This window comes from Microbacterium sp. NPDC003461 (assembly GCF_053588335.1).
This window is the reverse complement of sequence record NZ_JBSFPT010000010.1, coordinates 1-57,671: the sequence shown is the minus strand read 5'-3', so window position 1 is coordinate 57,671 and position 57,671 is coordinate 1. Positions and strand designations below refer to the sequence as shown.

The 57,671-nt window shown below is 72.7% G+C and carries 48 protein-coding genes (1 of these 48 running past the window's edge); 41 read left to right on the top strand and 7 right to left on the bottom strand.

The genetic code is table 11. From position 1 onward, the window contains the following. Both ACWDR7_RS06140 and relB read left to right on the top strand, forming a co-directional pair. Nucleotides 1-5, top strand: partial view of a hypothetical protein gene (locus ACWDR7_RS06140; protein WP_449854043.1) — the final stretch only. The gene continues 634 nt to the left of window position 1, outside the view; only the last 5 of its 639 coding nucleotides appear in the window; its start codon lies off the left edge, out of view; its stop codon occupies nucleotides 3-5. Between the two features lie 95 nt (nucleotides 6-100). Then, nucleotides 101-331, top strand: a complete 231-nt coding sequence (gene relB, locus ACWDR7_RS06135; RefSeq protein ID WP_449854042.1) for a type II toxin-antitoxin system RelB family antitoxin — start codon at nucleotides 101-103, stop codon at nucleotides 329-331. A gap of 339 nt (nucleotides 332-670) precedes the next feature. On the opposite strand, the gene ACWDR7_RS06130 is transcribed toward relB, so the two are convergent. The 5 genes from ACWDR7_RS06130 to ACWDR7_RS06110 form a co-directional block, all read right to left on the bottom strand. Further along, the gene (locus ACWDR7_RS06130) at nucleotides 671-2,449 is read right to left on the bottom strand and encodes an acetyl/propionyl/methylcrotonyl-CoA carboxylase subunit alpha (RefSeq protein WP_449854041.1); all 1,779 of its coding nucleotides are present in this window, start codon (nucleotides 2,447-2,449) and stop codon (nucleotides 671-673) included. Nucleotides 2,450-2,527: 78 nt separating this feature from the next. Then, a complete protein-coding gene (locus ACWDR7_RS06125; protein ID WP_449854040.1) occupies nucleotides 2,528-3,172 on the bottom strand; it encodes a Maf family protein in 645 nt (214 codons plus the stop codon). 396 nt (nucleotides 3,173-3,568) lie between these two features. Further along, complete coding sequence (locus ACWDR7_RS06120; protein WP_449854039.1) at nucleotides 3,569-3,817, bottom strand: hypothetical protein; 249 nt, start codon at nucleotides 3,815-3,817, stop codon at nucleotides 3,569-3,571. Nucleotides 3,818-3,832: 15 nt separating this feature from the next. Then, nucleotides 3,833-5,083 (bottom strand): DUF222 domain-containing protein, encoded by a 1,251-nt coding sequence (locus ACWDR7_RS06115; protein ID WP_449854038.1) that lies wholly within the window; start codon nucleotides 5,081-5,083, stop codon nucleotides 3,833-3,835. A gap of 282 nt (nucleotides 5,084-5,365) precedes the next feature. Next, nucleotides 5,366-5,722, bottom strand: a complete 357-nt coding sequence (locus tag ACWDR7_RS06110; RefSeq protein WP_449854037.1) for a MerR family transcriptional regulator — start codon at nucleotides 5,720-5,722, stop codon at nucleotides 5,366-5,368. Between the two features lie 49 nt (nucleotides 5,723-5,771). Between ACWDR7_RS06110 and ACWDR7_RS06105 the strand changes: the two genes are divergently transcribed. Continuing rightward, nucleotides 5,772-6,332, top strand: a complete 561-nt coding sequence (locus ACWDR7_RS06105; protein ID WP_449854036.1) for an RBBP9/YdeN family alpha/beta hydrolase — start codon at nucleotides 5,772-5,774, stop codon at nucleotides 6,330-6,332. 164 nt (nucleotides 6,333-6,496) lie between these two features. Further along, on the top strand, nucleotides 6,497-8,848 hold the full coding sequence (locus ACWDR7_RS06100; protein WP_449854035.1) for a hypothetical protein: 2,352 nt from the start codon (nucleotides 6,497-6,499) through the stop codon (nucleotides 8,846-8,848). Nucleotides 8,849-8,869: 21 nt separating this feature from the next. Here the strand turns inward: ACWDR7_RS06100 and ACWDR7_RS06095 are convergent, their stop codons facing one another. Next, nucleotides 8,870-9,418 carry a hypothetical protein gene (locus ACWDR7_RS06095; RefSeq protein WP_449854034.1) on the bottom strand — a complete coding sequence of 183 codons (549 nt, stop codon included), beginning with the start codon at nucleotides 9,416-9,418 and terminating at the stop codon, nucleotides 8,870-8,872. A 174-nt stretch (nucleotides 9,419-9,592) separates the two neighbouring features. Between ACWDR7_RS06095 and ACWDR7_RS06090 the strand changes: the two genes are divergently transcribed. The 37 genes from ACWDR7_RS06090 (at nucleotide 9,593) to ACWDR7_RS05910 (ending at nucleotide 57,165) form a co-directional block, all read left to right on the top strand. Beyond that, entirely contained in the window at nucleotides 9,593-10,162 is a 570-nt protein-coding gene (locus ACWDR7_RS06090) for an RNA polymerase sigma factor (protein ID WP_449854065.1), read from the top strand. Further along, nucleotides 10,159-10,629, top strand: coding sequence for a hypothetical protein (locus tag ACWDR7_RS06085; protein WP_449854033.1), 471 nt, complete (start codon nucleotides 10,159-10,161; stop codon nucleotides 10,627-10,629). Before ACWDR7_RS06090 ends, ACWDR7_RS06085 begins: the two co-directional genes overlap by 4 nt. Nucleotides 10,630-11,020: 391 nt before the next feature. Beyond that, nucleotides 11,021-11,965 (top strand): phosphate ABC transporter permease subunit PstC, encoded by a 945-nt coding sequence (gene pstC, locus ACWDR7_RS06080; RefSeq protein ID WP_449854032.1) that lies wholly within the window; start codon nucleotides 11,021-11,023, stop codon nucleotides 11,963-11,965. Nucleotides 11,966-11,975: 10 nt separating this feature from the next. Next, nucleotides 11,976-13,295, top strand: a complete 1,320-nt coding sequence (locus ACWDR7_RS06075; protein WP_449854031.1) for a PstA family ABC transporter permease — start codon at nucleotides 11,976-11,978, stop codon at nucleotides 13,293-13,295. Then, the gene (locus ACWDR7_RS06070; protein WP_449854030.1) at nucleotides 13,292-14,962 is read left to right on the top strand and encodes a phosphate ABC transporter substrate-binding protein PstS; all 1,671 of its coding nucleotides are present in this window, start codon (nucleotides 13,292-13,294) and stop codon (nucleotides 14,960-14,962) included. The genes ACWDR7_RS06075 and ACWDR7_RS06070 overlap by 4 nt, the downstream gene beginning before the upstream one ends. A 13-nt stretch (nucleotides 14,963-14,975) precedes the next feature. Beyond that, entirely contained in the window at nucleotides 14,976-17,711 is a 2,736-nt protein-coding gene (locus ACWDR7_RS06065; protein WP_449854029.1) for a hypothetical protein, read from the top strand. Between the two features lie 142 nt (nucleotides 17,712-17,853). Continuing rightward, nucleotides 17,854-19,125 carry a hypothetical protein gene (locus ACWDR7_RS06060; RefSeq protein ID WP_449854028.1) on the top strand — a complete coding sequence of 424 codons (1,272 nt, stop codon included), beginning with the start codon at nucleotides 17,854-17,856 and terminating at the stop codon, nucleotides 19,123-19,125. Nucleotides 19,126-19,408: 283 nt separating this feature from the next. Beyond that, a complete protein-coding gene (locus tag ACWDR7_RS06055) occupies nucleotides 19,409-20,680 on the top strand; it encodes a hypothetical protein (RefSeq protein ID WP_449854027.1) in 1,272 nt (423 codons plus the stop codon). A gap of 127 nt (nucleotides 20,681-20,807) precedes the next feature. Further along, nucleotides 20,808-21,971, top strand: coding sequence for a hypothetical protein (locus ACWDR7_RS06050; protein ID WP_449854026.1), 1,164 nt, complete (start codon nucleotides 20,808-20,810; stop codon nucleotides 21,969-21,971). A gap of 41 nt (nucleotides 21,972-22,012) precedes the next feature. After that, complete coding sequence (locus ACWDR7_RS06045) at nucleotides 22,013-22,804, top strand: hypothetical protein (protein ID WP_449854025.1); 792 nt, start codon at nucleotides 22,013-22,015, stop codon at nucleotides 22,802-22,804. Further along, the gene (locus tag ACWDR7_RS06040; RefSeq protein WP_449854024.1) at nucleotides 22,801-23,904 is read left to right on the top strand and encodes a sortase; all 1,104 of its coding nucleotides are present in this window, start codon (nucleotides 22,801-22,803) and stop codon (nucleotides 23,902-23,904) included. The genes ACWDR7_RS06045 and ACWDR7_RS06040 overlap by 4 nt, the downstream gene beginning before the upstream one ends. 320 nt (nucleotides 23,905-24,224) lie before the next feature. Next, nucleotides 24,225-24,998, top strand: a complete 774-nt coding sequence (gene pstB / locus ACWDR7_RS06035) for a phosphate ABC transporter ATP-binding protein PstB (protein WP_449854064.1) — start codon at nucleotides 24,225-24,227, stop codon at nucleotides 24,996-24,998. Between the two features lie 2 nt (nucleotides 24,999-25,000). Continuing rightward, nucleotides 25,001-26,728 (top strand): serine/threonine protein kinase, encoded by a 1,728-nt coding sequence (locus ACWDR7_RS06030; RefSeq protein WP_449854023.1) that lies wholly within the window; start codon nucleotides 25,001-25,003, stop codon nucleotides 26,726-26,728. Beyond that, nucleotides 26,725-27,543 carry a lytic transglycosylase domain-containing protein gene (locus tag ACWDR7_RS06025; protein WP_449854022.1) on the top strand — a complete coding sequence of 273 codons (819 nt, stop codon included), beginning with the start codon at nucleotides 26,725-26,727 and terminating at the stop codon, nucleotides 27,541-27,543. The genes ACWDR7_RS06030 and ACWDR7_RS06025 overlap by 4 nt, the downstream gene beginning before the upstream one ends. 14 nt (nucleotides 27,544-27,557) lie before the next feature. Next, a complete protein-coding gene (locus ACWDR7_RS06020; RefSeq protein WP_449854021.1) occupies nucleotides 27,558-28,142 on the top strand; it encodes a hypothetical protein in 585 nt (194 codons plus the stop codon). 365 nt (nucleotides 28,143-28,507) lie between these two features. Further along, nucleotides 28,508-30,070, top strand: coding sequence for a DUF222 domain-containing protein (locus ACWDR7_RS06015; RefSeq protein ID WP_449854020.1), 1,563 nt, complete (start codon nucleotides 28,508-28,510; stop codon nucleotides 30,068-30,070). A 138-nt stretch (nucleotides 30,071-30,208) separates the two neighbouring features. Next, a complete protein-coding gene (gene argS, locus ACWDR7_RS06010) occupies nucleotides 30,209-31,864 on the top strand; it encodes an arginine--tRNA ligase (protein WP_449854019.1) in 1,656 nt (551 codons plus the stop codon). A gap of 144 nt (nucleotides 31,865-32,008) precedes the next feature. Continuing rightward, on the top strand, nucleotides 32,009-32,752 hold the full coding sequence (locus ACWDR7_RS06005; RefSeq protein WP_449854018.1) for an LmeA family phospholipid-binding protein: 744 nt from the start codon (nucleotides 32,009-32,011) through the stop codon (nucleotides 32,750-32,752). Nucleotides 32,753-32,800: 48 nt separating this feature from the next. Beyond that, nucleotides 32,801-34,228, top strand: a complete 1,428-nt coding sequence (gene lysA / locus ACWDR7_RS06000) for a diaminopimelate decarboxylase (RefSeq protein ID WP_449854017.1) — start codon at nucleotides 32,801-32,803, stop codon at nucleotides 34,226-34,228. Then, nucleotides 34,225-35,523 carry a homoserine dehydrogenase gene (locus ACWDR7_RS05995; RefSeq protein ID WP_449854016.1) on the top strand — a complete coding sequence of 433 codons (1,299 nt, stop codon included), beginning with the start codon at nucleotides 34,225-34,227 and terminating at the stop codon, nucleotides 35,521-35,523. The genes lysA and ACWDR7_RS05995 overlap by 4 nt, the downstream gene beginning before the upstream one ends. Beyond that, a complete protein-coding gene (thrB, locus tag ACWDR7_RS05990) occupies nucleotides 35,520-36,494 on the top strand; it encodes a homoserine kinase (RefSeq protein ID WP_449854015.1) in 975 nt (324 codons plus the stop codon). The genes ACWDR7_RS05995 and thrB overlap by 4 nt, the downstream gene beginning before the upstream one ends. Continuing rightward, on the top strand, nucleotides 36,491-37,891 hold the full coding sequence (gene thrC / locus ACWDR7_RS05985; protein ID WP_449854014.1) for a threonine synthase: 1,401 nt from the start codon (nucleotides 36,491-36,493) through the stop codon (nucleotides 37,889-37,891). The genes thrB and thrC overlap by 4 nt, the downstream gene beginning before the upstream one ends. Nucleotides 37,892-38,192: 301 nt before the next feature. Beyond that, on the top strand, nucleotides 38,193-40,208 hold the full coding sequence (gene rho / locus ACWDR7_RS05980; protein ID WP_449854013.1) for a transcription termination factor Rho: 2,016 nt from the start codon (nucleotides 38,193-38,195) through the stop codon (nucleotides 40,206-40,208). A gap of 7 nt (nucleotides 40,209-40,215) precedes the next feature. Beyond that, nucleotides 40,216-41,289: a peptide chain release factor 1 gene (gene prfA, locus ACWDR7_RS05975; RefSeq protein WP_449854012.1), complete on the top strand. Its 1,074-nt coding sequence runs from the start codon at nucleotides 40,216-40,218 to the stop codon at nucleotides 41,287-41,289. A gap of 158 nt (nucleotides 41,290-41,447) precedes the next feature. After that, nucleotides 41,448-42,740, top strand: a complete 1,293-nt coding sequence (locus tag ACWDR7_RS05970) for a glycosyltransferase (protein WP_449854011.1) — start codon at nucleotides 41,448-41,450, stop codon at nucleotides 42,738-42,740. Further along, on the top strand, nucleotides 42,737-44,656 hold the full coding sequence (locus ACWDR7_RS05965) for a right-handed parallel beta-helix repeat-containing protein (protein ID WP_449854010.1): 1,920 nt from the start codon (nucleotides 42,737-42,739) through the stop codon (nucleotides 44,654-44,656). Before ACWDR7_RS05970 ends, ACWDR7_RS05965 begins: the two co-directional genes overlap by 4 nt. Further along, nucleotides 44,653-45,837, top strand: coding sequence for a right-handed parallel beta-helix repeat-containing protein (locus ACWDR7_RS05960; protein ID WP_449854009.1), 1,185 nt, complete (start codon nucleotides 44,653-44,655; stop codon nucleotides 45,835-45,837). Before ACWDR7_RS05965 ends, ACWDR7_RS05960 begins: the two co-directional genes overlap by 4 nt. A gap of 181 nt (nucleotides 45,838-46,018) precedes the next feature. Beyond that, the gene (locus ACWDR7_RS05955) at nucleotides 46,019-47,419 is read left to right on the top strand and encodes a UDP-glucose dehydrogenase family protein (RefSeq protein WP_449854008.1); all 1,401 of its coding nucleotides are present in this window, start codon (nucleotides 46,019-46,021) and stop codon (nucleotides 47,417-47,419) included. A 113-nt stretch (nucleotides 47,420-47,532) separates the two neighbouring features. Continuing rightward, nucleotides 47,533-48,249, top strand: a complete 717-nt coding sequence (locus ACWDR7_RS05950; protein ID WP_449854007.1) for an RNA polymerase sigma factor — start codon at nucleotides 47,533-47,535, stop codon at nucleotides 48,247-48,249. A 5-nt stretch (nucleotides 48,250-48,254) separates the two neighbouring features. Next, nucleotides 48,255-48,725 carry a hypothetical protein gene (locus tag ACWDR7_RS05945; protein WP_449854006.1) on the top strand — a complete coding sequence of 157 codons (471 nt, stop codon included), beginning with the start codon at nucleotides 48,255-48,257 and terminating at the stop codon, nucleotides 48,723-48,725. A 44-nt stretch (nucleotides 48,726-48,769) separates the two neighbouring features. Further along, nucleotides 48,770-50,347 carry a S8 family peptidase gene (locus ACWDR7_RS05940; RefSeq protein ID WP_449854005.1) on the top strand — a complete coding sequence of 526 codons (1,578 nt, stop codon included), beginning with the start codon at nucleotides 48,770-48,772 and terminating at the stop codon, nucleotides 50,345-50,347. A gap of 383 nt (nucleotides 50,348-50,730) precedes the next feature. Next, nucleotides 50,731-53,073: a CHAT domain-containing protein gene (locus ACWDR7_RS05935; protein WP_449854004.1), complete on the top strand. Its 2,343-nt coding sequence runs from the start codon at nucleotides 50,731-50,733 to the stop codon at nucleotides 53,071-53,073. 173 nt (nucleotides 53,074-53,246) lie between these two features. Further along, entirely contained in the window at nucleotides 53,247-53,582 is a 336-nt protein-coding gene (locus ACWDR7_RS05930) for a PadR family transcriptional regulator (protein WP_449854003.1), read from the top strand. A gap of 1 nt (nucleotide 53,583) precedes the next feature. After that, nucleotides 53,584-53,958 (top strand): DUF1048 domain-containing protein, encoded by a 375-nt coding sequence (locus ACWDR7_RS05925; RefSeq protein WP_449854002.1) that lies wholly within the window; start codon nucleotides 53,584-53,586, stop codon nucleotides 53,956-53,958. Further along, the gene (locus ACWDR7_RS05920; RefSeq protein WP_449854001.1) at nucleotides 53,955-54,716 is read left to right on the top strand and encodes an ABC transporter ATP-binding protein; all 762 of its coding nucleotides are present in this window, start codon (nucleotides 53,955-53,957) and stop codon (nucleotides 54,714-54,716) included. The genes ACWDR7_RS05925 and ACWDR7_RS05920 overlap by 4 nt, the downstream gene beginning before the upstream one ends. Then, nucleotides 54,716-55,480: an ABC transporter permease gene (locus tag ACWDR7_RS05915; RefSeq protein ID WP_449854000.1), complete on the top strand. Its 765-nt coding sequence runs from the start codon at nucleotides 54,716-54,718 to the stop codon at nucleotides 55,478-55,480. Before ACWDR7_RS05920 ends, ACWDR7_RS05915 begins: the two co-directional genes overlap by 1 nt. A gap of 287 nt (nucleotides 55,481-55,767) precedes the next feature. Then, nucleotides 55,768-57,165 (top strand): amidase, encoded by a 1,398-nt coding sequence (locus ACWDR7_RS05910; protein WP_449853999.1) that lies wholly within the window; start codon nucleotides 55,768-55,770, stop codon nucleotides 57,163-57,165. Nucleotides 57,166-57,490: 325 nt separating this feature from the next. Here the strand turns inward: ACWDR7_RS05910 and ACWDR7_RS05905 are convergent. After that, a partial coding sequence (locus ACWDR7_RS05905; protein WP_449853998.1) for a winged helix-turn-helix domain-containing protein occupies nucleotides 57,491-57,671 on the bottom strand: 181 nt, incomplete at its 5' end.

The following is a 57,671-nucleotide window of genomic DNA, read 5'->3' as shown; positions in this document are numbered from 1 at the left end:
GCTGAACGCCGGCTCGAGTTGCGCCGGGGGTCAGTGGCCGACGGCGGGGAGGCAGCCGCCGTCCATGATGATTCCGCCCTCGTGTGCGACACATGCAAACATGTCTACGAGCGTTCTCAGCGTGCGCCTGCCGGACGACATCAAGGCCCGGCTCGATGCACTCGCCGCATCCACGGGGCATCCAGCGGCCTACTACGTGCGCGAGGCCGTGACCGACCACCTCGATGAGATCGAGTACGCGTACACCCTGCGCGCCGAGGCCGAAGCGATTCGCCGGGGCGAGGCGCGCACACGATCCCTCGAAGAGGTGGCCACGGACCTCGGGATCTGACCCGAGACCCTGGGGAGTGCCGCAGGGGTGGTGCGAGCGGGCCGAGTGTCGATCTTCTCGATACCGACCCACGGCGCTCGACCTTGAGCGTTGATCACGCGGAGCGTGTCAACGCGCCGTCGACAAGCGGTTGCGGTGGTCGCTTCATCTCCGCGCCTCCGCGCGCTCCGTTCAGCAACCGGTCGGATGAAGCCCACGGTTGCTGAACGGAGCGAGCGAAGCGAGCGCAGATGAAGCGACCTCCGCAACTCTCGCTCGTCGACCGGAGGCGCGATAGCGCCGGAGCGGAGACGGGCCGAGCGGAGCGAAGCGGAGTCGAGGCCGAGGGCGCGCGGAACGTCAGACGATCTGCAGCAGCTGGTGGCCGGCGGGGACCGTGGTGCCCGGGGTGGCGTCGACGGCGGCGATGACGCCGTCCTTGTGCGCCTGCAGCGGCTGCTCCATCTTCATCGCCTCGAGCACGACCACCAGGTCGCCCTTGACGACCTCCTGGCCCTCCTCGACGGCGACCTTGACGACCGTCGCCTGCATCGGCGACTTCAGCGTGTCGCCCGAGGCGCCGGTCGAGACCGCTCCGCCGCTGTGCGAACGGCGCGACGGGGGAGCGGCGGCCGGGCGGCCGGCGGACGCGACCGACGCGGTGATCCGATCCGGCAGGCTCACCTCGAGGCGCTTGCCCGCGACCTCGACGACCACGGTGTGGCGCGGCTCGGGCGCGGCGGGCGGCTCGAGCTCGCCGTCCCATGCGGGAATGTCGTTGTCGAACTCGGTCTCGATCCAGCGCGTGTAGACGCCGAACGATCCGTCCTCCGCCGTGAAGGCGGGCTCGCGAACGACCTTGCGGTGGAAGGGCAGCACCGTGGGGAGTCCGGCGACCTCGAACTCGTCGAGGGCGCGGCGGGAGCGCTCGAGAGCCTCGGCGCGGTCCTTGCCCGTGACGATGATCTTCGCGAGCAGCGAGTCGAAGGCGCCGCTCACGCTGTCGCCGGCCGTGACACCCGAGTCGAGGCGGATGCCGGGGCCGCCGAAGGTCTTGAAGACGTGGATCGGGCCGGGCTGGGGCAGGAATCCGCGGCCCGGGTCCTCGCCGTTGATGCGGAACTCGATCGAGTGGCCCTGCGGCGCGGGGTCGTCGTAGTCGATCGTGCCGCCCGCCGCGATCCGGAACTGCTCGCGGACGAGGTCGATCCCGGTGACCTCCTCGGAGACGGGGTGCTCGACCTGGAGGCGCGTGTTGACCTCGAGGAACGAGATGGTGCCGTCGGCGCCGATGAGGAACTCGCACGTGCCGGCGCCGGTGTAGCCGACCTCGCGCAGGATCGCCTTGGAGGCGTCGTAGAGGATGCGGTTCTGCTCGTCGGTGAGGAAGGGCGCGGGCGCCTCCTCGACGAGCTTCTGGTGGCGGCGCTGCAGCGAGCAGTCGCGCGTGGAGATGACGACGACGTTGCCCTCCGCGTCGGCGAGGCACTGGGTCTCGACGTGGCGCGGCTTGTCGAGGTACTTCTCGACGAAGCACTCGCCCCGGCCGAAGGCGGCGATCGCCTCGCGGGTGGCCGACTCGAACAGCTCGGGGATCTCCTCGAGCGTGCGGGCGACCTTGAGGCCACGGCCGCCGCCGCCGTACGCGGCCTTGATCGCGATCGGCAGCCCGACCTGCTCGGCGAAGGCGACGACCTCGTCGGCGGTGTCGACGGGTCCGGGGGTGCCGGGGGCGAGGGGCGCGCCGACCTTCTCGGCCACGTGGCGCGCGGTGACCTTGTCGCCGAGGGCCTCGATGGCCTCGGGCGAGGGACCGATCCAGACGAGCCCTGCGCCGATGACGGCGCGCGCGAACTCGGCGTTCTCGGCGAGGAATCCGTAGCCGGGGTGCACGGCGTCGGCGCCGGATCGGCGGGCGACGGCGAGGATCTTGTCGATCTTCAGGTAGGTGTCGGCGCTCGTCTCGCCACCCAGCGCGTAGGCCTCGTCCGCGAGCTTGGCGTGGAGGGCGTCGCGGTCCTGGTCGGCGTACACGGCGACGGACCCGAGCCCGGCGTCGCGGGCTGCCCGGATGATGCGGACGGCGATCTCGCCGCGGTTGGCGATGAGGACCTTGCTGAGCGCACGGGGGACGGACATGGATTTCAGCCTAGTAACGGCCGCCCCCGCTCCTTTGAGCGCCCCCGACAACAAAGCTCGGGATTCGTGTCGTGATGTCTACGACGTGCGGTTCCAGAGGTCGGTCCACGTGATGCCGAGGTCGCGGACCAGGCGGCGGATCGTGGAGAGCGACATGCCGATGACCGTGGAGGGGTCGCCCTCGACGCGCTCGATGAACGCGCCGCCCAGGCTGTCGACGGTGAAGGCGCCGGCGACGTGCAGCGGCTCGCCGGTGGCGACGTAGGTCGCGATCTCGGCGTCGTCCACGTCGGCCGCGAACGAGACGGACGCCTCGGCGACGTTGTGCACCTCGCGCGGCTCGGTGCCGGGGGCGACGCGGATGACGCTGTGGCCGGAGTGCAGCACGCCCGTGCGGCCGCGCATCTCGCGCCAGCGGGCGGTGGCGTTCTCGGCGGTGTACGGCTTGCCGTAGACGACCCCGTCGAGCTCGAACATGGAGTCGCCGCCGATGACGATGCCGTCGAAGGCCTCGCGGGCGAGGCGCGTCGCGACGTCCTGCGCCTTGAGGCGGGCGAGGACGAGCACGTGCTCGGCGGGCGGGAGCGTGCGCCCCTCGGCGGCCTCGATGGCGGCGATCTCGGCCTCCTCGTCCACGCCGGGCGCCTCGAGGCGCGGCTCGATGCCGACCTGGCGCATGAGCATGAGGCGGGCGGGCGACGTGGAGGCGAGGCAGACCTGCATGTGTCCACGGTATCGAGCGGTGCGGTGGTGGCTTGCCAGAGGGTTGTCGGTGTCGGGCGGGTCGCGGTGGTCGCTTCATCTACGGCGCTTCGCGCCTCCGCTCAGCAACCGATGGGGGTGGTGCGAGGATCCGTTCGGCAGCCGATTGGGTTGTGCGCGGCTCGTTCGGCAGCCGATTAGGTGGTGCGCGGATCCGTTCGGCGACAGACCGGGACGTGCGCGGCTTCGTTCGTCAGCCGGTGGGGGTGTGCGGCTCGTTCGGCGGCCGATCGGCTGCTGGGCGGTTCTGTTCAGCGACCGGTCGAGTGTGCCGCGCGGTTTCTGTAGGAGCGGGGGACGGCTCGGTCCGGTCCGCTGGGCCCGGGGTGGCTCATGCGCGCGATCCCCGGGGCGGGGTCAGGCGGCGCGTGGCGGCGGCCCCAAGGCCCAGCGGAGGGGGGAGCGGGTGGGGAGTTCGGTGGGTTCGCTGCTGTCGGGTGGGTGGAGCAGGAAGGGGCCGTGGCGGTCGCGGGTGATGCGGTAGCGGTGGTGGTGGAGGTTCATGTGGTGGAACCTGCACAGGAGGATGCCGCGGTCGATGTCGGTGCGTCCACCGTGGGTGGCCCAGGTGTCGATGTGGTGGGCTTCGCAGTAGGAGGCGGGCATGCCGCATCCGCGCCATCAGCAGCCGCCGTCGCGGATGGCGAGGGCGATGCGCTGTTTCGGGGTGAACAGTCGCTGTTCCCGCCCGACGTCGAGGGGGTTCCCGTGCACGTCGACGGTGACCGGGGTGTGCCCGGTGGTGCAGATGGCCTGCTCGACCGCCGGGGCGGGGAGCGGGTGGCCGCCGTCCTCGGTGTACCCGGGGCCGGGCCGGCCGGGACCGGGCCGGCCGGGACCGGGCTGGACGGGACCGTCGCTGCCGACCCCGCTGGGAGCGTCGCCCCCGCTGCCGGCGCCGCCGGCGGCGTTGCGGGTGGGGTCGATGGTGACGACGCGGACGCCGGGCTGGCGGGCACCGAACACCGTTTCGGCGTCGGCGACGGCGCCGGCGCGCAGCACCCCGAGGATGAGGTCGTAGGTGAGCTGGTCGTTCGTCCGCGGGTCGTCGGTGAGCTGTTGCGCTTTCGCGGCCTCGTCGGGGTCGACGAACCGGGGACCGCCGCGGCGGGGCCGCAGGGCCGCGTCGATCACGGTCCGCATCCACGCCGCACCCTCGTCGTCGAACACGATCTTCGCGTGCTGGACGCCGTCCGCGTCCGTCCACATCCGGAACGCGCGTGCCTCGAACCGGGCCAGGAACCGCGCCTCGGCACCTTCCGGATCCAACCGGTCCCGCAACACCCGTGCCGCGGTGGCGAGATCCTCGACCGTGCACTCGGCCGCGACGGCGACCAGCTGCTCGGCCGCGAGCCGCCACGCCTCCACTGCGGCATCCGCGCTGGCCGGCGACGAATCCTGCGACGAGGAGCCGGTGGGTGGGTGGCCGAGGCCGCGGAGGATCGCGTCCATCTGCGCCGCCGTGACCACCCCGCTCAGCAGCGCCTGATCCACCGGGTCATGCCACGGCACCGCCGGCGGGACGCTCTGCTCGGCCGCAGCGGCGGGGTCGAGGCCCTCCGGTGCCGTAGCCGGTTCGGCGCCCGCGCCGTTCCCGCCCAGCGCAGATTCCACCAGCGACTGACCGACGCGTACTTGTCGGGCGGCGTCGCCGCGGGTGCTTCCGGACAGCTCCTGCACGAGAGCGACCGCGTTGCGATGCCCCCGACCCTGCGCCAGACCCTTGTGCCCCGCCGCCCGTGACGAGCGCGCCGATACGACTCCCGCGGCGACCGCTCGGACGCGTTCGGCGGTCTTGGCCAGGTCGGTCGCGACGGTCAGCAGGGCGAGCACGTCCTCGTCTGGAAGGGCCGCCACCACAGCGACATCCACCGGCGGCAATGACGCGACTGCGCCTGCCCGGTCCTGGAAATCGCTGAGGAATGTCATACCCGCATCGTCTCACCGACCACCGACACCGGAACCCGCGGAAGCCCCGGCCAGGACCAGAAACGGCCGTTCTGTGGATAAGCCGGTGGAAACGGCGGGTGTGGACGAACCGACACCCCCGAGCGCATGCAGGAGGAGTTGCGGTGGTCGCTTCATCTCCGGCGCTTCGGCGCTCCGTTCAGCAACCGAACCGTCCAGCGACCAACGGAGCACCAACCGCCCCGCTCAGCCCGCCGTCACAAGGGCGCACAGGCGCGTGCGGGTGCGCGCGAGCGCCGTTTGCTGTGCGTCGAGGCGTGCGGCGATCGCGTCGAGCTCGGCGCGCAGGTCGGGGCACATCTCGAGCGACATGCCGTGGTCGCCCGTCCTCGCGCAGTCGAGGTAGCGGCGAATGGTCGCCGTCGGCAGCCCGGCGTCGATCATCGTCTTGATCTGGCGCACACGCACGACGTCCGCCTCGGAATAGAGACGGTATCCGTTGACGTCGCGATCCGGCACCAGCAGCTCGCGATCCTCGTAGTGCCGTAGCGCCCGGGCCGACACCCCGGCGCGCTCGGCGAGCTCGCCGATCAGCATGCGCATCGCTTCGACTTGACCTTCTCGCTGGCGTGAAGCCCTACGCTCCCGCGACATGACAGCGACAACTCCGCGGCGGGCCGTGATCTTCCACGGTTACGGCGCCACTCCCGAGGACCACTGGTTCGGCTGGCTTGCCCGGCGGCTGCGCGAGGCGGGCATCCCCGCACGGGTTCCCGCGCTCGCGGACCCCGGGTGCCCGGATCCGGACCGCTGGGCCGCGGCCGCCGCCCAGGCGATCGGCACACCGGGACCGGGCTCGATCGTGGTCGCCCATAGCCTCGGCTGCCTCACCGTGCTGCGGCACCTCGCGTCGCTCGCGGGGCCGTGGCGCCTGGACGCACTCGTGCTCGTCGCCGGGTTCGCGGATCGACTGCCCGCGCTGCCCGAGCTCGACGGCTTCATCGGCGGCGGCGTCGACGTGGAGGGCCTGCCCGAGCGCATCGGATCGCTCACCGTGCTCCGCTCCGACGCCGACGCCTACGTGCCCACCGGGCACACGGATCGGCTGGCCCGGATGCTCGGCACGTCGGCGCGGATCGTCCCCGGCGCCGGTCACTTCCTCGCCGGCGACGGGATCACCGCGCTGCCGCAGGCGCTCGACGCGATCGTGTGACGGCGGAGTCGCGTGCCCTCGGGCGGCGAGCACGGATCGTCGATCACGCGCGCGGGCGGGTGGACACCCGTGCGTCACCGGGTGTTCGTCTGGGGCCGGTACAGTGACCCGCGTCGTGGCCCGTGCAGCGCGGGCGATGCGACCAGACCCACTGTGGAGAGAGCATGCCCGGCTCGATCTGGACGAACGGCGACCGCGCGGCAGCGGACGCCGCCGCGTCGCCGATGCCGCGCGCCCTCCCGCCGCAACCCGAGCGCGCAACCGCCGCCGCAACCCGCCCCACTGCCGCAACCCACACCACCCCCGCCCCCCGCCGCACCCGCCACGCGCTCGTCGGGGGGCTCGCGGTCGCGGGGGTCGTGGCGGGGCTGGCGCTCGTCGCCGGGGACCCCACCGGTGCCGGGCGGGTGGGCGGCGGCGAGACGCTCGTGTGGGCCAGCACCGGCGCCGGCGGGGTGGGGCGCGTGAACGTGGCCGTCGGCGAGTTCGACGCCGTGCTGCCCGTGGCGGCCGCCGCACTCGACGTGGCGCAAGCCGCGGGCACCGTGCTCGTCGTCGATCGCGAGCATGCCGCCCTCGCTTCCCTCGACCCCGCCAGCGTCGCGCTCGGCGACGCCGCCGGGTTGCCCGGCCCCGCGACGCAGATCGAGATCCTCCCCGCACCTGACCCCGCGCCCGACGCGCCCGATCCCGCCTCGGTCGCCCTGCTCGATCCGCGGTCCGGCAGCCTGTGGCGCGTGCCCGCCGACGAGCTCGGTGCCTTCGACGCCGACGCGCCACCGCTGCGGCGGTTCGGGGTCGGCGCCGGCATGGCGCCCGACGGATCGGGCGGCGTCGTCGTGGTGTCGCCGCGCGAAGGCCGCGCGTACCGCCTCACGCCGGGCGGGATCGAGCAGCTTGGCGAGTTCGCGCCGTTCCGCGGATCGGCCACGCGGCCCGTGCAGGTCGCGGCGACGGCGGGCGGATGGGCGGCGCTGGACCCGCGCTCGGGCCGGCTGCATACCGCGGCCGGCGCGGTCGACCTGAGCTCGTGGGGCGGCGACCTCGCGCTCGAGCGATCCGCGGCCGTGGTGACGGCGGACGCCCCGCCCGCGGACGTCCTCGTCGCGACGGATCGGCGCCTGCTGGCCGTGCGCGACGGCCGCGTGGCAGCGATCCCTGACGCGACCGCAGACCCAGTCCCCGGCGCAACCGCCGCCCCCGACCCCGGCCCGGCGCGCCCCGTGCGGGTGGGGGACTGCGTACACGCCGCATGGTCGGGCGCCGCGCTGTCGTGGTGCGGTGACGACGCGCCGCGCGTGACGGCGCTCGATCGCGCGGAGGCCGCGGCGTCGGCGGAGCTGGTGTTCCGCGTGAACGGTGCCGCCGTGGTGCTCAACGCGCCCGCGACGGGCGAGGTGTGGAACGTGGCGGAGCCCGGCGCGGCGGCAGTGCCGTGGCACGGCGGGATCGGCGAACCGGCCGATCCTCCCCGAGAGGAGCAGCCTCCGCCCGCCGCAGGCTCCGCCGATCCCATCGCCCCGGTGCTGCAGCCACAGCGGCCGGGCCCGAACGCGCCGACGGTCCCGGACGCGCCGCCGCAGCCCGACGCCGCGCAAGGCCCCCAGCCCGACGCCCCGGAGCCCGAGCCGCCCGCGCCCGACCCCGCCGCCCCGGAACCCGACGCACCCCCGGCCCCGCTGCGCCCCGGATCGGTCCGCGCCTTCACCGACCCCGCCGCCGGCGCGGTGATGGTGGAGTGGTCGCCGTTCACCGCCGGCGCGCCCGTGCGGGGCTACTTCGCGCAGCGGCTGCGCCCCGGCGAGAGCCCCGGATCGTGCCGCGCGGACGGCGGCGCGGTCACGGCGCCCACCGGGGGCGAGGTGCTCGACGCGGGCGCGGCGCTCGCGGCGGCGTTCGGGGGAGCGGCGCCGCCCGACGGCGGCTACCGCCTCATCGTGTGGGGCTACACGGCCGACGAGTGCGTGGCGAGCGAGGCCGTCACCGTGCACGCCGATCCGCTGCCGGCCGCCGTGGCGCACGACGGCGGCGCGATGGCGTGGATCGGCACGCGCTACGAGTACGTGGCGGCGCCGGCCGCGTTCGCCGGCTTCTACCAGCTGCGGGCGCCCGGGGCGGGCGACGCGGTGGCGTTCACCGGATCGGCGGTGCCGCGCGAGCTGCTGGGCGGATCGTTCGGGCAGCCCGCGGCGTACGAGCTGCGCGCCTGCACGCCGTGGGGCAGCGAGGCGCGCTGCGGAGAATGGACGGCGTTCGCCGCGCCCGAGCCGTCGCTCGACTTCACGCTCGCCGAGCTCGCCTACGACGAGGCGACGGGAACGTGGACGTGGAGCGGGCTGCCCGACAACGGCGGGGCGTCTGTGCGCGTCTCGTGCTGGAGCTACTCACAGACCCACGGACAGATGGTCGGGCAGCCCGGCGGGTGCAGTACCACCACGGTGGTGCCAGCGAACGACGCCGTCCTTCAGGCGCGAATCGCAGGGGTCACCCTCCTCATGACGGGCGACGCGTGGTGAGCATTGGCGTGGGTGAACGGCCTACTCAAGCCAGAGCGACCGAGCACGGTCCTTGAACGCGCCGAGGTCTGCGGAAGCGGAGATCGGCCCGAACTCCGTACCGGAGAAGTTGATCGCGTCGTAGACGTAGCTCACACATCCGTTGTAGGAGCGCAGCGACTCGAAGCGCTGATCCCAGTCGTGCAAAGTCGAGAACCCGTGCGTATAGCCGTCGCAGACCTGAGGCAGGGTCGTGAAGTAGCTGACGCTCGCTCCCGTGTAGCCGACCTCGTCCCACGCCGTCGCCAGCAGATACGTCTCATCGTCGGCCACGGCCGCGGCGGCCGAGCGCGCGGACGCGACGCTCACCGATCCGGTCGGCACGGCCACGACGGTCGAGCCGGTGTCGGCCTCGATCTGGGCGATGGGGTCGAGGGAGGCGTCGAAGCACGCGGACTCGCCGGTGTCGACGTTGACCCAGCACGACTGTGCGTCGGCGGGCGAGGCCGCCGTGGCGGCGGTGGGCGCGAGCGCGAGGGCGGCGAGGATGCCGGTCGTGGCGCCGAGGGACGAGAGCGAGAGGCTGTTCATGGGCCACAGTCAACCGATCCCCACCCCAGCCCGGGCAACGAGGGGGTGAATCTTGGGCGTCGGCCTGTGGTGCGACGTGTCGATGCGGCGAACATCGGGTGTCGAAGGTAAGGAAATCGAGTTTCCGCACAGCGGCGCCGGGTGTTCCGCGGGCATGGCTACACTCGGCGCGTGATGGGCGAGTGGAGCGGGCGCGGGCCGTGGCGCGAGCGCAGCGACCGCGAGCTGCTCGACGCCGCCGCCCGCGACGACGACCGGGCCTTCGCCGTGCTCTATCACCGCTATATCGAAGACGTGTTCGTCGCCGCCCTCGAGGAGCTCGGCGACGAGGACGAGGCGCAGCAGGTGGCGCAGCAGGTGTTCGCCACAGCGTGGGACAAGGCCAGGCACGTGCGGCTGGCGAACGGATCGGCGCTCTCCTGGCTGCTCGTGACGTGCCGCAACCACGCGGCGAACCGGCTGCGATCTCTGCGGCGGCGGCCCGCCTTCGAGGGACTGGACGATCGCGCGGTTACCATGCTGGAGACCCGGCAGCGGCAGCGCATCGAGGATCGCGAGCTGCTCGAGAGGGTCGAAGAGGAGATCTCGGCGATGCCGGCGCTCGACCAGCAGGCGTACCAGGCGGTCATCGTCGAGGGCCTCAGCTACGACGAGGCCGCGCGGCGACTGGGCATCTCCGTCGCGTCGGTGGGCAAACGACTGAACCGCGTGCGCAAGCGCGTCGGGCAACGATTCGGGGGATGACGATGAGCGATCAGCCGCGTCTGAGTCCCGAGCGCCGCGCCGCCATGGCCGAGTGGCTGCAGGGCCACATCGCCAGGCGCCGCCGCCGGCGCCGCCGCCTGGCGATCGCCGGCGCGGCCGGCGCCGGCGTGCTCACGCTGGGTCTGGCCGCCGCGATCGTGCTCGCGCCGCAGGAGGTGCAGGACCGCTGGGTGGAGTGCTACCCCGAGGCCGACCTGTCGTCGCCGTACGCCACGGGCGTGCGCGACGGCGCCGAGCCGGTGGGCGACCGCGAGGTGTACGCGCTGTCGATGTGCGAGAACCTGTGGGAGCAGGGCCTGGTCGACGGCACCGCGCGCGACGCGGCGCCCGAGCTCGTGCTGTGCCGCCGGGCCGACCTCTCGCTGCTCGCGTTCCCCCGTGACGACTCCGCGGCCCCGGCGGAGGAGTTCTGCCGCGACCTCGGGCTGTACACGCCCGGGGAGTGAGGCGGGGCGCACCGGCGGACGCGGGCTGCGGTGGTCGCTTCATCTTCGCGGCCTGCGGCCGCTTCGTTCAGCAACCGATGGGCTGTGCGGGGCGCGCCATCCGGTTGCTGAACGGAGGCGCGAAGCGCCGGAGATGAAGCGACCACCGCAACCCACCAACGGCCCCCAGAAACCGCGGTATGTCCGCCGAAACGCGGTCCTTACCCCCTACCTGAATATTCACTGAGTCGACCTCAGTTCGCCCTTGACTGTTCGGGGAACTACCCCTTCTGCAGCCCGGCAGAGCCGGACATGCTTGTGTCCCGTGACAACCCCCCAGACGACGGACGAGGCGCTTGCTGCTCGTCCCGATTCCTCCCCGGCGGAGGACAGGCCGCGAAGCCTCCGCGCCGTGCGCGGGCTCTCGGACAACCTGTTCCGGGTCGGCTCGCACTCGGGCGGCGTGATCGTTCTCGTGATCATGACGCTCGTGGGCCTGTTCCTCGCGATCCGTGGGGCGGAGGCCTTCGGCGTCGCCGGCCCCGAGTTCCTCACGGAGCAGGACTGGGAGCCCGCGAGCGGCCGCTTCGGCATCGCGGCGGTGCTGTTCGGCACGGTGGTGATCGCGCTCATCGCGATCAGCGTCGCCCTGCCGCTGGCCCTGGGCGTCGCCACCTACATCTCCGAGTACGCGCCAGACGGGCTCAAGCGGCTGCTGACGAACATCGTCGACCTCATGGCCGCCATCCCCAGCATCGTGTACGGGCTCTGGGGCGCGTACTGGCTGCAGGAGCAGCTCATCCCGGTCGCCGAGTGGCTCAGCACCTACCTGGGCTGGATCCCGATCTTCGCGGTGTCGCAGTTCGACCCGAGCGACCCGCTCGCCACGCCCACCGTGTTCACCGCGTCGGCGTTCCTGGCTGGCCTGGTGGTGGCGCTCATGGTCGCCCCGATCGCCGCGTCGATCATGCGCGAGGTGTTCGCGCAGGCGCCGCTGGGTGAGCGCGAGGGGGCGCTCGCGCTCGGCTCGAGCAAGTGGGGCATGATCCGCAACGTGGTCTACCCGTACGGGCTGGGCGGCATCATCGGCGGCACGATGCTCGGCCTCGGCCGGGCGCTGGGCGAGACGATCGCCGTGTACATCGTGATCTCGCCGATCTTCGTCATCAACTGGCACGTGCTTTCTGCCGGCACGAACTCCATCAGCGCCCTCATCGCGCTGCGCTACGGCGAGGCCTCGGCCCTCGAGCTGTCGGGCCTGATGGCGGCCGGCCTCGTGCTCTTCCTCATCACGATGGCCGTGAACTTCATCGCCGGCTTCATCGTCAGCCGCTCCCGCTCCGGGGCATCGAGCTGAGGCCATCGACATGACCACGACAGAGATCATCACCGACCCGGTGCGGCGCCGGGCCACGCTCCCGGGCCGGGTGACGCGCACGCACGTGCCGGGGCGCGACGGGCGGCTCCACGTGAGCCGGCCCGAGACGCGGCGCGAGCTCTCCACCATCCGCCGCGAGGACGTGCTGCGCATCGTGGGCGCGCTGGCCGCCGCGCTCACCGCGACCGGCACGCTCTTCTCCCATCTGGTGCCGTTCCAGGGTCCGCTGCCGTTCGTCCTGGTCGCGTACGCGCTGTTCCTGGTGTTCTTCGTCGTGCTGATCAGCTTCGACGACGACAAGGTCACGATCCGCGACCGCGTGATGGCCGTGGTCATCCACACCACGGCGCTGCTGTTGCTGCTCGCGCTGGCGATCGTCGTGGTGTTCACGCTCATCCGCGGGGCCGAGGCCTACCTGCAGCCGAACTTCTGGGTCGAGGACCTCTCGCTCGCCGGGCCTCTCGACCCCGTGACGGTGGGCGGCATGGCGCACGCCGCCATCGGCACGCTCATCGTCATCTCCATCGCGCTCGCCGTCGCCATCCCGCTGGGCCTGCTCACGGCCGTGATGATGGCGGAGTTCCCCTCGTTCTTCACGCGGATCGTGCGCACGGTGTCCGAGGCGATGACGGCGCTGCCCTCGATCGTGTGCGGCCTGTTCATCTACGCCACCTACATCCTGCTGTTCGGGCTGCCGCAGTCGGGCTTCGCGGCGGCGCTGGCGGTGACGATCATGATCCTGCCGATCATCATCCGCTCGGCCGACGTGGTGCTGCGCCTGGTGCCGCAGACGCTGAAGGAGGCGTCGTTCGCCACGGGCGCGAGCCACTGGCGCACGGTGTGGCACGTGGTGCTGCCCACCAGCAAGTCGGGCCTCATGACGGCGATCGTGCTGGGCACGGCCCGCGGCATCGGCGAGACCAGCCCGGTGCTGCTGACGGCCGGCTGGACGACCTTCTTCAACCTCAACCCGTTCGAGGGGGCGATGGTCACGCTGCCGTTCGCCACGTTCACCCTGGTGAAGAGCCCCGAGGAGACGCAGATCGCCCGAGGGTTCGGCGCAGCCGCCGTGCTGATGGTCATGGTGTTCGTGCTCTTCGCCCTCGCCCGCATCATCGGAGGCAAGGGCGCCGGAGTGCTCTCGTCACGCCAGCTGGCCCGTGCACGCCGCGCCAGCGAGCGCGATGCCCGGCGGTTCGTCGAGCGCGGCGACTTCGCCCTCGCGGCAGCGAAGGTGGGCGCGCCCCCTGGCATCGATCCTGCCCCGGATCACGGCGACGGCATCGACCGAGAAGGAGGAAGGCGATGAGCGCTCGTCGGTCGCCGTTCCGCGTCACGTCGGCGGTTCTGGGCATGGTGCTGATCGTGATGGGCGTGCTTGGTACAGTCACGCCCGCGCAGGCGGTGGGGTCCGTCTACGTGCCGATCACCGGTTCTGGCTCCACCTGGTCGGAGAACGCGCTGGCCGCCTGGATCCGCAACGTGTGGGCGAACAACGGCTGGAAGATCGAGTACTCAGGCGGAGGGTCGACGCAGGGGCGCAGTGACTTCGCCCAGGGAATCAAGGACTTCGGCGTCAGCGAGATCCCCTACGGCATCGCCAACTCCAACGAGGCCGACCAGCGCCCGGCGCGCCAGTTCGCCTACATGCCGATCGTGGCCGGCGGCACGGCGTTCATGTACAACCTGCAGATCGGCGGCAAGCGCGTCACCAACCTGCGCCTGTCGGGCGACACCGTCGCGAAGATCTTCACGGGCGTGATCACACGCTGGAACGACCCGCAGATCGTGGCGGACAACCCGCAGCTCGCCCTGCCTGACATCCCCATCGTTCCCGTCGTGCGCTCCGATGGATCCGGTGCGACCGCACAGGTGTCGATCTGGCTGCGGCAGGAGCACACGGCGCTGTGGGACGCGTACTGCGGCAAGGTGAACCGGCCGCTGATCAACGGGCACTGCGGCGTCACCAGCAACTATCCCGTCGTGCCGGGCAGCGGTTTCATCTCGAAGAAGGGCTCGGAGGGCGTCTCGGGGTACGTGGCGCAGAGCTACGCGGTCGGTTCCATCACCTTCGTCGAGTACAGCTACGCGCTCAACTCCGGGTTCCCCGTCGCAAAGCTGCTCAACAACGCCGGCTACTACACCGAGCCGACGGCGGGGAACGTGGCCGTCGCTCTGCTGCAGGCGCACATCAACGAGGATCAGTCCTCGCCGGACTACCTGACGCAGGATCTGCGCGACGTCTACACGAACGGCGATCCTCGCACGTACCCGCTCAGCTCGTACAGCTACATCATCCTGCCCACCGCGCTGGAACAGAACTTCACCGAGAACAAGGGGCTCACGCTGGGTGCCTTCGGCTCCTACTTCCTCTGCGAGGGGCAGCAGTCGGCAGACGTGCTCGGGTACTCGCCGCTGCCCGTGAACCTCGTGCTGGGGGCGCAGCGACAGCTGCAGAAGGTCCCGGGCGGCGACCCCGCCCAGACGGGCTTCTCGGTGGCCGACTGCAACAACCCGACCCTCGACCCGAACGACCCGAACGGCAACGCGCTCGCGAAGAACGCCCCGTACCCGCAGGAGTGCGACAAGCAGGGGCCCGTGCAGTGCTCGGGTGGCACCGGCGGCGCGCAGGACACGGCGACGGACGTCACAGGCGGCGCGCAGAGTGGCGCGCAGGGCGGCGGCGGCTCCGGTGCCGCATCGCAGGATGGCGGCGCGGGTGCCGCTGGCGAGCAGGACGCCGGCGTGGCCGATGCGGAGGCGGTCGGAATCGAGGGGGCGACGGGGCCGATCGTCGTGGCCGGCAGCCCGCAGGACCTTCCCCTCTCGCAGCCCGGGTTCCTTCCGGCCCTCGCGACGCTCGTCGGCGGCGCCGGGCTTGTGCTCGCCGCGGTCGCGCCCCCGCTGCTCGGCAAGCGCCGTCGCCAGACCCTCCTGCCCACCCCGACCCGCGGCTCGCCGAGCCGCCTGAGCTGACAGGGAAGCATCCGTGACGCGCAACCTCGACCGCCTTCTCCGCACGCGGCGCATCGCCGACCGCCGACGGGTCATGGGGCGCTCGCTCGCCGCCTTCGCGGCGCTCGGCGTGGTGTTCGCCGGCGTGGGGGTCGTCGACGCCGCACCCGCGGTCGCGGCCGGCGCGGGATCAGCCGTGACGGTCGCGTGGAACGGTCAGGGCAACGACCCGTCCATCCAAGTGCTGCAGCCCGAACGCGAGCACACCTGGCTGAGTGAGCAGAAGGGCCTCGACCGCAACCCCCACTACGACGACTTCAAGGATCTCCAGGTGACGGTGTCGAAGACCGCCGGGGTACGCGACGAGGCCGTGCGCATCGAGGTCTCGGGCATGCCGGGTGGCACGGTCGGTGGGCAGTGGATGCCGGGCATCGGCGGCGATGGCTGGTACTCGGCGCATCAGCAGAGTTTCCTTCAAGTGATGCAGTGCTGGGGTGACCCGCGCGCCGACGACTTCCGCGAGACCTGCCAGTGGGGTGCGCACGCCATCCCCGAGAACAACATCAACGACACGACAGTCGCGGGCTACCGTGACACGCCGCAGCACCTCATCCCGTTCCGGTCCGTCCAGGGCGACGACTACGTCTACCCCAACTGGGTTCCCGACGGAGCCGCGTCGATGGGCGAGATCCTCAACTCATCGACGACGAACGAGCTCCTCGCCGTCCCGGTCAAGGCCGACGGATCCACCTCGTTCGCCTTCGAGGTGCAGTCGACCGCGCAGGCCCCCTGGCTGGGCTGCGGCGCGCCTGCCGAGGACGGGGAGGCTCGCCGCTGCAGCCTCGTGATCGTGCCGCGTGGCACGGTCTATGGCGGGGAACAGGCGGTCGAGAACAACCCGCGAGTCGAGTACGGACAGAAGGGCATTCAGCGCGGCGCGCCGACGAGCCTGGAACACGACTACTGGGACAACCGCATCGTGGTGCCGCTCGACGTCGAGGCCCCGCTCACGGCCTGCGGTGGCGGGAGCGCCCGGCTCGTCGGCGGTTCGGAGATGCTCGTGCATGCGATGGGCTCGTGGCAGAGCGCGCTGTGCGCGAGCGGGGGGCCGGCGTTCAATTTCACGGCGAATGCCGATGCCCAGAGTCGCGCGCAGCTCGCGCAGGGGCGCCTCGGCCTTGCCTACACGGCGCGGGGCGTCGTGCCGGAGGAGCTCGGCGAGGGCGGCGCCGAGATGCTCGAGGGCACCGACCTCGCCTACGCTCCCGTGGCCGTCTCCGGCATCACCGTGTCGTTCCAGTACATCGGCGCGGCAGGGCCGATCACCGACCTCCGGCTCACGCCACGCCTCCTCGCCAAGCTGCTGACGCAGAGCTATCAGAACGCCGTCCCATTCCAGAGTGGCAGCCTCGCCGACTCCGACCGTCGCAGCCACCTGAACGCGCGGAACCCGGTCGATGTCACGTACGATCCCGAGTTCCGCGACCTCAACCCGCAGATCGGCACCAACACCGTGAACCTCAGAATGGCCGATGTCGTCGTCGCGGGCCCGACGGGCTCGGATGGCTACCGGCTGCTGTGGGAGTACCTGCAGGCCGATGAGAAGGCGCGCGCGTTCCTCGCCGGTGAGCCCGACAATGTGCTGCCGGGCGATGGGAACAACCTCGGCATGACGATCAACCCGTACTACCTGCCGAAGGGGCACCCCGGCGCGCACGTGCCGCAGTACGAGGAGGTGCCCTGGGGCCGCAACCCGGGCGACACCGAGTTGCGTTTCGTGACCGGCCCCGACGGGCAGCCCGCGCAGCGGGCGGTGGGCTTCACCGACGCGAACGGCGCGCCGCTCAGCCTCGCCGACACCCCCATCGACACCATCCCCCGCGCCGACGAGCATCTCGCTCCCGGCATCCTGAGGAACGGCGTGCCGAGCCGCTTCGACTCGGTGGCGTACAACCCGTACGCGACGAACCTCGAGAACGTGGCACGGCGGGTGTTCCGCGCCGACGTGCAGCGGCCCTCGTGGGATCCGAACGCCTGGACGGGCAGCGGGAACGGCGCGTGGAAGGCCGTGGGGCGCGACTGGCCGCCGAACGTGCGGATCCTCGGGCTCACCGACACGCCGGCCGCGGAGCAGTTCGTGCTCCCCACCGCGCGGCTGCAGCTGCCGAACCGCCCCGGCGTGTTCGCCGGGCCGACCGAGGCAGCGCTGACGGCCGCGGTCGGTGCCCAGCGTGACCAGGGCGGTGCGTCCTGGGCGGATGTGGCAGCCCTTCCCGACGACGCGTATCCGCTCACGCTCGTCTCGTACGCCGCGGTGAACCTCACCGCGAGCGACGCGGACGCGCGCGCCGACTACGCCGACCTCATCGAGTACGCGGTCACCGACGGCCAGGTGCCGGGCGAGAGCCCGGGGCAGCTGCCCGCCGGCTACGCCCCGCTCAGCGACGAGTTGCGGGCGCAGGCGCTCGAAGCGGCGCAGCGCATCCGCGACTACGTCGCGCCGAGCGACGATGCGCCGGGGGGCGTCGGTCCCGACGAGCAGGCGGCGGCGGGCGTACCCGCCTCCGGTCCCGGCGCGGGAGCGGCGGGCGCTGGGGATCCCGCGGGCGACGCGCCCGAGACGCAGGTCTCGCGCACGACGCTCGACGCGGCCGACGCCGCGGTGACGCCCGCGGCCGCGGCCCCTGCCGGGGTCGGCGGCGCGCTGCTCGCGAGCCTGGCCGCGGGCGCGGCCGCTCCCTTCCTCCTGAGACGGCGGGAGACGGGATGAACCATCACACAGACTTCCCCCGAGGGCTGCGGCCCGAGGGAGAGGGCCGGACCGGCGGTGCCCTGGAAGGACACAGCCGCCGGATCGGCAGCAGGAAGGCCCTCCCGACCGAGCGGGTCCCGTTTCGAACAGAAAGGTCATCATGACCCTCTTGAAGAAGAAGGCGGGTGCGGTCCTCGCCGTCCTCGCCGTCCTCGCCGCGGCGAGCCTCGTGCTCGTCACCCCGGGCGTCGCCTCGGCCGAGCCGAGCGGCACCCCGACCTACCGTGCCCTCGTGGCGGCCGGCAGCGACACCATCCAGGATGTCGCGAACGGTCTGAGCGACGCGGCGGTCCGCGACGGCGTCAAGGTGTTCGGCTCGTACAACGCGACCAACCCCAGCACCGGGGCGACGTACGACGACATCCAGACGCGCGCGGGCGGCCCGCTCTTCGACCGGCCCAACGGGTCGACCGACGGGCTCCGTGCCGTGCGCGCCTCGGACACCGGCGTGGCCTGGCGGGGCACGGACATCACCGGCCAGGTGGACATCGCCCGTTCCTCGAGCGGCTACACGTCGACCACGCCGAGTGACCTGGCGTACATCCCGATCGGCCAGGACGCGGTCAGCTGGGCGAAGCACGCCAGCGCCACCGCCCTGCCCGAGAACATCGACCTCGGTGCGAGCGTGAACGAGGTGTGGCCGGGCACGGACCGCCTGAAGCTGACGCTGAAGAATATCTACGGCGTCAACACCGCCGGCACCACGGGCACGTTCACGGTCTACGCCGCGGCGTCGGGTGGCGCCTCCTACACGGTCGGCTCCGCCGCCTCGTCGGCGCAGATCGTGCCGTTCCAGCCGCAGGCGAACTCGGGCACGCGGCAGTACTTCGCGACGGTGATCACGGGCAGCTCGTCGGGTGCGTTCGGTGCTCACGTGGCGGACAGCTACAACGGCGAGCCCGTGCAGGAGCACGACGGCACGGTCCTCGCGGAGCTGCCGGCGCGCGCCATCGTGCCGTTCTCGATCGCGCAGTGGGTCGCGCAGACGAACTTCGTCGCGCCCGACCGCCTGCACGGTGCGGTCCTCGGCCAGGTCGGCAACACGCCGGCGACTCAGGTCGCCGGCGGCGTCTACGCGCAGAACCCGGCGTTCACCAACGCGCTCAAGCGCCTGGTGTACTTCGTTGCGCCGACCGACCGGCTCACCAGTGTGGGAGTCGCCGCCGACGAGCAGCTGCAGCGCTTCCTGCGCGGTGCCGCCGACCTCGGTGCCGCCACCAACACGGTCGACCCGTTCGACGCCGCGCCGGAGTGGATCGGCAACCTCAACGGCGTGATCACGCAGTACGGCTTCAGCGCCCTGCCCACCAGCGGCAGCGGTGACGTGATCGGCAAGATCGCGGGCTACCGCTCGTACTCGTCGTTCAGCTGAACCCTGAGAGAGCGGGGTGGGGCGTCGCGTGCCGGCGGCGTCCCACCCCGCCCTCCCTCCGAGGACAAGAGCGCCCCCCGCGGTCCCTGGAAAAGACACTCGCGGGGGGCGACAGGAAGGGCCCCGCGAAACGCGGGGGTCCAACCCGAAAAGCTTACTCGCCGAACGGGCACGGTACAAGTACCCGGGCTCACCCGTGCAAACCCGATGTAAAGGACACTCCATGACCACCGCACCCGCCCCCGGGCGCCGAACGCGCCGGATCGCGGCATTCGCCGCCGTCGTGCTCGCCGCCGCCACTGGGTCGCTCGCCGCCGCACCTGCACATGCGGCCACCGGCGATCCCGACGACCCGAACTACCTCGGCCCTCTCACCGTCAGCCCCACCTCCGGGTCGGCGACCGCCGTCCCCGGCTTCGAGGCGCTGACCACCGAAGTCGGATGCCCCGAGCCGGAACTGATCAAGTCCTCGCGCACGGTGCTGTACGTCGAGGGGCAGCCAGTGTACGGCCTCGTTGCCACTCGCTCGACCGGCTTCGACGCTCCCATGAACATCACGGGGCACAGCACCACTTCTCAGCAGCTCGCCACCCGCCTCTCGTGGCCGGCGATCCCGGACGGTGGCACCTTCAAGATCCTGGTCACCTGCGAGAAGGCGCCGTTCCTCTCGCCGAACTCGCCGCTCACGGCAACCGACAAGTACTTCGCGGCGACGCTCGTCAAGACCTCCGCCACCACCTGGGCGGTCGCCGGCGGCTCCGTGGAGGACCCGACCCCGACCGAGACGACCGTCACCGCGGCGGCGACCTCGGCCACCTCGGTGAAGCTCACCGCGAGCGTGACGCCGGCAGACGCGGCCGGGCAGGTGCAGTTCACCCAGAACGACGTCGATATCGACGGCGCCCTGGTGAATGTCGTGGGCGGCAGCGCCACGTACGACGTGACCGGGCTGGCTCCGGCCACGGAGTATGGGTTCGGTGCGCGTTTCGTCCCGGCCGACGCCGACGTTTATGCGGAGTCCTCGGCGGATCCGACCAGCGCGGTTACCCCGGCGGACGACGAGAAGCCGGAGTTGGAGGTCAGCGTGCCCGACGAGGAAGCGCCTTCTGAGCCCTCGGGCCTGACGATCCAGCTTGACCCGGCGGCTTCGAAGGTCACCCTTACCGGCGAGACGACGCGCCAGCCCGGCCAGGACTGGACCGCGACGGGCGAGCTCGGCAACGTGCATGTGAACGATGACCGTCGTGACCCGGATGGAGAGGATTGGAGCCTCACCGGCAGCGCCTCGCCGTTCGCGAAGAACGGCGGCGGCGACCCGATCGCGGCGACCCACCTCGGTTGGCAGCCCGAGAAGGTCTCCGGTGCGGGCACGGCCGGCGCCACGGTCGCTCCCGGCGCCAACGGCGGTCTCTCCCAGCCGAAGCAGTTCGCCTCGGGCGACGCATCGGCCGACGCGAACGTGACGACCGAGGTGAAGGCCGGGCTCACGCTCAAGGTGCCCGCAGGCACCCCGGGCGGCGACTACACCTCCACCCTCACCCTGACGCTCATCTGACGTCATCCGCGTCGGCATCCGCCGACGCACGCCCGCCCGAGATCCGGCGCGCACCACACCGGATCTCGGGCGGGCGATCACCCGCCCATCACGCCGGGACCCTGCCCGGCCCACGAGAACACAGCACATGACGAAGCGAACGCCCGTGATCGGGCTCCTCGGCGCCGCGCTCCTGGCGGCGCTGCTCGCCGTTCCCGCCACCGGCCCCGCGTCGGCGGCCGACGGCGCACTCGCGTGGGGCGTGCAGCCCTCGACGCCCGACGGCCCCGACGGGCGCACGTCCTTCGAGTACGAGGTCGCGCCCGGCAGCGTGATCGAGGACTGGGTGGCCGTCACCAACCGCGGCAGCGCCCCCGTGACCGTGCGGGTCTACGGCGCCGACGCGACCGCCGACTACGCCTCGGGCGCCTTCACGCTCGTCGGCGCCGACATCGCCTCCACCGACCTGGGCGCGTGGACGTCGGTCGACGGCGCTCCCGCCGCGTGTGACGACACGAACGACGCCGCGGAGGCCGCGTGCGCCATCGCGGTGGGCACCTCGATCACCCTCGAGCCGGGCACGCGCGCCGACCTGCCCTTCACCATCACCGTGCCGCACGACGCGGCCCCGGGCGACCACGCCGCCGGTATCGTCGCCGGCTACGTGACCGAGGGCGCGGGGGAGGGGCAGACCGTGCGGCGCGAGGACCGCGTGGGGGCGCGCATCTACCTGCGCGTGGACGGCCCGCTCTCGCCGGGCATGGGCATCACCGGCGCGACCGGTGGCTTCGACGCCTCGTGGGTGCCGTTCGCCCCCGGCACCGCGTACGCGGGGTTCGACGTCGTGAACGTGGGGAACACCCGCGTCGACGTGATCCCGGAGGCGCGGCTGACCGGCCCGTTCGGGATCGACCTGGGCACGGTCGTGCTCGACGAGATCGAGAACCTCGTGCCCGGCGCCACCACGCACGTGACCGCCGAGCTGCCCGGGGTGCCGCCGCTGCTGCTGCTCACCGCCGAGCTCACGCTCACGGCGGCGCCGGCCGGCGGCAGCGCGGCCGACGATCCCCTGCCCGCCGCGGTGAGCGCGCCGCTGACCGCGTGGGCGGTGCCATGGACCGGGCTCGCCGTGATCCTCGTCGTCGCCGCGCTCGTGGCGCTGACGATCTGGCGGCGGCGTCGCATCCGCGCCCGGCTGGCGGCCGAGCTCGCCGAGTACACCGACCAGCTCCTCGCCGGGCAGGCGGCCCCGCAACCCGAACCCGCCGGCGCGGGCTTCGTACCCCGCAGCGACACGGCAGGACGAGCATGAGCGACCAGCGCACGACCCCCACGTGGAGAGCAGACCGAGACATGAAGACCATCACTGCCCGCACCCGCACGCTGGGCCTCGCGGCGATGCTGCTCGCCGGCCTGGCGTGGTTCGCCGGCCCGCCGTCCGCGCACGCCCAGGTCGAGGACACGAGCGACGGCGACCTCACCGTGTCGGTGCCGGACGTGCCGCCCAGCAGCCCGCCCGCATCGCCGCCGCCGAGCAACCCGCCGGCGTCCCCGCCGCCGACGGGGGGTGACGCCCCGAACGGCACACCGGCGGGCGGCGGCGCACCCGCGGGCGGAGGCGCGCGCGGCGGTTCGGGCGGCGGCGCGGCCGCACCGGCGCCCGAGGCCGACGGCGAGCCGGCGGCCTCGTGCACGCCGGCCGAGCCCGAGGTGCCCACGAAGCCGGCCACGAGCGGCGAGGAGGCGACGGTCGACAAGGGCGTGTACCACGCCGGCGAGAACGTCACCGCGACCGCGGCGGGCTTCGGCGCCGGCGAGCAGGTGCAGCTGGTGATCTTCAGCGAGCCGGTGCTGATCGGCTCGTTCACGGCGGATGACACCGGCACGGTGCGGGCGGTGTTCCCCGTCTCCGACAAGACGCTTCCCGGTGCGCACACCCTGCAGTTCACGGGCTGGTGCGAGGGGACGGCCCTGGCGGATGTCATCATCGCCTCCGACAAGGCATCCGCCGGGGACGACGCACCCACGATCCCCGTGTGGGCGTGGTGGGCCGGCGGCGGCATCGGCGCCGCCGGGCTGCTGTGGGGCGGGTGGTACGTCGTCGGCCTGATGCGCGGGCCCGGCCTCGGGGCGGTCGCCTCGTGACCGTCGACACCACCGGGCCCCGCGCCGACCAGGCCGAAGCCGACGCCCGGCACGCACCGCCCGCGCGGCACGACCCGCAGCCCGGCGAGACGAGCGCGTGGCCCGGCGCCGACGCCGTCACCGCCGTGCTCCCGAAGCGCCGTGCCCGGCGCACGCCGCGCCGGGCGGGAGGAGCGGCCGGTGCGCCGCCGCGGCGCCGCGCCCCGAAGGGCCGGTCGCTGCTGCCCCAGCCCGCCGCGCGCCCGCCGGCACCCCGCGATGCGCGGTGGTGGTCGGGAGCCGCGCTGCTCGTGATCGCCGCGCTGCTGTTCGGGTTCGTCGTGCACGCGACGCTCATCTCGGCGTTCCAGCACCATCGCTCGCAGGAGATCGCCTACGACGCGCTGCGCGATTCGCTCGCCAAGGCCGAGACCCCGGTAGGGCAGCTCGATCTGAACGAGGATCTCGTCGTCCCCGGCACCCCCGTCGCGCACCTGGAATCGCCGGCGATCGGGCTGTCGGAGGTCGTCGTCGAGGGCACCGACGCGCAGCGCCTGCGCGCCGGCATCGGCCACCGGCGCGACAGCGTCATGCCGGGGCAGGTGGGCACGTCGGTGATCCTCGGCCGGCAGACCACCTACGGCGGACCGTTCTCGCAGCTGCACCGCCTCGAGCCGGGCGACGAGATCACCATCACCACCGGTCAGGGCACGCACACGTACCGCGTCTTCGGCCTGCGCCGGGCCGGCGATCCACTGCCCGCGCCCCTGCGCGCGGGCGAGGGTCGGCTGGAGCTGCAGACCGCCGACGGCCTGCCGCTGTTCCCCTCGGGCGTGCTGTACGTCGACGCCGAGCTCGTGACCGAGACACAGGAGACCCCGGCGCGCGTGCTCGCGTTCAAGGCGCTGCCGCCGGCGGAGCACGAGATGGGGCAGGACCAGGGCGCGTGGTTCATCGCGTTCTTCTACCTCGTCTTCTTCGTCGCCGCCGGCATCGGCACCTGGTGGCTGTGGACCACGTGGGGCCGCTGGCACGCATGGGCGGTCGGCGTGCCGGTGCTCGTGTTCCTGGGCCTCGCCACCGCCGACCAGGTGATGAACGCCCTCCCCAACCTGACCTGATCCCTCCACCCGAAGGACATCCGATACCCATGACCTCCCGACACGACCCGCTGGCCGACGACCTCACCGAGGTCCTGCCCGCGGCCACCCGCAGCGCCCGCCGCGCGGAGGCGAGCACGGCACCCGCTCTCGAGCCCGAGGCCGCGCCCGCTCTCGAGCCCGAGGCCGAGATCGTCGCGCCGCCCGCCCCGCGCGTCGACGAGCCGGCGCCCGCGGTCGCCGCGCCGGCGACCGACGACATGACGTACGTCCTGCCGAGTGCCACATCCGCCGCGGACCTCGACGCGCCGCCGCGCCCGTTCGGCGTCGCCGACGCGCCGCTGTCGACGCTCGAGGCGCGCGACATCAGCGCGTGGTTCGGCACCCACAAGGTGCTCGAGCGCGTCTCGCTCACCATGCCCGCCGGCCAGGTGACGGCGCTCATCGGCCCCTCGGGCTGCGGCAAGTCCACGTTCCTGCGCATCCTCAACCGCATGCACGAGCTCGTGCCGTCGGCCGCGCTCGCGGGCGAGGTGCGGCTGGACGGCGAGGACATCTACGACCGCCAGAAGAAGCTGCAGGACGCCCGTAAGCACATCGGCATGGTCTTCCAGAAGCCGAACCCGTTCCCCGCGATGTCGATCTACGACAACGTGATCGCGGGCCTGAAACTCACCGGCATCCGGGCCTCGCGCGACGAGAGGGACGAGCTCGTGGAGCGGTCGCTCACGGCCGCGGGCCTGTGGAAGGAGGTCAAGGACCGCCTGCGCCAGCCCGGCGGCGGTCTTTCGGGCGGTCAGCAGCAGCGCCTGTGCATCGCGCGCTCGCTCGCGGTGAAGCCGAAGGTGCTGCTGATGGACGAGCCGTGCTCCGCCCTCGACCCCACCTCGACCCGCGTGATCGAGGAGACGATGGTCGAGCTGCAGAAGGAGGTCACGATCGTCATCGTGACCCACAACATGCAGCAGGCACAGCGCGTCAGCCAGCAGTGCGCGTTCTTCCTCGCCGCCCAGGGCACGCCGGGCCACATCGTCGAGCACGGCGACACCGAGGCGATGTTCAGCGAGCCCCAGGACGAGCGCACCTACGACTACGTCAACGGGCGGTTCGGATAGTCGTGTCGCTGGACGCCGCGGGGGAGCGGATCGGCGGGCGATACGCGCTCGGCGACCTGCTCGGGGTGGGCGGAACCGGCTCGGTGTTCGCGGCCGCCGATCCCACCGGGGCCGAGGTGGCGGTCAAGCTGTTGCACCCGCACCTGTGCGCCGACGACGCGGCGCGGGAGGCGTTCCTGCGCGAGGCCCGCCTGGCGATGCGGCTGGATCATCCGAACATCGTGCGGGTGCACGACGCGGGCCTGCACGATGCCGGGGGTGTCACCATGCCCTGGATCGCGCTCGAGCTGCTCACCGGGCCGACGCTGCGCGAGCACGTCGACGCCGTCGGGCCGCTGGGCGCGGCCGACGCGGTCGCGGTCGTCGACGGGCTGCTCGCCGGCCTCGGCGCCGCGCACCAGGCCGGTCTCGTGCATCGCGACATCTCGCCGCAGAACGTCATCCTGCACGGTGCCCGCGACCGCGCGCCGGGCGCGGGGCTGAGCGCGGGCATGGTGCGGATCCTCGACTTCGGGCTCGCCGACGTGACCGGGCGTGCCACGGTCGGCTCCGACGTGCTCCTGGCGGGGGCGGAGGACGGCGGGCACGTGGTCGGCAACGCCCACTTCATGTCGCCCGAGCAGGCGCAGGGGCTGCCCGTGCGCTCGGTCAGCGACCTGTACCAGGCGGGCGCGGTGCTCGTCTACGCCCTCACCGGTCGCCCGCCGTTCCCCCGCACGACCGTCGAGCAGGTGATGCGGGCGCACGTCTCGGCCCCTCCTCCCGTGCCCTCGGCCATCGCGCCCGCCGCGCGGCCGTTCGACCGGGTCGTCACGCGCGCGCTGAGCAAGACGCCGGCGCACCGGTTCCGCACGGCGGCGGAGTTCCGGGCCGCGCTCGCCGAGGCCGGCGCGGCCGCCGTGGCCGCGGCTTCCGTAGTCGAGACCCCGGACGCCCCGGCGGAGGGCACGGGCCCCACGTCGGTGCTGCGCCCCGACGGCGGCGGCGACCTGGACTACCTGCGCCCCGCGGACGACGACATCGCCGAGCCGGTGCGTGATGCGAGGGCGCGGGCCGGCGGCGCGGGCGTGCTGCTGGGCCTGGGGGCGGTCGCGATCCTCGCCGTCGCCGCGCTCGGCGCCACCTTCCTCGCCGGCTCGCCGGGCGCCGAGGCCGAGGGGCCGCGCCCCCAGCCCACGACCGCGCCGAGCACGCCGCAGACGCCGCCACCCGGATCCGCCTCGCCGACGCCGTCGTCGTCGCCGTCGCCCACCCCCGAGCCCTCGACGTCCGCCCCGCCCGCGCCCGCCCAGGTCGAGATCCCCACCCTGTTCGGCACCCTCGCCGATGCGGAGGCGGCGCTCGCCCAGGCCGGGCTCCGCCTGGGCGCGGTCAACAGGGTCGAGGCCGCCGAGGCCGCCGACCGGGTCCTCGGCCAGCGCCCCGAGCCGGGTTCGCGGGCGGAGCCCGGCACGGCGGTGGACGTGACGGTCGCGAGCGGGCGCAACACCGTGCCCGATGTGCGGGGGATGAGCGTGCCCGCCGCCATCGCGGTGCTGCTCTCGGCGGGCTTCGAGGCCGTGGCCGACCAGCAGCCGGCGTCTGCCGCCGCCACGGTCGCCGGCAGCGAGCCGGCCGCGGGCGCGGTGCTGAGGGTGGGTGTCACGGTGAGCCTCCGCGTCGAGGCGCAGCCGACGCCCGGGCCGACGCAGACGCCCGTGCCGCAGGACCCAGGGGAGGCGGCCGGATGACCCGCGCATCGAGCATGCTGCGCGTCGCGGTCTCGCGCGTGCTCACGGTGCTCGCCATCGTGTTCATCGCGGCCGTCGCCGTGGCGCTGCTCAACCTCGTGCGCCAGTCGCCGCCCGCCGCGTCGAGCGCCGAGTACGTGCCCCCGCCGGCGGGAACGCTGCCGGACGTCACGGTGACCGGACCCGACGGCACCGTGCCCTCCGGCGACGCGCCGGTCTCGGGTTCGGCGGCCGACGCCGGCCCCGCCGCGCGCATCGACGCCGCCTGGCTCGCGCAGACGTCTGCCGCCACCGGCATCCCGGCCCGCGCGCTGGCCGCCTACGCGTCGGCGCACCTCACGGTCGAGGCCGAGGACCCTTCGTGCGGCATCGGGTGGAACACGCTCGCCGGGATCGGGGCGATCGAGTCGGATCACGGGCGCCACGGCGGGTCGTCCGTGGGTGCGGACGGCTGGGTGACCCCGCGGATCCTGGGCGTGCCGCTGAACGGCGACGGCGTGATGGCGATCCACGACACCGACGGCGGCGCGTGGGACGGCGACACCGTGTGGGACCGCGCCGTGGGGCCGATGCAGTTCATCCCCGAGACGTGGTCGTACTGGGGTGCCGACGGCAACGGCGATGGCGTGGCCGATCCGAATCACATCGACGACGCCGCGCTCGGCGCCGCCCGGTACCTGTGCGCGTCGGGGGAGATGACCACGGTCGAGGGGTGGCGCGAGGCCGTGTTCTCGTACAACCACCTGGAGGTGTACGTGGACGACGTCGCGGCCGTGGCGAACGACTACGCCGCCCGCGCACGGAGCGCGGGCTGAGAGAGGGGGAGCGGATGCTCCGAGACATGCGCGAGCGGATCGACGACGATCCTGTTGCCGACGCGGACGATCCTGTTGCCGACGCGGCGGATCCTGTTGCGGACGCGGCGGATGAGGATGCCGGCGGGCTGCGGCTGATCGTGCTCGATCCGGGAGGGGACGGGGCCCTGCACGCCGGCCGCGCGTCGGTGCGGCGCGCGGCGCTCGCGATGACGCCCCTCGACGGCATCACGCGGGTGCCCGCGGCGGCGGACGATCCGCGGTTCCTGTGGACGCTCGTCTCGCCCGACGACCTCACGCTGGCGATCAGCGCGCGCAGCTTCGCCTCGGCCGAGCGCGCCCTGAGCCACGCACAGGCGACGATCGACGGATCGCGCCCGTGGCGCATCTGCCCCGTGCGCAGCGACGAGACGGGCCACCGCTCGATGTGGATCGCGGTCGGCGGCACGGTCGAGATCCTCGCCGGGCAGGCGTGGGCCGAGCGCTCGGCCGAGCGCAACGGCCAGACCTGGCTGCGCCGCCTCGGCCTGGCCCGCAACGAGGCGACCGGCCGCGTCGCGCGCACCCCGCTGCGGGTGATCGTGTCGGGCGGATCGTGAGGGGCGTGGGCGCGGTCTGGCGTGCGCTCGGTGCTGAATCGGGTTGCACCGGATCGGTTGCTGAACGGAGGCGCGAAGCGCCGGAGATGAAGCGACCACCGCAAGCCTCCTGCGGTTGCTGTGCCGAGGTGTATCGGGTCGGCTGCTGACCGGAGCGCCCACCCGATCGGTTGCTGAACGGAGGCGCGAAGCGCCGGAGATGAAGCGACCACGGCAAGTCCTCCTGCGGGGGGCGGGGGGGTCGGTGCGGGTGTCGGTTCGTCCACAGCCGTCGTTTCCACGGGGTTATCCACAGAATCGCGTTTCTGGTCCTGGTCGGGGGTTCCGCGGGTTCGGATGTCGGTGGTCGGTGGGACGATGCGGGTATGACATTCCTCAGCGATTTCCAGGACCGGGCAGGCGCGATCGCGTCGCTGCCGCCGGTGGATGTCGCTGTGGTGGCGGCCCTTCCCGACGAGGACGTGCTCGCCCTGCTGACCGTCGCGACGGACCTGGCCAAGACCGCCGAACGCGTCCGCGCGGTCGCCGCCGGCGTGGTCTCGGCGCGCTCGTCACGGGCGGCCGGGCACAAGGGCCTGGCGCAGGGTCGGGGTCATCGCAACGCGGTCGCGCTCGTGCAGGAGCTCTCCGGCGGCACCCGCGGCGACGCGGCCCGGCAGGTGCGGGTCGGGCAGTCGCTGGTGGAATCCGCGCTGGGCGGGAACGGCCCCGGTGCGGCGCCGGAGGGTCTCGACCCTGCCGCGGATCGCGGCGATGCGGCCGAGCAGGACTCCACGCCCGCGCGGCCGTGGCATGACCCGGTCGACCAGGCGCTGCTGAGCGGGGTGGTGACTACGGCGCAGATGGATGCGATCCTCCGCGGGCTCGGCCACCCACCCACCGGCTCGCCCTCGGAGGACTCGCCGTCGGCCGGCGCGGAGGATGCGGCGGTGGAGGCGTGGCGACTGGCGGCCGAGCAGCTGGTCGCTGTCGCGGCCGAGTGCACGGTGGAGGATCTCGCCGCCGCGGCACGGGTGTTGCGGGACCGGTTGGATCCGGAGGGTGCCGAGGCGCGGTTCCTGGCCCGGTTCGAGGCACGCGCGTTCCGGATGTGGACGGACGCGGACGGCGTCCAGCACGCGAAGATCGTGTTCGACGACGAGGGTGCGGCGTGGATGCGGGCCGTGATCGACGCGGCCCTGCGGCCCCGCCGCGGCGGTCCCCGGTTCGTCGACCCCGACGAGGCCGCGAAAGCGCAACAGCTCACCGACGACCCGCGGACGAACGACCAGCTCACCTACGACCTCATCCTCGGGGTGCTCCGCGCCGGCGCCGTCGCCGACGCCGAAACCGTCTTCGGCGCCCGCCAGCCCGGCGTCCGCGTCGTCACCATCGACCCCACCCGCGACGCGACCTGCAACCCGACTCGACCCGACGGTGCCGCGAGCGGCAGCATCGGAGACACCGACAGCCCTGCTCCCGCACCCGCCCGCCCTGGTCCCGGATACACGGAGGACGGCGGCCACCCCCTCCCCGCCCCGGCGGTCGAGCAGGCCATCTGCACCACCGGTCACGTCCCGGTGACCGTCGACGCACACGGCAACCCGCTCGATGTCGGGCGGGAGCAGCGCCTGTTCACCCCGAAGCAGCGCATCGCCCTGGCCATCCGCGACGGCGGCTGCCGGTGGGCCGGATGCGACATGCCCGCCTCCTACTGCGAAGCCCACCACATCGACGAATGGGCCGCCCACGCCGGCCGCACCGACATCGACCGCGGCATCCTCCTGTGCCGCTTCCACCACATGAACCTCCACCACCACCGCCACCGCATCACCCGCGACCGAAACGGCCCCTTCCTGCTCCACCCACCCGACGGCAGCGAACCCGTCGAACTCCCCACCCACTCACCCCTCCGATGGCACTGGACCCCGCCACCCCGCGCCGCCTGACCCCATCCGGGGGCGGCGGGCTCGACCGGGCCGGCATCCGCTCCGTCGGAGCGAGGCGCAGCGCACCCCTCGACCGGTTGCCGAACGAGGTGCGCGCTCAGCGTTCGCCCGCCCCGCACCGCCATAGACTTGACGCCTATGAATCCCGATGCCCTCGCCGCCGCTCTGCTCGCCGTCCTCGCGCCGATCGCCGAGCGACGCCGCCCCGGCGAGGACCTGGGGATCACGGCCGCCGACATCGCGTTCGAGCGTCCGAAGAACCGCGACCACGGCGACTGGGCCACGAACACGGCCATGAAGTTCGCCAAGAAGCTCGGCACGAACCCGCGCGAGCTCGCCCAGGAGATCGTCGACGGCCTCACCGCCGTCGACGGCGTCGCGGGCGTGGAGGTCGCGGGCCCCGGCTTCATCAACATCCGCCTCGAGGCGGCCGCCGCCGGCGCGCTCGCGAAGACCATCGTCGAGGGCGGCGACTCCTACGGCCGCAACGACGCCCTCGCGGGGCAGACGATCAACCTCGAGTTCGTCAGCGGCAACCCCACCGGCCCTCTGCACATCGGGCACACCCGCTGGGCCGCGCTCGGCGACGCGATCGGCCGCCTGCTCGAGGCCAGCGGCGCCACCGTGGCGCGCGAGTACTACATCAACGACGCCGGCGCGCAGATGGATCGCTTCGGCGCCTCCGTGTACGCCGCGATCATGGGCGAGCCCGCCCCCGAGGACGGCTACAAGGGCGAGTACATCAACGACCTCGGCGCCCGCGTCGCCACGATCCTGCCGAACCTGCCCGAGGTCGGGCGGGACGAGGCCATCGCCGCCGTCCGCGAGGTCGCGTACCAGCTGCAGCTCGCCGAGATCCAGAAGTCGCTGCGCGAGTTCAACGTGGAGTTCGACGTGTGGTTCTCGGAGCGCACGCTCCACGACGGCGCGCCCAGCCTCATCGACCAGGCCGTCGAGCGCCTGCGCGAGCAGGGCCACGTCTTCGACGAGGACGGCGCCGTGTGGGTGCGCACCACCGACTTCGGCGACGACAAGGATCGCGTCATCCGCCGCTCCAACGGCGAGTACACCTACTTCGCCGCCGACGCCGCCTACTACCTCAGCAAGGGCGACCGCGGCTTCGCGCACAAGATCTACCTGCTCGGCGCCGATCACCACGGCTACGTGCACCGCCTCAAGGCGCTGGCCGGCGCGGCCGGCGACGACCCCGAGACGGACATCGAGGTGCTGATCGGGCAGCTCGTGTCGGTCAACGGCGCGCGCCTGTCGAAGCGGGCAGGCAACATCATCGAGCTCGACGACCTGCGCGAGTGGATCGGCACCGACGCCCTGCGCTACTCGCTCGGGCGGTACCCGGCCGACTCGCCGCTGTCGCTCGATCCGGAGCTGCTGCGCAAGCGCACGAACGACAACCCGGTGTTCTACGTGCAGTACGCTCACGCGCGCACGCACAACGTGGCGCGCAACGCGGTCGACGCCGGCGTCACGCGCGACACCTTCGCGCCCGAGCTGCTCACGCACGAGACCGAGGCCGCGCTCCTCGGCGCGCTGCAGGAGTTCCCGCGCCTCGTCGCGTTCGCCGCCGACCAGCGCGAGCCGCACCGCGTCGCCCGCTACCTCGAGGAGATCGCGGGGCTCTACCACCGCTGGTACGACAACTGCCGCGTCACGCCCAAGGGCGACGAGCCCGTCGAGCCCGTGCACGGCACGCGCCTGTGGCTCAACGACGCCACGGGCCAGGTGCTCCGCAACGGCCTCGCCCTGTTGGGAGTGAGCGCCCCCCAGCGCATGTGATCGGGCGTGCCTGCCTCGGTCGATGGGCGGGTGCGCGGTTCGTCGACCGGCGTGCGGTGCCCGCTTCCTCCCCGCGCCTCTGGCGCGTCGTTCCGCAACAGGGACGTGCACCCGCGACCAAGGTCGGGATGAGAGGGTGCACGTATGAAGCGGCGGCGGTGGGAATGGATCGTCGCGATCGCGGCGGTCGTCGCGGTCGCGGCCGGGGCGTTCGTCGCCGGCGAGGCCATCGCCCGATCCGTCATCCGTGACCGCGTGGAGGACGCCGTCGTCGACGCCGGGGCCCGCGTCGGGCACCTCGACGTCGAGATCCCCGGGCTCGTCATCCCGCAGCTGATCGGCGGCCGGATCGACGAGGCGCACGTCACGGGGGAGCGCGTCGAGTACGAGGGCCTCACCGCCGACGTACGGCTCGCGCTCGAGGGCGTCGACACCGGCGCCATAACCGCCGAGCGCGCCTCCGCCACCGCGGCCCTCGACGCGGCCGCCCTCGAGAACCTCCTCGGCCGCGCGAGCGCCGGCACCGCGTGGCAGGCCCTCGGCGACGCCGCCCAGGTCGCCGTCGCCGAACCCGACGTCGCCGTCTCGGGCGAGATCCCGATCCTCGGCACCCTGCAGCTCACCCTCCAGCCCTCCGCGGCCGACGGACGCCTGCTGCTGTCGCCCACCGGGATCGCGCTCGGCGGGCAGCAGCTGCCCGGCCAGCTCCCGCCCGGCGTGCCGGCCGCGCTCGCCCAGCCGATCCCCGTCTGCCTCTCCGACAGCCTGCCGCGCGGCATCACGCTGACGGACGCGACCGTCGAGGGCGACGAGCTCATCGCCCACCTCGCGCTCGACGGCGGGCTGCTGAACGATCCGACGCTGCAGCAGCCCGGCGACTGCGCATAAGGCTCAGTGCGACGGGGGTCGCCGCCGGACTCGTCCTAGACTCGTCGGGTGACTCACAGCCCCGCCGGGGCCGTCGTGCCCGAGTGGCTCGCCGTGCCCGACGACCCGAACGACCTCGTCGAGGCCGTCTGGCCCGCGGGCGCGGATCGCGACGCCGACGGCGTGCTGCGCCTCGGCGGCATCCCCGCCACGCAGCTGGCCCGCGACTTCGGCACGCCCCTGTACGTGCTGGACGAGGACGCCGTGCGCGCGAGGGCCCGCGAGGTGCTCGCCGCCTTCCGCGACGCCGCCGCCCGCCACGGCGCCCGCGCGCGGGTCTACTACGCCGGCAAGGCGTTCCTCAGCGGCGCCGTCGCCCGCTGGGTGCGCGAGGAGGACCTGGCCCTCGACGTCGCCACCGGCGGCGAGCTCGCCATCGCGCTCGCGGCCGGCGTCGATCCGTTCCACATCGGGCTGCACGGCAACAACAAGTCGGTCGCCGAGCTCGAGCACGCCGTCTCGGTCGGCATCGGATCCGTCGTGATCGACAGCGCCATCGAGCTCGAGCGGCTCGCGGCCATCGCCCAGCGCCTCGGCACCGTACAGCGCGTGCTCGTGCGCGTGAACAGCGGCGTGCACGCCGAGACCCACGACTTCCTCGCCACCGCGCACGAGGACCAGAAGTTCGGCTTCCCCCTCGCGCAGGCGCCCGAGATCGTCGCGCGCATCCGCGAGCTGCCGCAGCTGGAGTTCATGGGCCTGCACTGCCACATCGGCTCGCAGATCTTCGGCGCCGCCGGCTTCGCCGAGTCGGCCGCGCGCCTCGTCGACGTGCACGCCCGCCTGCTCGAGGGCGGCGACGTGCCCGTGATGAACCTCGGCGGCGGCTACGGCATCGCCTACACGCGCGCCGAGCACCCGACCCCCATCGCGCAGCTCGCCGGCGACATCGTCGACGCCGTGGCGGGGGAGTGCGCCGCCCGCGACATCCCCGTGCCGAACCTCGCATTCGAGCCCGGCCGCGCGATCGTCGGCCGCGCGGGCGTCACGCTGTACGAGGTCGGCACGACCAAGCCCGTGCAGGTCTCCGACGCCGTCACGCGCCTCTACGTCAGCGTCGACGGCGGCATGAGCGACAATGCCCGCCCCGCACTGTACGGCGCGCAGTACTCGGCGCGGATCGCGTCGCGCACGAGCGGCGCCGAGCCCGCCCTCGCGCGGGTCGTGGGCCGGCACTGCGAGTCGGGCGACATCGTCGTCGACGCCGAGTACCTGCCCGCCGACATCGCCCCCGGCGACCTGCTCGCCGTGCCCGCCACGGGCGCCTACTGCCACTCGCTCGCCAGCAACTACAACGCCGTGCCCCGCCCGCCCGTCGTGGCGCTGTCGGGCGGATCCGCGCGCGTCATCGTGCGCGGCGAGACCATCGACGACCTGCTCGCGCGCGACCTGGGCCTCGAGCCCCGCGCCGCGCACCCGAACGAGGAGACCGAATGATCGAGAAGCGCACGCTCCGAGTCGCGCTGCTGGGCGCCGGATCGGTGGGATCGCAGGTGGCGCACCTGCTGCTCACGCACCGCGAGGAGCTGGCCGAGCGCGCCGGCGCCGAGCTGGAGCTGGCGGGCATCGCCGTGCGGAACCTCGACGCGCCGCGCGACGTCGAGCTGCCGCGCGAGCTGCTCACCACCGACGCCGAGAGCCTCATCGTCGGCAGCGACATCGTCATCGAGCTGATGGGCGGCATCGAGCCGGCGCGCACGCACCTGCTCACGGCGCTCACCTCGGGCGCCGACGTCGTCACCGGCAACAAGGCGCTGCTCGCCACCCACGGGTCCGAGATCTTCGACACCGCCGACCAGGTGGGCGCGAGCGTGTCGTACGAGGCGGCCGTCGCCGCCGCGATCCCGATCATCCGCCCCCTGAAGGACTCGCTCGCCGGCGACCGGATCCAGCGCATCTTCGGGATCGTCAACGGCAGCACCAACTTCATCCTCGACAAGATGGATCGCGAGGGCCTGAGCGCCGAGGAGGCGCAGCGGATCGCGACCGAGCTCGGCTTCCTCGAGGCCGATCCGACGTTGGATCTCGAGGGCTACGACGCCGCGCAGAAGGCGGCGATCCTCGCGAGCCTCGCGTTCCACACGAAGGTGTCGCTCGACGACGTGCACCGCGAGGGCATCGAGAACGTCACGGCCGACATGATCGAGGGCGCCCGTCGCGCCGGCTTCGTCGTGAAGCTGCTCGCGGTGTGCGAGCGCCTCGACGACGACGGCGAGGAGTCCATCTCGGTGCGCGTGTACCCCGCGCTCATCGAGCGCGACCACCCGCTGGCGAGCGTGCACGGCGGCAACAACGCCGTCTTCGTCGAGGCGGCCGCCGCGGGCCCGCTCATGTTCTACGGCGCCGGCGCCGGCGGGCTGCAGACGGCCTCGGCCGTGCTCGGCGACGTCGTCTCGGCCGCCCGCCGCCACATCGCCGGCGGCGTGGGCGTGGGCGAATCGCCGCGCATGAGCCTGCCGACCGCGCCCATCGGGCGGATCCTCACGCGCTACCAGGTGCGCCTGGAGGCGACGGACGAGCCCGGCGTGCTCGCGACGATCGCGGGCGTCTTCGCCGACGGCGGCGTCTCGGTCGCCACCGTGGATCAGAGCCAGCGCGAGGGCGACACGGCGTCGATCGTCATCGGCACCCACCGCGCCCGCGAGCAGTCGCTGAGCGACACCGTCGCGCGCCTGGCCGCCAGCGACGCCGTCGAGCGCGTGGTCTCCGTGCTGCGCGTCGAAGGGGAATGAGCGCCGCGCCCGCCGCGCCGCGCACCGTGCACGTGCGCGTCCCGGCGACCAGCGCCAACCTCGGCCCCGGCTTCGACACGCTCGGCCTCGCGCTCAGCGTGTACGACGAGGTCGAGGTGACCGCCCTCGCGCCGGGCGAGCTGGAGATCGAGGTCACCGGCAGCGGCGCGGCGCACATCCCGCGCGACGACTCGCACCTCATCGCCCGCACGATCCGGTACTGCTTCGAGGCGGCCGGCGAGCGCGCCCCCGGGCTGCGGATCGTCGCGCACAACGGCATCCCGCACGGCAAGGGGCTCGGGTCGTCCGGCGCCGCGGTGGCGGCGGGCGTGCTCGCGGCGAACGGGCTGCTCGGCGGGCGGCTCACCGACGCCGACCTGCTGCGCCTCGCGACCGAGCTGGAGGGGCACCCCGACAACGTCGCGCCCGCGCTGTTCGGCGGGCTCACGATCGCGTGGACCGAGCACGGGGTGCCGCAGCACAAGAAGCTGCTCGTGCACCGCGGCGTCGCGCCCGTCGTGTTCGTGCCCGATCGCACGATGTCGACGTCGATGGCGCGCAGCGTGCTGGCGGCGGAGGTCTCGCGCGAGGACGCCGTGTTCAACGTGTCGCGCTCGGCGCTGCTGATCGCGGCGCTCACCCAGAGCCCCGACCTGCTGCTGTCGGCCACCGAGGACAAGCTGCACCAGGAGCGCCGCGCGCAGGCGATGCCCGAGACCTTCGCGCTCGTGGGCGCGCTGCGCGCCCGCGGGTTCGCGGCCGTCGTCTCGGGCGCCGGGCCCAGCGTGCTCGTGCTCGCCGACGGACCCGGTCGCCGGCTCGAGGCCGCCGCCGTCGCCGAGGAGGCCGCGGAGGGGTCGTGGCAGGCGCTCATGCTGGCCGTGGACTTCATGGGCGGCACGACACACGCGTCCGACGACCCCAGAATGGACATGTCGCGACAGCTGACCCGAGGAGCGCCGGATCGATGAACTACCTCTCCACCCGAGGCGGCGGCGAGCCGCTGTCGTTCAGCGAGGCCCTGCTCGAGGGGCTGGCCCCCGACGGCGGGCTCTCGGTGCCGGCCGAGCTGCCCGAGGTCGACGGCGAGACGCTCGAGCGCTGGCGCGCGCTGACCTACCCGCAGCTGGCGACCGAGATCCTCGCACTCTTCGCGACCGACATTCCGCGCCGCGACCTCGCGCGCATGGTGGCAGCGGCCTATGAGCCCTTCCCCGGCGAGGTCGTCCCGCTGCGGGCGATCGGCGACGGCATCGAGCTCGTCGGGCTCTCGGAGGGGCCGACCCTGGCGTTCAAGGACCTCGCCATGCAGTTCCTCGGCCAGGTGCTGGAGTACGCGCTCGAGCGCCGCGGATCGGTGCTCAACGTGCTCGGCGCCACGTCGGGCGACACGGGATCGGCCGCCGAGCACGCGCTGCGCGGCAAGGAGCGGATCGCGGTGTTCATGCTGTCGCCGCAGGGCCGGATGAGCGCGTTCCAGCGCGCGCAGATGTTCTCGCTCGACGACCCGAACATCCACAACATCGCGATCAACGGCGTCTTCGACGACTGCCAGAACCTCGTCAAGCAGCTCGCCGGCGACCTGGAGTTCAAGCGGGCGCACCACCTCGGCGCCGTGAACTCCATCAACCTCGCCCGCATCACGGCGCAGGTCGTCTACTACTTCTGGGCCTGGCTGCGCGCGACCGACGCGGGCGGCTGGACCGAGCTGTCGTTCACCGTGCCGTCGGGGAACTTCGGCAACATCCTCTCGGGCTTCTACGCGCGGCAGATGGGCCTGCCGATCCGCCGCCTCGTGCTCGCGACGAACGAGAACAACGTGCTCGACGAGTTCTTCCGCACGGGCGTCTACCGCCCGCGCGGGGCCGCCGAGACGCTCGCGACCTCGAGCCCGTCGATGGACATCTCGAAGGCGTCGAACCTCGAGCGCTTCATCTTCGAGCTCGTCGGCCGCGACGCCGCGCGCGTCGTCGACGCGTGGCGCGAGCTGGAGGGCGGATCGTTCGACTTCTCGTCCGAGCAGCCGCGCTTCGCCGGGGAGTTCGGCCTCGTGAGCGGCACGTCGACGCACGCGGATCGGCTGGCGACCATCCGATCCGTGCACGAGGCGACCGGCGACGTCATCGATCCGCACACCGCCGACGGCGTGAAGGTGGCGCGCGAGTTCGTGGAGCCGGGCGTGCCGATGCTCGTGCTCGAGACGGCCAAGCCCCACAAGTTCGCCGAGACGATCCGCGAGGCGATCGGCGTCGAGCTGGAGCTGTCGCCCGAGCTGCAGCAGATGATGTCCGCGCCGCAGCGCGTCGTGGAGATGCCGGACGACGCGAGCGCGCTGCGCGACTACATCGCCTCGGCCGCGCTGCGCTGAGCCTCCCGCTGCTGGACGTCAGCGCCGGAGGCGTGGAGGTGAAGCGACCGTGGCAAGCGCCGTCGGCGCCGCGCCGAGGTGGTACAGTGAGGATCACAGCGGAGGGTGCCTCAGAGCACGAATTCTGACCTCCGTCGCAATCTGCGAAGCCCCGCACGGTCACCCCACCGTCCGCCCGAGTGTGTTCTCTTCGGTGCGGCAACCGGTTGACCGGCGCACGACGTGGCGCGCGCACGGTGGATCCCGTCTGACGGATCCCCCTGCGGCTGGCTGAGAATCCACGACCCGATGAGGAGTCACGTTGGAGTCCATCTCCGAGATCCAGTCCGAAGCCGTCGAGGCCAAGGGCGACGAGAGCGTCACCGCTCCCGCCACCGCCGAGACCGCCCCCGAGGCGAGCACGGCCGAGGCCACCGAGGCCCCGGCGAAGGCGCCGCGCAAGCGTGCGCCGCGCCGCGCCAAGGCCGCGTCCACCGTCGCCGCCGTGGAGGCGACCGGCAACGAGCAGGCCGCGCCGGCCGCCGAGGCTCCGGCCGAGCAGGCAGCGCCCGCCGCCGCCGAGGCCGCGGCCGAGCCCGCCGAGGCGCCGGCCGAGAAGCCGAAGCGCGCCCCGCGCCGCCGCGGCAAGGCCGCCGAGACCGATGCCGCCGCGGCCGCCGAGGCCGAGAAGCCCGCCGAGGCGCCCGAAGGCGACAAGCCCGAGGCGCCGCAGGCCGACCAGGCCGACGCCGCGAAGTCCGACGCCGCGAAGGCCGAGCAGCCGGAGGCCGACAAGGCCGAGCAGCCCGAGGCCGACACCGCCGAGAAGCCTGCCCGTGCCCCGCGCACCAAGGGCGGCCGCGGCGCGAAGGCCGCGAAGAGCGACGACGCCGCCGAGGCGCCCCAGGCCGAGCAGGCCGAGGGCGACGCGCGCAAGAACGACGCCGAGTCGGCCGACGAGCAGGACGGCGACGGCGAGGAGGGCTCCGGTCGCGGCCGCAGCCGCCGCAGCCGCAGCCGCAACCGCAACAAGAACAAGGGCGACGGCCCGCAGAACGGCGGCGCACAGCCCGAGGCGCAGGCGCAGCCGCAGGAGGACCGCAACCGCCGCAACAAGCGCACGCGCGGCGCCCAGAGCGACGAGTTCGAGCCGGAGATCGGCGAGGACGACGTGCTCATCCCGATCGCGGGCATCCTCGACGTGCTCGACAACTACGCGTTCGTCCGCACCACGGGCTACCTGCCCGGCCAGCAGGACGTGTACGTCTCGCTCGGCCAGGTCAAGAAGTACAACCTGCGCAAGGGCGACGCCGTCGTCGGCGCCATCAAGCAGCCCCGCGAGAACGAGCAGCAGGGCCGCCAGAAGTACAACGCCCTGGTCAAGGTCGACTCGATCAACGGCCTGTCGGTGGACGACGCGGCCGACCGCGTGGAGTTCGGCAAGCTCACGCCGCTGTACCCGCAGGACCGCCTGCGCCTCGAGACGGCGCCCGAGAAGCTGACGCAGCGGATCATCGACCTCGTCGCGCCGATCGGCAAGGGCCAGCGCGGCCTCATCGTCGCGCCCCCGAAGGCGGGCAAGACGATCGTGCTGCAGCAGATCGCGAACGCGATCGCGCAGAACAACCCCGAGGTCCACCTCATGGTCGTGCTCGTCGACGAGCGCCCCGAGGAGGTCACCGACATGCAGCGCACGGTGAAGGGCGAGGTCATCGCCTCGACCTTCGACCGCCCCGCCGAGGACCACACGACGGTCGCCGAGCTCGCCATCGAGCGCGCCAAGCGCCTCGTCGAGCTGGGCCGCGACGTGGTCGTGCTGCTCGACTCGATCACCCGCCTGGGCCGCGCCTACAACGTGTCGGCCCCCACGTCGGGCCGCGTGCTCTCGGGCGGCGTCGACGCGTCGGCGCTGTACCCGCCCAAGCGCTTCTTCGGCGCCGCGCGCAACATCGAGAACGGCGGATCGCTCACGATCCTCGCCACGGCGCTCGTCGAGACCGGATCCAAGATGGACGAGGTCATCTTCGAGGAGTTCAAGGGCACCGGCAACATGGAGCTGCGCCTGTCGCGCCAGCTCGCCGACAAGCGCATCTTCCCGGCGGTCGACGTGAACGCGTCGAGCACCCGCCGCGAGGAGATGCTGCTGAGCCCCGACGAGGTCAAGATCACGTGGAAGCTGCGCCGGGCCCTCGCGGGCATGGACCAGCAGCACGCGCTCGGCGTCATCCTCGAGAAGCTCAAGGAGACGCAGTCGAACGTCGAGTTCCTCGTCCAGATGCAGAAGTCGATCCCCTCGGCCGGCGGGCGTTCCTCCGGCGACGAGAACCAGATCCGCTGATCCGCGCGTGTTCGAGTCCGTCGATGCGCTGATCGACGAGCACCGCCGGGTGCAGGAGGAGCTCTCCGACCCGGCGGTGCACGCCGACGCCGCGCGCGCCAAGCGCGTCAACCGCCGCTACGCCGAGCTGTCGCGCATCGTCGCGGCCCACCAGGCGTGGGTCGGCGCGGGGGAGGACCTCGAGGCCGCGCGCGAGCTCGCCCGCGAGGACGAGGCGTTCGCCGACGAGATCCCCGCGCTCGAGGAGCGGCTCGCCGAGGCGCAGGAGCGGCTGCGGCGCCTGCTCATCCCGCGCGATCCCGACGACGCCCGCGACGTGATCATGGAGATCAAGGCGGGCGAGGGCGGTGCCGAGAGCGCGCTGTTCGCCGCCGACCTGCTGCGCATGTACCTGCAGTACGCGGCCTCGCGCGGCTGGAAGACCGAGATCCTCGAGCGCGACGAGTCGGATCTCGGCGGCTACAAGAACGTGCAGGTCGCGATCAAGGGATCGTCCTCCGATCCCGCGCAGGGCGTGTGGGCGCACCTGAAGTACGAGGGCGGCGTGCATCGCGTGCAGCGCGTGCCGGCGACCGAGTCGCAGGGCCGCATCCACACGTCGACGACCGGCGTGCTCGTCTTCCCCGAGGTGGACGAGCCCGAGGAGATCGCGATCGATCCGAACGACCTGAAGATCGACGTGTTCCGCTCGTCCGGCCCCGGCGGGCAGTCGGTGAACACGACGGACTCCGCCGTGCGCATCACGCACATCCCGACCGGGATCGTCGTGTCGATGCAGAACGAGAAGTCGCAGCTGCAGAACCGCGAGGCCGGCATGCGCGTGCTGCGCGCCCGCCTGCTCGCCCGGCAGCAGGAGGAGCTCGCGGCCGTCGCGGCCGATGCGCGCAAGTCGCAGATCCGCGGCATGGACCGCTCGGAGCGCATCCGCACCTACAACTTCCCCGAGAACCGGATCGCCGACCACCGCACGGGCTACAAGGCGTACAACCTCGACGCGGTGCTGAACGGCGCGCTGGACCCCGTCATCCAGTCCTGCATCGAGGCCGACGAGGCCGAGCGCCTCGCCGCCCTCGGCGACTGACCCCGGCGGTCTTCGAGCTCCGTGGCATACTCCGGCGCCGCCGCGGCATGAGGTCCCCGGGCACCTCGAGAGAACGAGCGCCGCGGCACGTATCAGGCCCGCCCTTGCGCGCTCCGTGGTGGTGATCGCTCCCACCTCACGCGAAGGGCACCGCGTCTATGCCTGTCTCCTCACCGCTCCCGGCTCTGCTCGGGTCCCTCAACGATGTGCAGTTCAGCTGGGACTCCGTGCTCGCGTTCGCGCGCGACATGCTGCCGTACTTCCCGCTCGCACTGGCCGGGACGATCGTCTGGCTGCTGTGGCTGTACCGCGTGGTGCTGTCGCACCGAGCCAAGCCGATCGAGAGCGACTTCCGCGCCACGACCTCGGTGGTCGTCCCCTCGTTCCACGAGGATCCGGACATCCTGCTCGAATGCCTGGAGACCTGGCGCGAGCAGGACCCGACGGAGATCATCATCGTCCTGGACGTCGCCGACACCGAGGCGTACCGGCGGATCATCGAGATCGGCGACGACCGGGTGCGGCCCTTCCTGTTCCACCACGCGGGCAAGCGCAGCGCACTGGGGGTGGGCATCCGGGCCGCGCGGTCCGACATCCTCGTGCTCGTCGATTCCGACACGCGCTGGCTGCCCGGCCTGCTCGAGAACGTGCAGAAGCCGTTCATCGATCCGGCCGTCGGCGCGGTCAGCACCCAGCAGAACGTGTACCAGCGCACGACGAGCGTGTGGCGCAGGATCGCCGACTGGCTGGTGAACCTGCGCTACCACGACTACGTTCCCGCCATGGGCCGCGCCGGCGCCGTGCCCTGCGTGTCCGGCAGAACGGCCGTCTACCGCCGCGATGCGGTGATGCCCGTGCTCGAGAACCTCGAGGACGAGTTCTTCCTGGGACGCCGGTGCATCTCGGGCGACGACGGACGTCTCACCTGGCTCGTGCTCGCCTCCGGCTACAAGACGGTGCACCAGTCATCGGCCCGGGCCCTGTCGATGTTCCCCGCCACGTTCCGGGCGTTCGTCAAGCAGCGCGTGCGGTGGAGTCGCAACTCGTATCGCTGCTACCTGACGGCCGCGTTCAAGGGGTGGCTGTGGAAGGTGCCGTTCGTCACCAAGGTGACCGTGCTGCAGATCCTGCTCACCCCGGTGACCATGGGGCTGACGCTCGGCTACCTGTTCTTCAGCCGGCTGGAGCTGACGACCGTCGGCATCTGGGCGAGCGTGGCCTGGGTGGTCGGCACGCGGGGCATCCGCGGACTGTCGCACCTCCGGCGGCACCCGCAGGAGATCCTCCTGCTGCCGCTGGTCGTCCTCGTCGTGATCTTCATCTCGCTGCCGATCAAGCTGTACGCGTTCGCCACCATGAACAAGCAGGGATGGCTGACCCGCAACGCCGACGCCATCGGCGGCGACGGGCAGACGGCCGACACCATCACGCTCAGGGCGGCGACGGCATGAGGGGCCGGAAGGCCGCGGCGCTGATCGCGGGGCTGGCCGTCGCGGCCGCCGTCTGGCTCGTCCCGGCCGCCGCGCAGGCGGACGACGATGTCGACGGGGCGGATGGATCGGCCGGCGTCGTGACACTCGCCGGGGAGCCGTATCCCGGAGATCCGGATGCCGAGGCGGCGCTCGTCGCCGCGGAGGACCGCCGGCTGATCGAGGTGCGCGCCATCGCGAACGCCGCCGGCTGGACGAACCTGAACCAGGGCCGGCCGTACCGGCTGGCCACCGGCAGCACCTACACGCTCGTGCTCATCGCCCGAGAGGCGCCGTACACGCTCGACGACCTGCTCGAATACGCGCCGAGCACCTTCGTGCGCCAGCCCGACGGCTCCTATCTGCTCAGCGAGAACATCGTGGTCGAGCAGGACGCCACGTTGCAGCTGCGCAGCGAGGACGGCCTGCAGCTGCGCATGGAGAGCACGGAGCACTCCTTCGTCTCGATCGTCACGCTCGGCGGGGGGCTCGAGTTCGAGGGCACGGCCGACAAGCCCGTCGAGATCACCAGCTGGGACTCCGTCGAGGGCGCGCCGGACACCGAGACGGCAGACGGCCGCTCGTACATCAGGGTCACGGGAGGCCGCGCCGCTTTCAGCAACGTCGTGTTCCACGATCTCGGCTTCTGGGCCGGCACGACGGGCGGCATCTCGCTCACGGGCACCACGTTGCCGGACGTGCTCTCGGACTACGCGCCGCGGAACCTCGCGAGCGCGGAGACGGAGGAGGACGCCCAGGTCTTCGGGAACGAGCTGCTGCCGGTCGGCGGCGCGGACACGCTCGACTCGCCGGCGGATCTCTCCGGCTACAGCTACGCGTCGGCTCTTCTGCGCAACATCGTCAGCCGCGACAATGCGTATGGGATGTTCATCACCAGCGCGGATGGGGTCGACATCAGCGACTCCACGTTCGAGCACAATCTCGTCGACGGGCTTGTGCTGCACCGCTACGTGACGAACTCCGTCGTGCGCGCCTCCACCGCCGCGCACAACGGCGTCGACGGCTTCCGCCTCACGCGCGCGACGAGCGGGATCGTGCTCGACCGCGTGGGGGCCACCGAGAACGGCCGCAACGGCATCACGCTCGAGGGCGGACCGCTCTCGGACGGGCCCAGCGCGACGGGCACGCCGGTGGGGCGATACGGCGGCAACCAGGTCTCCGACAGCGAGGCGACGTCCAACGGCCGCTACGGGATCGACGTGATGGGCGGCACGAACCTGGTGATCGACAGCAACACCGTGCACGAGCATCGCATGGGGATCGTCGTCTCCAACGATGTCGAGGACATCGACGTGACCGACAACCTGGTGACCGCGTCGGAGCAGCAGGGGATCGCGCTCCGCGCCGGAGTGCGCGACGCGCTGCTGCGGGGCAACGAGGTGGACGGCGGGGAGATCGGCATCTACCTGCGCGACGCCGGCGGGACGATCGAGCGCAACAGCGTGACCGGGGTGTCGAACCATGCCGTGACGATCATCGACCAGACCCAGGAGTCCGTCGTCGCCGACAACGAGATCTCCGGCATCGGTCCCAGCGCGATCGATGTCGCGCGGGCAGGGGGCGAGGTCACCACACCGGGCAACGTGATCGTGGAGTGGCAGAGCACGAAGCCGCTCGATGTGATCCTGCGCGGCATCTTCCAGCCGCTCACCGTGATGTGGCTCCTGCTCGCCCTGCTGCTCGTCGCGACGGCGGTGACGGGTCTGCGGCGGCGCAGGCCCGGCTTCCACTCGCCGTACGCCGACCGCGCGCCGCTCACCGCCTTCTCCGGCGGCGTGGTGGCGCCCGAATCGCTCGGGCTGCCGCCCGTGCCCTGGATGCCTGCCACGACCCGCCGCCTGCAGCCGCGGACAGGCCGCGAGGAGGAACGGACATGATCGCCTACCTGAAGCGCAATCCCCTCATGCTCGCGATCGCGGCCTTCGCCGCCGGAGTGCTCGTGATGGGCGTCGTGTGGGGAGCGGTCGCCCTGGCGAGCAGGGACGATCGCGTGACCGGCGCAGACGCGCCCGGCGCCGAGGAGCCGGCCGGTGACGTCGGAGGCGGCTTGTCCGGCGGATCGTCGGACGAAGTGGCGACGTCATCGCCGTCCCCGAGCGAGCAGGAGGAGGACGGATCGGACGACGACTCCGATGCCACGCCCGCTCCCGAACCGCCCCGCTCGACCACGACCGAGTGCCCGCCCGCCACGGCCACCGTGCGCGACGCGGCCGGGCTGCAGTCGGCGCTCGACGACGCCGGCCCCGGCGATGTCATCGAGCTGGAGGCGGGGCGATACGTCGGCGAGTTCGTCGCGACGGCCTCCGGCGAGGACGGCGCGCCCATCACGCTGTGCGGCTCGTCCGATGCCGTGCTCGACGGCGGCGGCGTCAAGGGCGGCTATGTGCTCCACCTCGATGGCGCCGATTACTGGCATCTGCTCGGCTTCAGCGTGTCGAACGGGCAGAAGGGCGTGATGGCGGACGGCACGACCGGCTCGGTGATCGAGGGGCTCACCGTATACCACATCGGTGACGAGGCGATCCACCTCCGCGCGCACAGCACCGGCAACCGGGTCATCGGCAACGACATCAGCGACACCGGCCTGCGGCGCGAGAAGTTCGGCGAAGGCGTGTACATCGGCACGGCCGAGAGCAACTGGTGCACCATCACGGACTGCCGGCCCGACGAGTCCGACGACAACCTGATCGAGGGCAACAGCATCCACGGCGTGCGCAGCGAGGCCATCGACATCAAGGAGGGCACGACCGGCGGCATCGTGCGCGGCAACGCCTTCGAGGGCTCGGACATCGTCGGCGCGGACTCGTGGGTCGACGTCAAGGGCAACGACTGGCTGGTCGAGGGCAACCACGGTGTGAACTCGCCGCTCGACGGCTTCCAGACGCACGAGATCCTCGACGGCTGGGGGACGCGCAACACCTTCCGCGGCAACATCGCGGAGGTGAACGGGCCCGGCTTCGGGTATTCCCTGACCCCCGAGCGCGAGAACGTCGTCACCTGCGACAACGTGGCTTCCGACGCCGGCGAGGGCGCGATGAACGTGACCTGCACCGGCTGATTCCCGACGCCTCCCGGCGCCCTCCCCTCCCGTCCTTCACCGGCCTCACCGAGGCCGGGCGGTTCGCCGCACCCGGAAGCGGTCCCGGCACGCCCGAACGTGGGTCCCGGCTCGCCGTCCTCCCACCGTTCGATTCCTCCGGACGAGCCCCGAATCGTCCGTCCTGAACAAGGAGATCAGCATGAATGAGCAGCATCTCGATGCCGCGGACGCGCCGCGCATCGTCGTCATCGGCACCGGCTACCTCGGTGCCACGCACGCCGTCTGCATGGCGACGCTCGGCTACGACGTGCTCGGCGTCGACGTCGACGAGCACAAGATCGCCGAGCTCACCGCGGGCCGGGTGCCGTTCTACGAACCGGGCCTGCCCGACCTGCTGCGCCGCACCATGGGCGCGGGGCGGCTTCGCTTCACCACCGACTTCGACGAGGCCGCGGCATTCGGCGACGTGCACTTCGTCTGCGTCGGCACACCGCAGCTGCCCGGGTCGCGTGGTGCCGATCTGCGCCACGTCGATGCAGCGGTCACGGCACTGGCGGAGCGGATCACGCGGCCGGCGCTCATCGTGGGCAAGTCGACCGTGCCGGTGGGCACCGCCGAACGGCTGCGCCGGCTGGTGCGCGATCTGTCGCCGGCCGGCGATGCGCTCGAGCTCGCCTGGAACCCCGAGTTCCTGCGAGAGGGGTTCGCGGTGGACGACACGCTCCACCCCGACCGTCTCGTGTTCGGCGTCGCGTCCGATCGGGCAGGGGCCGTGCTGCGACGCGTGTACCGGCCGCTGCTCGATGACGGCACGCCGCTCGTGGTCATGGATCTGCCGAGCGCCGAGCTGGTCAAGGTGGCCGCCAACGCCTTCCTGGCGACGAAGATCTCGTACATCAACGCGATGGCGGAGGTGTGCGAGGCGGTCGGCGCCGACGTCAGCCGGCTCGCCGAGGCGCTCGCCTACGACAACCGGATCGGCGGGCGCTTCCTGAAGCCGGGGCTCGGCTTCGGGGGCGGATGCCTGCCCAAGGACATCCGGGCGTTCCACCACCGCGCCGAGGAGCTGGGCGTGGGAAGGGCGGTCGCGTTCCTGCAGGAGGTCGACGCGATCAACCTGCGTCGCCGCTCGCGCACGGTGGATCTCGTCCGGGAGCTCGCGGGCGGCTCCCTGCGGGGCGTGCGGGTCGCGGCCCTCGGCGCCGCGTTCAAGCCGGACTCCGACGACGTGCGCGATGCGCCCGCTCTCGACGTCGCCCGCATGCTCTATCTCGAGGGCGCCGCCGTCTCCGTGTACGACCCCCAGGCGAACGCGAACGCACACCGCGTGTACCCGGACCTCGACTATGCCGCGTCGCTCCCCGAGGCGGTGCTCGGCGCTGAGGTGACCGTCCTGCTGACGGAGTGGGACGAGTTCCGCGATGCGGATCCGGACCTGCTCGGTGCGCTCGTGGCCCGTCGGCGCGTGGTCGATGCGCGCCATGCGCTCGACGCCGATCGGTACGCCGCGGCGGGGTGGACCTACCGCGCCCTGGGACGCCCGACGATGGCAGCCGCCTTCGAGGAGCGCGTGCCGGACGGGGCGGTGAGGCAGGACTGACGTGTCGACGCCGCGTGCGGCCGGCGACGGCGCACGACGGAATGGTGGAATGCTGCAGACGGGAGTGCGCCCGGACCTTGCACCGGTCCGCCGCGTGCGCTCACAATGGCAACGTGGAGCAGTACCGCCTCCCCGGAACGCCCGAGCCGGGGGAGCCGCCTCGTGCGGCCCCTGGCGCGTTCGGCGCGCCGGATGGTGGTGCCGACCTGTCTGCCGGGGCGATCGCCGCACTGGTGCCGGATGCAGGCGGCGGCGGGCCGGTGCCACGGTGGCAGCGCGCGGCCGATCTGTTCGTGCGCTGGCGGGACGGCGAATCGCGGGCCATGGACGAGCTGGTGCGGCTGATGACGCCCGCGCTGTGGCACACCGTGCGCGCGTATCGCCTGAGCCCGTCGGCAGCCGAGGACGCCGTGCAGGCGACCTGGCTGGCGTTCGTGCGCAAGCACGACTCCCTCGAGGATCCGAACGCCGTCTCGGCCTGGCTCACGATCACGGCGCGGCGCACGGCGTGGCGGTCCTCGCGCCTCGATGCGCGATCGGACGCGCCCGGGGACGAGACGCTGGAGCTGCGCATGCCGCCGCATCCGTCGGCGGAGGACGAGGCGGCTGCGACGGTCGCCTCGGAGCGACTGTGGCGGGCGGTCGGCGAGCTCGACGACCGCTGCAGGCGGCTCCTGCGCGTCGTGGCGTTCGATGACCGCCCCGACTACCGGCGGATCGCCGGCGACCTGGGCATGCCGATCGGCAGCATCGGGCCCACGCGGGGGCGCTGCATCGCGAAACTGCGCGAGCTCATTCATGGCATGGGGCTCGATCCAGGGGGAAGATGATGCATGTGGATCGAGGAATGCCGGACGGCGAGACGGATGAGGACCTGTACGCGGCGCTGCGAGATGTCTGGGAACGTCACGACGCTCCCGCCGCGGATCTGACCGAGCGCATGATCGCGTCCGTCGCGATCGACGACATCTCCCGCGAGTACGCGCTGCTGACGCTCGAGAACTCCCTCGAGGGCGCCGTGCGCAGCGAGCAGTCGCGACTCACCCTGCAGTTCAGCGACGGCGACACGAGCGTGCTGCTGCACGTCTCGGTCACCGAGTCGGGCGGGCGCCGCGTGGACGGCTGGTCGGATCCGGCCGTGCTCGCCGCGCGCCTCGCGCAGGAGGGCGCCGATCGGGTGGCCGAGATCGGCTCCGAGGGCCGCTTCGCCTTCCCCGAGGTGGATCCCGGGCTGGCGACGGTGCGCGTGATCGTGCGACAAGACGGTGAACTGAGGGAGTTCGTCACACCCCAGTTCGAGGTGTGACTCCCTCCTGATCGCGGCGGGGGCGCCGCGGAAGGACGAGAGCGATGGCGGACGAGGGCACGCAGCCGAAGGACTGGACGTGGCGCGATCGGGCCGCCGGATCGCTGCCGCCCGGCCGCATCCTCGACCCCGTAGTAGAGCCGCTGCCGGGCGTCACGATCTACCCGACCGCGTACGTGCCCGACCGCCTGCTGGTCGCCGGCGACCGCGCGGCCCGCGGGGTGAGCCTGCGCGCTCTCGCCGCGGCAGCGGACGACCTGGGCTGGAGCCTGGCGGCCGAGAGCCTGCGCGGCGACGCGCTGCCCGAGCTCGGCACCGAGCCGGCGCCGCTGCTGCCCGGCGTGCCGGGCGTGACGCGCGTGATCCTGTCGGCGGACGGCGAGCGCCGCGACGCGCTGTTCGCCCCCGACGCGTGGCGCCTGCTGCAGCGCGCCCGCCGCGTGTCGGACTCCTCGCTGCCGGGGGTCGGCCTCGACCACCTCCTCGCGATCGACCCCGTCGGCGTGAACCCGTTCACGAGGACCAACCCCTTCACGAGGACGAACCCCTTCACCAGAACCAATCCCTACGGCGCAGCCGAGTACGCGCAGCCCGGCTGCGGCGGACGACAGCCGGTTGCGCGCATCGGCGCGGCGCCCGCGCGCCGCGCCGCGCCGGAAGGTCACCGCCGCCCGGTCGTGGCGATCCTCGACACCGGCTGCGGCGAGCACGACTGGCTGCCGGACGACATCGTCACGCGACAGCTGGAGATCGACGGGCGCCCGATCGGCCTCACCGACGAGGCGGATCCCGAGCGCTACGGTGACCTCTACGGGCAGCTCGACGGCGAGATCGATCCCGTCGCGGGCCACGGCACCTTCATCGCGGGCATCGTCCGTCAGGTCGCGCCGGACGCCGACATCGTCTCGGTCCGTGTGGCGAACGCGCTCGGCGTGGTCGATGAGAGCACGCTTCTGATCACGCTCGCCGACGTCGTGGAGCTCATCCGGCGCGACGCGGCGGGCGAGGAGGGAGGCGTCGCGATCGACGTGCTCAACCTCTCGCTCGGGTACTACCACGAGACGCCCGAGGACGGGTACTACTCGACCACGCTCTTCGACATCCTGCGCGTCGCCCGCGAGCTGGGCTGCGCCGTCGTCTGCTCGGCCGGGAACGACGCGATCGACCGCCCCGCGTTCCCCGCCTCGCTGTGGGCGTGGCCGGGAGCGGAGAACGGCATCGAGCCCGACGAATACGCCGAGCACGTGTCGGTCGGCGCACTCAACCCGGACAGCGCATCGGTGGCGCTGTTCTCGAATGTGGGGCCCTGGGTGCGCGCCTACGCTCCCGGCGCCTCCGTCGTGAGCACGAGCCCGGCGTTCGAGGGCGGGCGGCAGGCGTCCACGCGGTCGGACGAGTATCAGCGGCGCCGCGAGACCATCGCGCCCGAAGGGCTCCGCGGCGGTTTCGCCGTGTGGAGCGGCACGTCGTTCGCGGCGCCCTACCTCGCCGGCCTGATTGCGGCCGAACTGGGCGGCCAGCCCGTCAAGGACGGGAGAATCGACGGGCGCGTCGAGAGGTCACGACGCGCCACAGAAGCGGCTCTCGAAGCCATCGACGATGATGACGGATCCCGGCTGTGAGGGTTGCCGCGCGTGCGGCGCCGGTTCGGGTGAAGGGCATGTGACCACGGGCCTTTCCAGGGCATCGGTGCGTCGCGGAGCGTTCTCGGGCGAAGGGCCGCGCGACCCGGCGGAGAGGCGCGCGGCGCTACACGACATCGTGCGCGCGCCGCGCCGTGGGCGGAAGAGGCCCTGTGGGATCGGCGGGTTCTGCCCGGGCAGAACAGCGCCGCAACGGCCGGGGCGAGAGAGTCATGCGCCTCTCCGCGGATGAGCTGCATGAACGCGGCGTCGAGCTGACCAACCGCGGGCGCATGACGGCGGCGCGCCGAGCGCTTCAGCGCGCGATGCAGCGCGCGTCTTCGGCGACGCAACGGGCCCGGATCACGGGAACTCTCGCGTACGTGCTCACCCACACGGGCCAGCCGGATGAGGCGGTGCGGATCTGCCGCGCCGTGCTGGAGTCGTCGGGGCATCGCCTCGACGGAGCGACGACGGCGGTGCTCCGAGGTCAGCTCGGGGTCCTCGCCGTGACCCGCGGGGACGACGAGGAGGCTCTCACCTGGCTGGAGCCCGCGATCTTCGCGGAGACCGATCCGACCCGACGCGGCAATATGCTGACGAACCTCTCCGTCGCGCTGATGCGACTCGGACGCTTCGGGCAGGCGCGTCAGGCGCTCGAGGACGCCGCCCGCCTCCTGGAGATGGCAGGCCATGACCATGACCACGCTGTGGTGATCCACAACACCGGGTACGTGGCGCTCCTCGAGGGCGACCTCATCACGGCGCTGGAGCGCATGGCGCAGGCGCGACCGCTCGCCGCCTCGTCGCCCGTGAACGCCGCCATCTGCGATCTGGATCGCGCGGAGGTGCTGCGCGAGGCGGGGAACGTGATCGACGCCGAGCGCACGCTGGCCGAGGTCGCGCGATCCTTCGCCGCCGCACGGATGCCGCAGTCGCGTGCCGAGGCGGAGTTCCAGCTCGCGCGCTCGCTCGCCACGCACGACAGGGCGCGCGCGGCGGCGACGGCGGCGGTCGCCGCGCGGCGGTTCCGCGCGCTCGGCAGCACGACCTGGGCCGCGCGCGCCGAGGGGGTGCGCCTGCGGGCGCTCCTGGAACTCGGGCCCCTGGCGCGCCGTCGCAGACCGTCGGCCGAGCAGGTGGACGACGCGGCGCTCGATCTGGAGCGGGTGGGCTTCGGGGACGAGGCGAGGGCGCTGCGGCTCGCGTGGTGCATCGCCCGGGCGCGCGCGGGCGATACGTCGGCGCCGGCGCCGCGTGTGCGCCCCGGCGATCCGCTGGCCGTGCGCCTGCTCGTTCACGAGGCCAGGGCCGCGCGCGCCGCCGCCCGCGGCCGCCATGCCGAGGCGCGGCGGCACGCGGCGGAGGGCCTGGAGGGGCTGGCGCGGTGGCAGCGCTCCTTCGGGTCGCTCGACATGGCCTCGTCCTCCGGCATGCACGGCGCCGAGCTCATCTTCGACGGGCTCGTGGCGGCGATGCGCTCGCGGCGGCCCGAGGTGATGTTCGAGTGGTCCGAGCGCGCCCGGCACTTCGCCCATCAGGTGACGCCCGTGCGTCCGCCGCCCGATCCCGCCCACGCCGAGGACCTCGCGCAGCTGCGCCTGCTCCACACCGAGGTGGGGGAGCGGGCCTGGGCGACGGATCCGCGGGTGCGCGCCGTGCGCGAGCGCCTGCAGAACCGGCAGTGGGCCACGGTGGGCGGCCCCGAGCCGATCCCGCGGGCCGGCCTCGAGCAGGTGCGCGCGGGCCTGGACGGCGAGACGGCGTTCGTGACGTACCTGTTCGCCCGCCAGCGCCTCACCTGCCTCGTCGTGCCGCACGACGGGCCGCCGCGCGCGTTCGAGATCGCGTGGCCGCACGTGCGCCGCGAACTGCAGGGGTTGCGGGCCGATCTCGACGTGTCGGCGGCGGTCCGCTCGGGGCCCATGGCGCGCGCGGTGGCCGCCGCGCTCGACGCGCGGCTCGCGACGCTGTCGCGCCTGCTCGTCGATCCCGCGCTCGCGGCGGCCGGCGACCCGCGCCGCGTGCTCATCACGGCGCCCGGCGCGCTCGCGGGACTGCCGTGGGCCATGCTGCCCGGCATGTGCGGGCGCGCCGTCACCCTCGCGCGCTCGGCGTCGCGCTGGCTGGTCTCGCGCGGCAGCTGGGCGCCCGCGCGCTCGGTCGGTTTCGCCGTCGGGCCCGCCGTCGCGCGCGGGCTCGAGGAGGTGGAGCGCGCCTCCTTCGCGTGGGAGAGCGAGCGCGGCCCGACCGCGGCGGGTTCGCGCCCGATCCTGCACGGCCCCGAGGCGCGCGTCGAGGCCGTGACGGCGCTCGCGCAGCAGGTCGAGGCGCTGCACGTCGTCGCGCACGGCCGGCACGCGCCCGGCTCGCCGATGCTCTCCGGCCTCAGCCTGGCCGACGGCATCCTCTTCGGCTACGACATCGACCTCATCGCCGATCCGCCTGCCACCGTCGTGCTGTCGGCGTGCGAGCTGGGGCGCTCGTCCGTGCGCTGGGGGTCCGAGGCGCTCAGCATGGCCAACGCGTGGCTGCACGCGGGCACGGTGAGCGTCGTCGCCGCGCCCGTCATGGTGGCCGACGACGTCGCCGCCGAGGTGCTCAGCGCCTTCCACGGCGGCCTTGCGGCGGGCCTCGCGCCCGCCGAGGCGCTCGCGCTCGCCGGCCAAGAGACGGGCCTGGCCTCGCCCTTCCTCGCCCACGGCAGCGGCTTCACCCCGGCCTGACCCCCGTTCGCGAGTGCCGTCGTGCGCTGATGGCGCCGAAGAACCGCACGAACGCACTCCCGAAGAGATCGGCGATCCGGGGTTGCGTGCGCCGGTATTCAGTGTCACTATGTACTGGTAGTCAACGTCGCTAGGTACTAGTACGTAGCGTTACCGAGTAGCAGGAGGACGGAATGGGCAAGCAGACGACGGAGATGCTCAAGGGCGTGCTCGAGGGCATCGTCCTGGGCGTCCTGTCGGCGCGCCCCGCCTACGGATACGAGATCACCGCATGGCTGCGCGACCGGGGATTCGCCGGCATCGCGGAGGGCACCATCTACGCGCTGCTCGTGCGCATCGAGCAGCGCGGGCTGGTGGACGTGGAGAAGGTCCCATCCGAGAAGGGGCCGCCGCGCAAGGTGTACTCGCTCAACGCGAGCGGGCACGAACGACTGAACGAGTTCTGGGACGACTGGAGCTTCCTGGCCGCACGGCTCGAGGAGCTCCGCGCCGACAAGGGAGGCAAGTGACATGGCCGCAGGATGGATCGAGAAGCTCACGGGCTCGCTCGAGCAGAAGAAGCAGAAGCAGTACAAGGCGCGCCTCGAGGCGCTGCCCGGCGACTACCGCGTCGCCGCCCAGGCGCTGGATCGCTACGTGATGTACGCCGGCGGCATCGCCGACGGCGAGGTCATGATGCGGATGTTCGGCGACCTCGCCGACCTCTTCGAGGAGCACGCCGCGGCGGGCACGCCCATCCGCGACATCGTGGGGGATGATCCGGTGGAGTTCGCCGAGGAGTTCGTCTCGAACTACGCCGACGGGGGCTGGATCACCAAGGAGAAGGACCGCCTGAAGAAGGCGATCGACGGCGTCGACACGGGGAGCGGATCACGAGCGCGATGAACGCCCCCGCGATCCGGGTCGTGGGCATCGAGAAGTCGTTCGGCGAGCTCAGCGTGCTGAAGGGCGTGGACTTCGAGGTCGAGCGCGGCAGCATCTTCGCCCTGCTCGGCTCGAACGGGGCGGGCAAGACCACGCTCGTGCGCATCCTCAGCACGCTGCTGAGGGCCGACGCCGGCGCCGCCTCGATCATCGGGCACGACGTCGCGTCCGACCCGCAGGCGGTGCGCGAGGCGATCAGCCTCACGGGCCAGTTCGCGGCGGTGGACGAGGTGCTCACGGGGCGCGAGAACCTGGCCCTCGTGGCCCGCCTTCGGCACCTGCCCGATCCGGGCCGGGTCGCCGACGAGCTGCTCGAGCGGTTCTCGCTCGCCGAGGCGGGCGGGCGCCGCGCGGGCACCTACTCGGGCGGCATGCGCCGCCGCCTCGACATCGCCATGAGCCTCATCGGCGAGCCGCCCGTCGTCTTCCTCGACGAGCCGACCACGGGCCTCGACCCCGAGGCGCGGATCGAGGTGTGGGACACCGTGCGGGAGCTCGCCGGCCGCGGCACGACGATCCTGCTCACCACGCAGTACCTCGACGAGGCCGAGCAGCTCGCCGACCGCATCGGCATCCTGCACGAGGGCCGGATCCTCGTGCAGGGCACCCTGGCCGACCTCAAGGCGCTCATGCCGCCCGCGAAGGTCGAGTACATCGAGAAGCAGCCGAGCCTCGAGGACGTGTTCCTGCGGCTCGTCGGAAGGAAGGAGGCCGCCTGATGGTCATCGCACACGCGCTCGGCGACACCGCCGCGCTCACGGGCCGCTCGATGCGGCACATCCTGCGCAGTCCCGACACGATCATCACGACGGCGGTCACGCCGATCGCCATCATGCTGCTGTGCGTCTTCGTGTTCGGCGGCGCGATCGACACCGGATCGCAGTCGTACATCGACTACATGCTGCCGGGCATCCTGCTCATCACGATCGCCTCGGGCATCGCGTACACGGCGTATCGGCTGTTCCTCGACCTGCAGGGCGGGCTCTTCGAGCGCTTCCGCTCCATGCCGATCGCGCGGTCGTCGGTGCTGTGGTCGCACGTGCTCACCTCGGTCGCGGCCAACCTCGTGTCGGTCGCGCTCGTGATCGGGGTCGCTCTTCTCATGGGCTTCCGCACGGGCGCGGGCCCGCTCGCGTGGCTCGGCGACGCGGGGATCCTCGCGCTGTTCACGCTCGCGCTCACGTGGATCGCGGTCGTCGCGGGGCTCTCGGCCAAGTCGGTGGACGGGGCGAGCGCGTTCTCGTACCCGCTCATCTTCCTGCCCTTCATCAGCTCGGCCTTCGCGCCGACCGAGTCGATGCCGGGTCCCGTGCGCTGGTTCGCCGAGAACCAGCCGGTCACGTCGATCGTGAACACGATCCGCTCGCTCTTCGCCGGCCAGCCGGTCGGCGGCGAGATCTGGATCGCGCTGGCCTGGTGCGTGGGCATCCTCGCGGCGGCCTGGATCGGCGCCACGCTGATCTACCGCCGCAAGGCCCGGTGAACTCGCAGGTCGTCGACCGACACTTCGACTCGCTTCGCTCGCTCAGTGCGAGTCTCCGCGAACGGAGACGGCTTGAGCGGAGGCCCCGCAGGGGCCGGAGTCGAAAGCAGCGTGCTGTGATCTGGCCTCGACTTCGCTTCGCTCCGCTCGGCCCGTTTCCGCTTCGGCGCTTCGCGCCTCCGGTCGACGAGCGGGTTCGCTCGAGGGGCACCTCATCGGTTGCTGAACTTCAGCGCCGAAGGCGCGGAGATGAAGCGACCAGCCCGACCGCGCGAGAGGATGGCGGGGTGGAGCTGCACGAGCTGGGTCTGATCGGTCTCGCCGACGCGCTGCGGCGCGGGGAGGTGACACCGCTCGAGGCGGCGGATCACTTCCTCGCGCGGATCGCGGCGCACGACGGATCGCTCGGGGCATTCGTCGAGGTGACGACCGAGCGGGCACGGGATGGCGCCGCCGCGCTTGGCGCGCCGCCGGAGGACGCGCCGCCGCTGTGGGGCGTGCCGCTCGCCGACAAGGACCTCACCGCCCGCGCCGGCGTGCCCACGCGGTACGGATCCCGCGCGTTCGCCGATTTCGTCCCCGACGCGTCCGATCCGATCGCCGCCGCGCTCGACCGCCTGGGCGCCGTGAGCCTCGGCAAGACGAACACCCCGGAGTTCGGCCTCACGGGCTACACCGAGTCGCTCGTCGCGCCGCCGGCGCGCAACCCGTGGGACCCGGCGACCGGCGCCGGCGGCTCGAGCGGGGGAGCGGCCGTCGCCGTCGCCGCCGGTCTGCTCCCCGCCGCTCCCGCCTCGGACGGCGGCGGGTCGATCCGCATCCCCGCCGCGACGGTGGGCGTCGTGGGCCTCAAGCCGTCGCGGGGCCGGCTGCCGGTCGGATCGGGCATGGACTCGCCGGGCGGGCTGGCGGTCGCCGGGCCGATCGCGCGCTCGGTTGCCGACGCGGCCCACCTGCTCGACGCGCTGGCCGGGTCGGCGCCGTACACCTACGCGACCCGCGCACCCGGCGACGGACCGTTCCTCGAGGCCGCGCGGCGGGACGTCCGCGGCCTGCGGATCGGCGTGACGACGGCGACGCCGTGGGACGGCTGGACCGACACGACCCTGTCGCCGGCGGCGCGCGACGCGCTGGATGTCGCGGTCGGCCTGCTCGCCGCGCACCGCGTCGACCCGCTCGACTGGCGCCCGCGCGGCTATCCGGAGCTGTTCACGACGATCTGGCGGGCGTCGGCGGCACGGATCCCCGTGGCCGACGAGGACCTCGACGCGCTCACCGAGCCGCTCACGGCGTGGCTGGTGCGCGAGGGTCGCGCGCTGCCGGCCGAGAGGATCATCGGCGCGTACCAGGCCGCGACCGCGTTCGAGCGCGAGACCATCGAGGCCTTCGCTCCCTTCGACGCCGTGCTCACGCCCGCGCTGGCGATGGATCCGCAGCCGATCGGGTGGTTCACCGACGGCACGGACCCGGAGGAGAACTTCGCGCGGCAGTGCCGGTACGCGCCGCACACGAGCTTCGTGAACGTCGCCGGCCTGGCGGCCATCACGGTGCCGGTCACGGCTGCGCCGGGGCAACGGCCCGTGAGCGTGCAGCTGATCGGCCGCCCGGGTGGCGAGGCCGCGATCCTCGCGCTCGCGGCCGAGCTCGAGTCCCGCCGCGGCCCCCTGCCGTGGCCAGCGCCGTAGAGCGGGTTGCACTGGTCGCTTCATCTCCGCCTGCGCCGCTGGTATTCAGCAACCGATCGGGTGCGACCGGTCAGGGAAACTCCCCGGTTGCTGAACGAAGGCCGCGCCAGCGGCCGAAGATGAAGCGACCACAGCAACTCGCGCTCGTCACCGAAGCGAGTCGAGGTCGAGGGCGCGTGCCTCGTTCTCGACTCCGGCCGCTACGCGGCCTCCGCTCGAGCCGACTCCGCTCGGTCGACGACCGGTTGGGGTGGTCGCTTCATCTCCGCGCCGGCGGCGCTCCGTTCAGCAACCGAGGGGTGCAATTGATCGGCAACCGATGAGTTCAACCGATCGGTTCAACCGGTGGTGAACAAGCCACCGCGCAACCGGTCACTGTGCGAGCGAAGCGAGCGTGCGGCCGCCGATGCGTCTGGCGCAGGTAGCCGATGTACACGTCGGCCACGTTCGATCCCGGGTCGAAGTCGAATCCCCACACGCGGCTGAGCAGCTGTTCGCGGCTGAGC

Coding starts and splice junctions, on each gene's coding strand:
- relB (WP_449854042.1), top strand. CDS start 101: ATGTCTACGAGCGTTCTCAGCGTGCGCCTGCCGGACGACATCAAGGCC.
- ACWDR7_RS06130 (WP_449854041.1), bottom strand. CDS start 2,449: ATGTCCGTCCCCCGTGCGCTCAGCAAGGTCCTCATCGCCAACCGCGGC.
- ACWDR7_RS06125 (WP_449854040.1), bottom strand. CDS start 3,172: ATGCAGGTCTGCCTCGCCTCCACGTCGCCCGCCCGCCTCATGCTCATG.
- ACWDR7_RS06120 (WP_449854039.1), bottom strand. CDS start 3,817: ATGCCCGCCTCCTACTGCGAAGCCCACCACATCGACACCTGGGCCACC.
- ACWDR7_RS06110 (WP_449854037.1), bottom strand. CDS start 5,722: ATGCGCATGCTGATCGGCGAGCTCGCCGAGCGCGCCGGGGTGTCGGCC.
- ACWDR7_RS06105 (WP_449854036.1), top strand. CDS start 5,772: ATGACAGCGACAACTCCGCGGCGGGCCGTGATCTTCCACGGTTACGGC.
- ACWDR7_RS06100 (WP_449854035.1), top strand. CDS start 6,497: ATGCCCGGCTCGATCTGGACGAACGGCGACCGCGCGGCAGCGGACGCC.
- ACWDR7_RS06095 (WP_449854034.1), bottom strand. CDS start 9,418: ATGAACAGCCTCTCGCTCTCGTCCCTCGGCGCCACGACCGGCATCCTC.
- ACWDR7_RS06090 (WP_449854065.1), top strand. CDS start 9,593: ATGGGCGAGTGGAGCGGGCGCGGGCCGTGGCGCGAGCGCAGCGACCGC.
- ACWDR7_RS06085 (WP_449854033.1), top strand. CDS start 10,159: ATGACGATGAGCGATCAGCCGCGTCTGAGTCCCGAGCGCCGCGCCGCC.
- ACWDR7_RS06075 (WP_449854031.1), top strand. CDS start 11,976: ATGACCACGACAGAGATCATCACCGACCCGGTGCGGCGCCGGGCCACG.
- ACWDR7_RS06070 (WP_449854030.1), top strand. CDS start 13,292: ATGAGCGCTCGTCGGTCGCCGTTCCGCGTCACGTCGGCGGTTCTGGGC.
- ACWDR7_RS06060 (WP_449854028.1), top strand. CDS start 17,854: ATGACCCTCTTGAAGAAGAAGGCGGGTGCGGTCCTCGCCGTCCTCGCC.
- ACWDR7_RS06050 (WP_449854026.1), top strand. CDS start 20,808: ATGACGAAGCGAACGCCCGTGATCGGGCTCCTCGGCGCCGCGCTCCTG.
- ACWDR7_RS06045 (WP_449854025.1), top strand. CDS start 22,013: ATGAAGACCATCACTGCCCGCACCCGCACGCTGGGCCTCGCGGCGATG.
- ACWDR7_RS06025 (WP_449854022.1), top strand. CDS start 26,725: ATGACCCGCGCATCGAGCATGCTGCGCGTCGCGGTCTCGCGCGTGCTC.
- ACWDR7_RS06020 (WP_449854021.1), top strand. CDS start 27,558: ATGCTCCGAGACATGCGCGAGCGGATCGACGACGATCCTGTTGCCGAC.
- ACWDR7_RS06015 (WP_449854020.1), top strand. CDS start 28,508: ATGACATTCCTCAGCGATTTCCAGGACCGGGCAGGCGCGATCGCGTCG.
- argS (WP_449854019.1), top strand. CDS start 30,209: ATGAATCCCGATGCCCTCGCCGCCGCTCTGCTCGCCGTCCTCGCGCCG.
- ACWDR7_RS06005 (WP_449854018.1), top strand. CDS start 32,009: ATGAAGCGGCGGCGGTGGGAATGGATCGTCGCGATCGCGGCGGTCGTC.
- ACWDR7_RS05995 (WP_449854016.1), top strand. CDS start 34,225: ATGATCGAGAAGCGCACGCTCCGAGTCGCGCTGCTGGGCGCCGGATCG.
- thrB (WP_449854015.1), top strand. CDS start 35,520: ATGAGCGCCGCGCCCGCCGCGCCGCGCACCGTGCACGTGCGCGTCCCG.
- thrC (WP_449854014.1), top strand. CDS start 36,491: ATGAACTACCTCTCCACCCGAGGCGGCGGCGAGCCGCTGTCGTTCAGC.
- ACWDR7_RS05970 (WP_449854011.1), top strand. CDS start 41,448: ATGCCTGTCTCCTCACCGCTCCCGGCTCTGCTCGGGTCCCTCAACGAT.
- ACWDR7_RS05965 (WP_449854010.1), top strand. CDS start 42,737: ATGAGGGGCCGGAAGGCCGCGGCGCTGATCGCGGGGCTGGCCGTCGCG.
- ACWDR7_RS05960 (WP_449854009.1), top strand. CDS start 44,653: ATGATCGCCTACCTGAAGCGCAATCCCCTCATGCTCGCGATCGCGGCC.
- ACWDR7_RS05955 (WP_449854008.1), top strand. CDS start 46,019: ATGAATGAGCAGCATCTCGATGCCGCGGACGCGCCGCGCATCGTCGTC.
- ACWDR7_RS05940 (WP_449854005.1), top strand. CDS start 48,770: ATGGCGGACGAGGGCACGCAGCCGAAGGACTGGACGTGGCGCGATCGG.
- ACWDR7_RS05930 (WP_449854003.1), top strand. CDS start 53,247: ATGGGCAAGCAGACGACGGAGATGCTCAAGGGCGTGCTCGAGGGCATC.
- ACWDR7_RS05925 (WP_449854002.1), top strand. CDS start 53,584: ATGGCCGCAGGATGGATCGAGAAGCTCACGGGCTCGCTCGAGCAGAAG.
- ACWDR7_RS05920 (WP_449854001.1), top strand. CDS start 53,955: ATGAACGCCCCCGCGATCCGGGTCGTGGGCATCGAGAAGTCGTTCGGC.
- ACWDR7_RS05915 (WP_449854000.1), top strand. CDS start 54,716: ATGGTCATCGCACACGCGCTCGGCGACACCGCCGCGCTCACGGGCCGC.